Genomic DNA, 57671 nt, shown 5'->3' with positions numbered 1-57671 from the left:
GCTCCTTTCGCAGGAAGAGGTTCATCACCACATACATAAGCGACACCATATATCCGACGATGACGTTATCGGTCACCGCCGCGCAGAAGAAACCGAGAGCCCCCACCGCGAATGCCCCCGCAAGAGCGCCCGCGCACATCTTCACGGTGACGTCGCACTCATTGTACCGCATATACCCGCCGAGCGCGAATATCAGCACCGCGAGCAGCACGAACGAGCAGAGCAGACGCATACCCGTCACGATATGGCGGCTCATTTTTTTTGCGCGCACTGTCTCGAGAATGCACTCGTTCTGCTCGGGAGCAAGTATCGGCGTGAACAGGATTATCCCCATAAGGAGTGGCATTAACTCCAGCGGCTGAGCCGACATCTGCGCGGTGAGCTCCGCGAGCCCGAATATAACGGGCGAGATGAGGAGCACCCCCGCGGCTGCGAGATAATGCGGCAGGAAATTATGCCTTGCGTCTGAATAAACTATCCTTGCCAAACAGCCTGATGCCATTGAAACGCCCTCCCCTCTTTGCGCTGTAGACTGCGACCGCGAGCAGCATCAACACCAGTGATATGACAGTCCAGAACACGCGGCTGAATATGAAATTGCCCTGCTCCGCGAGGAACACGTCCCTCCCAAACGGCGTATTGTGTCGGACGACCAGCGTAAACCTGTCCAGACCGCCCGAAAGCTCCAGCGAGCCAGCCATTACGGAGTAGAACCATATCGCAAGCTGCGAGAGTATCGCGACAGGCGACGAGAATATCTCCGTCACGAGCACTCCGACCGCCGTCGTGAGCATGAGGTTCGGCAGCAGCCATATCGTCGGGAGCGTGAAAAACGCGAGCATATCCATAGAGTGCCCCTTGTAGACAACGAGCGCCTGTATCAGTGAGAGGATCATCATGGCGAGAACAGGTATAGCCATAGTGAACAGCAGAGCCGCATACCGCGTGAACACGAGCCTGCACGAGCTGATACTGCGCGAGTAGACGAGCTCCTGCATACGGCGCTTCTTGTCCGCGGCAGTCAGCCACGCGGCTGTGAATACAGGCAGTATCGCGAGGCAAATGCCAGCATAGTCGCAAAAAAGCCTTGCAAGACCGCGCGTTATCTTGTCCTCCTTGTAAAAATCGTCCTGCTCCGCCTTAATATCCTCCTCCGCCATGGGGACAAGCGAAAACGAGTACATGAGTCCCTCGGGATTGTATATCGAGCCTCCGCCGACAATATCGTCCACGTCAGCCATTATCTCGATGAAACGGTCATATGAAAAGCCCTCCTTCACGGGGATATCATGGAATTCGTATAGCTCCTTTGTGGAGAAGCCCTCAAAGTAGGGATCACTCTTTTTGAGCAGCTTATCGAACTCCTCGCCGCTGACTCCCGTGATCTCCTCGAGGTAGCTCCTGATTTTCACACGCTTTTTCTCTTTGAGGTGGACAGCCTTGTAGAAGCCGTATGGATAGCATTCGTACCTGTTCGACGCAAAATCGCCCATGAGAGAGTTCGTCGCGCCGTCCATGATGCGGTCGTGGTCTTCGACCGCAATGAGCCCCTGTCCGCTGCAAGACACCTCATCGGAGCAGTCCGTCCAGTAATTCGTGAAGAAGAACAGCAGCGATATAACGCAGTAGACGATGAAAGCCGCCGAGCAGACTATCTTTTTGCATTCATGTCTGAACAGCATTACTCCTCACCGCCTTTCACGCTGCACCCATTCGAGCGCAGGCAGTACATATACGCGCCCTCGAGGTCGGGCTCTATCAGGACAGCATTAGGCAGGTCGGGCTCGGCATCGGAAACGATCGTAACGGTCGTATACTCCGCCTGCGCCACCATTCCCGTGACGATGTACTCCTTCTTTATCTGAGCCATATACTGCTTCTCGATATTGGCGGTATAGACATGACCGCGCGCATTCTCCAGCAGCTCGCGCACAGTCCCGCAGCGGAGGATCCTTCCCTCGTCCATAATGGCGATCTTCTCGCAGGTGGACTCAACGTCGCCGACGATATGGGTCGAAAGGATAACGATGCGCTCCTCGGCGGTCTCGCACAGCAGATTGCGGAAGCGTATGCGCTCCTCGGGGTCGAGCCCCGCCGTCGGCTCATCAACTATGAGCACCTTCGGGTCGTGGAGCAGAGCCTGCGCGATACCGAGCCTGCGCTTCATACCGCCCGAGAGCTGCTTGACCTTTTTGTTCCTGTGCTCGCAGAGGTTTACACGTTTCAGCATCTCCTCCACGCGCTTTCTGCGCTCTTTAGAAGGTATCCCCGAGAGCGCGCCGAGGTAGTCGAGCGCCTCGTCGGTGCGCATATTCGGGTACATGGAGAAATCCTGCGGCAGATAGCCTATCATCGCGCGTATCTTCGCCGCCTCCCCGACGGGAACACCGCACACCGTTACCTCGCCGCTCTTCTTTTGATGGAGTGCGGCAATAGTTTTCATCAGAGTAGTTTTGCCCGCACCGTTTCTCCCGAGCAGCCCGAACATCCCCTGCTCTATCGTGAGGTCGATGTCGAAGAGAGCCTGCTTTCTTCCGTAGAACTTATTCAGTTTTTTGATAACGATATTGTTGTCCATAAAGACACTCCTTTCCTGCTTTGATAACATCATAACAGTCAAATTTCAACTTTTTATCTGATTTTATCATTTTTCCGAAAAAGCTGTCACAGCCGAAAGCAGCGATATGATAACGCTATGAAAAAACTCCGAGGGAGCAGTCCTCGGAGTCCTCATAATTATGCTGCATCGGGGTCAGGGCTTGAGCTTATTTTTTCAGGGAGCCGCGATCCGCTGCTGCTTATTTACGCAAAAAAGGCAGCTCCTGTCCGAAGAGACGAACAGGAGCTTTTCGCTCGGATAATGCTCAGTCGGTGAACTCAACGCAGTTCTTGCCGCTGTGCTTGCCCTTATACAGCCTGCTGTCGGCGCGGCTGATGACCTTGTCGATATTATCGTTGGGGAATCCCTCGCAGATACCTATCGTCATAGTAACGGAGAAGCTCTTGTCGCCGCAGGTGAAGTTCCTGCCGCCTATCAGGGCAATGATAGTCTCCGCGGACTGCCTGCCCACCTCTATATCCGATTCGGGAATGATGAACAGGAACTCCTCGCCGCCCCATCTTGCAGCGTGTCCCGCGGAGGGGATATTCTCGGCAATGACCTCGGAAACAGCCGAAAGCACGGTATCACCGAAATCGTGTCCGTAGGTATCATTGACCTTCTTGAAGTCATCGACATCGCCGATACCGACAACATATTTCTTTCCGCTCTTAATGCTCTCACTGCATATCTCAGCGAGCCTCTTGCCCATTTCCCTGCGGTTGCAGAGCTTAGTCAGCGGGTCGGTCGAAGCCAGGATCCTGAGCTGCTCGTTCTGCACTCTCAGTTTGCACTCGGTATATCGCTGCATATATGCGTAGATCGTAGTAACGTATATGAGCACGAAAGCACCCGAAATGATATTGATGATGTAGAACACATTAACGAAACCCGTACCATCAATGTCATAGAGCGCTGCACCGGGCTGCATATAAAAGTATCTCAGCACACCGTACATTACGACAGATGAAAACATTATGGCAAACGGCGCGACCTTATTATCCTGCGGGATAAGGAACGCGATAGGGATTATCATCAGCAGGAACATGATGAAATCCGACTCGCACCCCACGCACACCGTTGCAAAAGAAGCGTGCAGGATTATTTCAAAAATGGTCGCATAGACAAGGAAGAGCTTGTTCTTCACCCATTTTACCGAGATTATCTCAAGCACATAGAAAGCCACGCTGAAGATATTGAAGATCATCATACTCTTCACGCCTGCCATTGCAAACAGGAGAAGGTAGAGAATATGGGCAGCAAGGCAGGCTGAAAAGGCGAAGAAATGCGCGACAAATTGCAGCTTGACCGTTTTCAGTCTGTCGAGCTTCTCTATGAGCTGTAAGTCTTTTTTATATTGTTCGTTTGTATACATAACCGCTTCCCTTCCACGAACATACTAATTGCTGACAATAACATCCTCACCGTTCAGAGTGAGAATAAACTGTCCGTTGGAATTTGAAACTCTGCCTCTGTCGACGTAATCGTCAAGATTTACCGTAGTGTCGATAGTGACGTGCGTATCGGAGGTCTCCTGCCTTATATCGGTATTGCCCGTGAAGCCGCCCGTACCGATAGCCTGCTTGCCCGCGGCTTTGAGACGAATGGAAGCCATTTTCACCGTAACGTCGGTGCTGCCTTCAAGTGCTGCAATACCCGAGCAGAATTCGCCGTTCACGGTGATGATAGCGCTTGCCTCACGGATCTCTATTCTGGCGGCTTCTCCGCTGAGGGTACCGATACCCACGAGGTCGATACCCGACATAAACAGCTTCGTCGAGGTCTTGAATATAGTGATATCGCAGTTTCTGCCTACCGAACCTATAGCCGTGCCTCTTGCGGAATTCATCTGGATACCGATATCGCAGTCATGTATCACGAGAGTGCTCTCGAAGTAGACCGAACCGATACCGAGGCAGACATCGCCCTGTAGGTTCAGTCGGTACTGTCCTGCATTTATGTTTATTATTCCGCCGCTGCCCGAGCCTATAGCAACGCCGGTTTCGCCGCGTGCATTGACCGTTATCCTGCCCGACTGTTCAAAAGTGAGCTCGCCGTGGAGCAGACCGATACCGTTGCCGATACCGTAATACTCGGCGGAATTGAGGTTTATTTCAAGTCTGCCGTCGCCCTCGACCGTCAGCCTCGACGACTCGGGGACGCGTATCCCGCCGAGATCGAGCTTGTTTTCGCCGATGAGGACGAGCGTGACGTCGCAGTCCTCGGCGATATCTATGCAGGGCTTGTTCCTGATGCTTGTCAGCCATGCATTTTCAAGTTTTATCCTGCCCGTGAAGCCTTTTCTCGTCTCGATACGGGTCTGCGAGTCAAGGTCGGGAGTTCCCTCGAGGGTAACATCTCCGTCACCGTTCGCCCCGATGATGACGCACTTGATATCCGACTTCACTATCCTTTCGAGCATTATCCTCTCGGAGCAGTCGGCAATGTACATCTGCTGACCGATGCCGTTCTCACGCTCGTTACGGAATCGCTTTATCATCTGCCTTATATCCTCGGGTATGGAAGCAATGATCTCGGGAGAAGGCTTTGCGGTGAAATAGCCCTGCACGAGGTCGGCACCGAGCAGTATCACGGTGCGGAGCTCCTCCGCCGTCTCGACGCCCTCCGCGAGAGCGAGTATATCGTTATCATGGCAGAACTGTATTATCTCGCGGACGAAATGGCGCTTCTTTGGGCTTTCCTGAATACTGCTGAGGAGCGAGCGGTCTATCTTGACGTAATTCGGCATATAGCGCAGGAGGTTGCCCGCGTTGGAATAGCCCGAGCCGTAATCGTCGATAGCCATTCTCACGCCCATTTTCCGATAGCGCTCTTTAAGGGAGTCGACACTCTCGTCGTCTATCTCAGACTGCTCAGTCATCTCAACCACCGCGGTATCCGCGTGCTTGAGGAGCATCTCGGTCACTCGTCTGAAATCCTCTACGTTGAGTCTTGCCTCGGGGATACTGTTTATGAACACGAGCCTTCCCCAGAAATCGTCCTTGCGTGTATCAATGATACCGAGGATATTGAGGAAAGTGCCGCGTTCGATATCCTGTAAGCGGTTGACGAGCCCCGCGTATTTCAGTATATGCAGCGGAGTGAGCTTCAGTGTGCTCTTGGGTCTCATCAGAGCCTCATAGGAATATATCTCGCCGTCAACAGTGTTGACAATGGGCTGGAAGTAGTAGTCGAACAGGTTCTCGTCGATAAGTCTTTCCGTCTCCCTCAGCTCTTCGCGCTCCGTCTCCGAGAGGGAGCTGAGCTTGTGGTCGAGAAGTCCGCTGTTTTTTTTCAGTTCCTTCAGCGTGGCAAGGAGAATGTCGACATCACCGAGAATGAGCCTGTCCGACTCGCTGTCGTGCTCACGGCGGTACTTTTCGATCAAATCGCGTATCTCTGTATCTTCCGTATCAGTGGTAAGTCTGCTTAGCAGGTCATGTATCCAATCGTTGCTGCTCAATACTCTTCCCTCCTCGTCCGTTTCGGCTCCGATCAGTCCGAACGGTATTAGATCAATTCTATTCTTGCTTCGCACAACACATATATCCAAAATAATCATACCATATTTTACACAATAAATCAATAGTATCGATAAAACAAATGTTAATTTTCTATTAAAGCGGAGTTTTTTTCGTTAGCCTCCGCATCCGCAAATCGCAATAATTGACTTCCCCGCAGAGATCATGGTATAATCGGCGTGTCGCCGCCTCCGTTTTCGCGGCAAAGTGCAATCAGAAGGAAAATTTTCGCCGCGTCCCTTTGCAATTTCGCTCCATATATGGTATAATATTCAAAGCAAAGCAAAGCATCAAAAGTCCGAAATACAGGAGAGAATCATGAAACAAAGATCGATCGTCAACACACTGCTCATCCTCTTGCTGAGCTGTACACTGACATCATGCTCCGACAATAAAGGCGGACAGAGCGGCATCTCCGCTCCCGCGGAAACGACCGAAGCAGGCAAAGGCTTCGCCGCCGTCGAAGTTCCCTTTGAAGCGGAGGGTATGCGTTTCTCGGTAAAAAGCGGCTTCTATGACAGCCCGTTTGACCTTGAAATAACCGCACCCGAAGGCTCCGAGATATACTACACTCTTGACGGCAGTATCCCCACAACAGACAGCACGCGTTACGTATCCCCTATCCCCGTGACCGACCGCTCCGAGGAGGAGAACAAACTCAGCGCGCACAGGGACATCGCACAGCCCGTCAGCGACTCGGACGCCTTCGTCCCGACGAAAAAGGTCGACAAGGCAACGGTATTGCGCGCTGTGGCGGTCGACAAAAACGGCGTGCAGAGCCCTGTGGTGTCCTGCACCTACTTTGTGGGATTCGGTGAAAAGGCAGACTTCTACAAGAATGTGAAGACAGTCTCTATGCTGACTGACGAATCAGCTCTCTTCGACTGCGAAAAAGGCATATACGCTCTCGGCAAGGTCTACGACGACTGGAAAAACGGCAACGAATTCGACCCCGAAACTCCCGAATGGTTCATGCCCGCGAACTACACTCAGCACGGCAGGGAATGGGAGCGCGAGGCGACAATGCAGTTCTTCGAGGACGGTCAGCTCGCGCACGAGCAAAATGTCGGCATCCGAATACACGGCGGAGCCACACGCTCCTACCCGCAGAAGAGCTTCAACGTCTACGCCCGCAAGGAATACGGTGCAGGCAAGCTCCGATACGACCTGTTCTCGGGAAATGTCAAGCGCAAGTCGGACGGCTCAACCGTTACCGAATTCGACTCCTTCGTCCTCCGCAACGGCGGAAATGACGCGCAGTATACCCGCTTCCGCGACAAGCTCATACAGTCACTCGTCAGCGACAGAGCCTTCCTCACGCAGGGAACGGAGCCCTGCATACTCTTCATCGACGGCGAGTTCTGGGGACACTACGAGCTGACCGAAAAGCTCGACGACGAGTTCATCAGCACGCATTACGGCGTCCCCTCAAAGGAAATATGCATTATCAAGAAGGAAGCTCTCGAGGACGGTTCCGAGGAGACATTCACGGAATGGGAGCAGCTCCGCGAGTGGATACTTGCTACGGATTTTTCGGATCGTTCCGCCTATGAGGAACTCTGTCAGCGCGTGGATATGCAGAGCTTCATGGACTACGTCAGCACCGAGCTGTACATCAACAACTCCGACTGGCGCCGCGGGAACACCGCCTACTGGAAGGCGGAAACGTTTGACGCGAGCAATCCATACGCTGACGGAAAGTGGCGCTTCCTGCTGTTCGACACCGAGTACAGCACGGGACTCTACGGCGAGGCGCTTCCGTCCGACAACAATATCGAGACCTTCATCAGCAGTGAGTGCTTCATCACCGACCTATTCAACGCCGCAATGGAGAACGAGACCTTCCGCACGCAGTTCCGCGACACCTTCACAGACATTGCCGAAAACAACTTTGACAGCGAGAAGGTCGATGCGGAAATCGACAGACTCTCAAAAGAGTACAGGGAGATGACTGTCGCCACGTACGACCGTTTCTGGCATGGCTGGTACGGTGGAAGTGCCGCAGAGAGTAACTATCTTGATGCCGTATACGCCCTCAAAAGCTTCTTTGATAAAAGGCACGACTACATCACGAAGTATCTTGATGAAATGAACGAAGAGTTTACAAATCCGAAATAGGGTAGTATAATAGAAATTGTTGATGATTCAATAATGCGGAAAAATTCAATAAAAACCGCGAAGCGGAAATCAATCTCGCCGAGGGGGACAGCGTCCCCCTGAGCAGCAGGCAGGCGAGCGAAGCAATGCCTGCCGACCGTCCCGTACACCTTCCGACAAACCATCCACCGACATACCAATATCATAATCCAAGGAGACATTATCATGAAAAAACACATTATTACAGCCGCTGCGGTATTCAGCCTTCTGAGCCTCACATCCTGCGGGCAGAACAACGTCGGGAAAGACGACTTCAAGAGCCCGTCTTTGACAACAACTTCGACAGCTTCTGTCAGCAGCACAACAGAGACCCTGGCCACATCCGCCGCAGCAACTTCCGAGGCTGTTGAGCCGACAGCACCTTCAGCAGACTATTCCCCTGCCGACCTTGTCGGAGAATGGGTAGAAACGGATTCATTCAGCAACATTCTTACAGTCAGTGATGACGGCAGCTTCTCGCTCAAATATGCAGGCGGAGGAACACGCTTCGGCACGATCAGAGTTGAATCAGAAGAGGCTCCCGACGGCTCTCTCACTTATCGTTACGCATTCTATGAGAGCGGCGACAGCTACTGGGCAGGTTTTGTATGCCCCGAAAAGCCCTTCAATGAGATAAGCTCCGAGGGCGATGAACGCATGACCTTTGTCCGCAACGACAGCAATATCCCCATTGCTCCGACGATCCCGGAAGCAAAAGACCTCAGAGATTCGCTCTCCTTTGCCGACAAGCTGATGAGCGGAGCCGGTATCGCGACCGACAGCAATGCTGAATACACGACCGATGACGGAACAATTTATCATAAGTCCGTCGACAACATCTACAAAACGACATCCGACGTGCGCAATTACCTTTACACCTACATGACAGAACAGTTCATCAGCAGCAGCTATGACGGTCTTTTCGGAACAGAACATCCCAAGTGCATAGATGTTGACGGCGAGCTGTATATCGAATACCGTCCTGTCGGCAGCAGATATTCCTTTGAAGACACGGATCCCACTATCGACAGCACCGAAAACGGCTGCTCTGTAAATATCAAAAACAATAATTACGGTGCAGAAAGCACTGTAGTTATTGACGTAGTCAAGGAGGGCGGAAGCTGGAAGATCAACGGGGTACACGATCCGTTCTGAGCAGAAATTGATACAGGCATCGGAAATTGACAGCCGTGATGATACAGAATACAGCATACACTTTCGACCGCATCGGATAGAGGGACATATCCGTTGTTCGGCATAACAGCAAGGAGGAAAACTATGAGAAAGATCCAGAAGATAGCGTCTCTGCTGAGCGCAGCGGCAGTCGCGCTTTCAGCTGTGAGCCTGACTGCAACAGCAGCAGAAAGCAGCGAAAAAACTGTTGAGCAGATGCTATCCGAGATGACAACGGAACAAAAGATAGAACAGATGATGATGATAACTCTTCGTCCGTGGTCTGACGGAAACGACGAAGGGGTGAGCGTTACCGCTCTCAACGATGAGCAGAAGAGATTCATCGTGGAGCACAATTTCGGCGGTGTGTGCCTGTTTGCGGATAATATACAGAGCACTGCACAGACCGTCGCTCTGACAGACGAGATACAGCAGGCGGCACTCGGCAGTGCCTGCGGTATCCCCATGCTCATAAGTGCAGATCAGGAGGGCGGGATCATCTACCGTCTTTCAACAGGCACTCCGACCTGCGGGAACATGGCACTTGGCGCAGCAGACGCTCCCGAGCTTACATATGAGAATGCGAAGATAATCGGAAGCGAGATAAAGGCGCTCGGAATAAACACCGACCTTGCTCCCGTCCTCGACGTGAACAACAATCCCTCGAACCCGATAATCAATATCCGATCATTTTCGTCATCTGCAAGCCTTGTCTCCAAACACGGAGCTCAGTACATAAAAGGACTGCAAGACGAGGGAGTCATCACCTGCTCCAAGCACTTCCCTGGACACGGAGATACCGCGACCGACAGCCATACAGGCCTGCCGCTGATAAACAAGAGCTACGAAGAGCTTCAGACTCAGGAACTGATACCGTTCAAGATGGCTGTAAGCAGCAGTACGGATATGATAATGACAGCTCATATCCAGTTCCTTCAGATAGAGACCGAGACATACACATCAATATCAAGCGGTGAGAAGATAAACCTTCCCGCCACGCTTTCAAAGACTGTCATAACGGACATTCTCAGAGATGATTGCGGCTATGACGGAGTTGTAAGCACCGATTCCATGATGATGGACGCGATACAGAAGAATTTTGACATCGTTGACTCCGCAGCACTTGCGATAAACGCAGATGTTGACATCATTCTGGAACCCATGTTTATAAAAAGCAGTGATGATATCACTAAAATGGAGAAGTATATAACCGACATTGCCGCCCGTGTAGAGGAAGGCGATATCTCAGGCGAGACAGTAGACAAGTCCGTTGCAAGGATCCTCAGAATGAAGAAGGAACGCGGCATACTTGACTACACAGCTCCAAGCGCAGAGGAAGCACAGAAGACAGTCGGCTCGGCAGAGCACAGGGAGAAGGCACTTCAGATAGCCGAGAAGGCAATAACTCTCATCAAGAATGACGGCGACGTCCTTCCGCTGAAGCTCGGTGAAAACGGCAGAATAGCTTTTTTCTATCCCTATGCCAACTGCGAGAACACGCTGCCGTTCGTGCTCGGACGTCTAAAAAAAGAAGGCGTTGTCGCTGAGGGCGTGACCGCGGACTGCATATGGCACAGATACCACAACGCCGATGAATTTGAAGAGAATGTGAAGGATTCCGACGCAGTTATCCTGTCTTTCGAGATGTACAGCACCGACAATCTTGATGCATCAAATGAAGGAAGGGGCTGGCAGGCGAGATTTGCCGACGATCTCATTGCACTCGCCCATAAAAACGGCAAGAAGGTAATTCTTATAAGCGCAAATATACCATACGACGCTGCCCGCTTCAGTGACGCAGATGCTATCGTAGCCGCATACTGTGCGAACAGTATGAACGAAATGCCTGTTGAGGGAGCGGAGAGCCTTGCATACGGCGAGAATTATCCTGCTGCTCTCATAACGATACTGGGCGGGAATATGCCGTCGGGCAAGCTGCCTGTCGATGTATATGCAGTCGATGAGAATGCAGTGTATACCGACGAGGTGCTCTATCCGCTCGGATACGGACTGGAGTATAAGGGCGAAGAAACTACGACTGCTTCAACAGCCGCTTCAACCTCAACATCGAGCACAACAACTTCAACAGCTTCGACCACATCTGCGAAGAACAGTTCCGCAAATCCGAATACAGGCAGTGAGCTTCCGGCAGCAGCGCTGCTCATGTTCACATTATCCGGAGCAGCTGCTGTTTTGAGCAGAAAGAAGAGATAAAGCACAAAGCTTACCCGATAACAAACTATCCCCGCTGTCTTCCTCTGACAGCGGGGATTTGATTTGTGTTTCAGTTTTGCTCCGTGGTTCAGTCATTGCGCTGCTTTTTGTGTGCAACCTTGTATTCGTACATTCTGTGGTCTGCTTCACGGATCTTCTCGTCAAGTGCATCCTGCTCCGATGCGGGGAAGCATACACAGCCGATGCTTGCGGAAATATCGAACAGTCTGCTTGCCCGAGCAGCATTTTTATCTGCAAGGAGCCGCTCAAACCTGCTGATACGCTCCCGTCCGTCCTGCTCTGTCAGCCTTCCTGAAGCAATGATGACGAATTCATCGCCGCCTGTACGCACCGCGATATCTTCCTTGTCGGATATCGACTTTATCGCTTCCGCCAAAGTGATTATACCGACATCGCCCTGCTCATGTCCGAAATTATCGTTGATATGCTTCAGACCGTCCATATCTATGACCCAGATGAGGAAGCTGTCATCGGGAGCGACCTGCTCCCTGCGGCGGTCGAACATCATCTCCATACCGCGGCGGTTGAGGAGCCCCGTCATAGAGTCACGGACAGAGTAGTCTATCAGCTTGCTTACGACCCTCACCATATGAAGCGAGTTGTTGACGTTACGCAGCCACAGAGTTGAGACCTCGTCTGCCGTTCTTTTCGCGTCCATAGCAGTTTGCAGCACAGCAAATCCGATGGTATCATCGCTGAAATGCGACGGCAGGAAATAGAAGACCACAGGCTCATCACGTTCTTCATCGAGAGCAGGGAGCATCAGCTTCGTGCGGAAAGTGTGCTCCTCAGAATCGACAGCATAGCGTCTCTCCGTCTCACTTTCGGATTCATTCTGCGGGATACAGCGCATTACACAGCGCATCGTCTCGGGATAACCGTTCAGGCAGCGTATCGAAGTATCGCTCCAGTCGCTCCTCAGCACCAGATAGAAGCGGCGATACGGCTGTAAAAGGTAAGTCACATCGGTAATAGTATCAAGTATCTGTTTCTTGTCCTGAATTACCGACAAGGTCTCAAACATATAGCTCTCATGAAGCCCCTGCATATCATTAACGGTCAGACTTCCGTCGGGATTCCTGCTTCTCTCGTTGGGATTCATGCCCGAGCCCTGCAGCGAGCGCAGGTCGTCGGCACTCTGCACACAGCCGCAGCTCCCACCTGTCCGCAATCCATAGTGCTGCAGCATCTCAACGTCAGCCACAGCAGTCCCTGGCTCTATCTGCTTGTGTAACAGGTTGACAGCACTTGCAGCCATACCGTAAACATCGGGATTATAGGTCGTGATGCTGACCGTATTGTACAGCGCATCCTTTGTTGCGTCGTAGCCCGTGATGCAGACCTGCTCGGGCACTTTCACTCCTTCGGTGATAAGGCGGTTAGCAAGACCAATAGCCATATAATCGTTTGCACAGACAACAGCATCGGGCATGGAGAGCTCGCCTGACAGCAGCCTGTTTGCGAACTCCTCTCCGCCCGTATACCAGAAGTTGCCGTAGAACACATTATCCTTCGAGCCGTCCAGTCCCTCCGCCTTCATCTGCTCGCAGAAGGCTTCCGCACGAGCTTCCGAGACCACATAGTCCTTCTGTCCCGTGAGTATGTACAGCTTCTGACAGTGGTGGTCATTGACGAGATGCTTCACCACCTGACGAATAGCCTTTTTATCGTCCGTGTAGACCGTCGGATAATCGGCAAGGGGAAGGTCAAGCGATACGACAGGCTTTGTGCAGTGCAGGCGGAGGTCAGCTTCAAGCTTCTCAAGCACCTCCTTCACTTGGTCCTCTACCAGTGCAAGCGAAGCTACAAGAACGCCGTCCACCAAGTCATAGTTTATCAGGTTGAAAATGTTAAGCTCACCTCTGAGATAGACCTTATCAGGGTGACACACTTTGACCATGGTGCTGAAAACCAGCAGGTCATAATCATATTTCGCGCACTGATCGCGGACTCCCGTAATGACCGACTGAGAATAATCAGCACTCGGGTCTGAGATAAGAAGCGCAAGCCGCTTTCGCGGAACGTGACTATTCATGATAACTCCCTTCACTTTTTCTTTATAATAAATGCGGCAAAAAAAACAACAAAAACGCAAAGCGAAAATACTTGGGGGGAGCCGTGGTGAGACCGATGGTGGGGAGAACAGCGCCCCCTAAGAAACCGACAGACGAGCGACAGCTAAACACTGCCGAGCGTCCCGTACATCTTCGCCTCGGCACAGACCGACGAAATGATCATCGGCATTAAAAAGAATATGCGCTCCCCGAACGAAGTTCGGGGCAATAACCGCCTAAATGCGGTTATTGAGGATACATTACTTATCATTCTGAGAAACGATCAGCTTTCTCAGAAGCACCAGATCAAACGTGTCAATAGTGCCGTCCTGACAGAGATCGCCGTTGCTGAAGCTGAGAACAGTGCCGTTTCCTAATACGGCTTTCTGCATCATTACAAGATCAGCCACAGAGAATACGTTATCGCAGTTCACATCGCCCTTGACCTGTGAAGCATATGAGCTGAGCTTGTACGGGTCTATCGCGTAGATATTTACAGTCTCACCGTCTGAGACATACCAGCGGATATATCCATCAGACATCCTGCTCGGCTGACAATCCGAGAGCGGGTACGCAACAGGGACTATATCAGTCAGCATATTTCCATTTCCATCGACCATAACAGCTTTGGTCGCTTTTGCACCGTTTGTGTCTTCCTCCCACATTATGAGGAACTGCTCACTGCCTATCTTTACTATCTGCGGAGTTCTCACCATGACACCGCTGTTCTCACTGTATTTGGTGAGCCAAACCGTGCGCGGTGCCTTGAGAGACTTTGAGGTAATGGCGAGCATTATGTTCCGCTGACCGTACGGATAGTTTTCGGGGATCTGCTCGATAGAGCTCGCGGCGACGATGACGCTTCCCGATGAAAGCTCTAATCCTCCTATCGACGCTCCCGTTTCGTTCAATTTGCCGTTTATGAAGGAATACGGGATAACGGTCGAGACCTCCTTGATGCTTCCGTCGGTCTTGCATCTGCTGATATTAATGCCGTAATCATCTCCCTCGCCGTGGTCTGCGCGGTATACGAAGCCGTCCTCCTCTTTTATAAACTGATTGAACGAATGGCTTACAAACCCCTCCTGCTCGAAATTCGACAGTGTAGATATAGTGTTTATAAATGTCATGGATTCAAGAAGCTCCATTTTATCCGTATCCACCTTGAATGTCATATTGGACTGATGCCCTATGACAAGCTCCTGAGCGGCGTGGATAAACAGAAGGCTTCCTTTTTCGGCCATCCTGCACGAACCCGCATCAAACGGAATATAGGTATCCGAAGATGGTATCTCAAGCGAGGAAAGCTTTTTCCAATCCTTTGAATATTTCTCCACACACAGGACATTAGCGCCGCCTGCTCTTGTCTTATTCACCTGTCCGGAGACGATGTAGTTGTACTTCTCACCGTTGCAGTAACCTCCGAAGACATTGTAAGCGGTCTCGAGCTCAAAGGTCTTTACGGGAGCTCCGCCCGATTTCCTGTACCTTTCGACCATGACCTTCGGAGAAATGTATTCGACTCTTTCGAGCAGACCGTCAGACGTCTCATTTAAATAACTCTTCACGGTTTTACCGTATGTCATATAGCTGTTTGCGGATTCGTTCGATGATAAGGCACCGCTGACAGATACGGCAGCTTCCTGACTTGCCGCCGTACTTCCGGCAGTTACCGTGACCTTGCATACTACCGTATAATTACCGTCCGCATCGGATACGGTAATTGTGCATTCGCCTTTCTTTATGCCTGTGATAATACCGTTATTAGCAGTCGCGACAGAATTATCACTGCTCTTCCATATAAGTGTATCGGACAGATCGGGCGAAGCCCTGAAACCGACAGTAAGCTCCTCACCCTCCTTTACGGAAACGGCTGTTTCGCTGAGCTCAATGCCGTCATCGGGGTAGGCATCGAGGTCTATCCAGTTGACATTCTCTGTGAACTCGTCCATAAATGTATACCAGCTCGTATCCGAGAAATGGCAGTAAACATCGGTGGTATATGTGCCTCTTGTGTTAAACGGTGAACCGCTGCGGCGCGGTGCGGAGCCTTTGAATATGACTGTTCCGAGCGTGTTGCTGTACAGACAGTAACTGCCGAGATAATTGACGCTTTCGGGTATGGTCAGAGTTTTTGCACCGGTGAGCGCAAGAGCCTCGGTACCTATATATTCAAGTTTGCTCGGAAGCGTTATCGTCTCGAGATACTTAGCCTCCTCCAGGGCATATGCTTCTATGGTTGTGACTGTTTCGGGGATAGTCAGTCTCTTATCCGTCTTTGCATCGGGATAGAAATACAGAACAGACATATCCTTGCTGTATACTACGCCGTCGACCGAACAGTAATTCTCATTTTTGCTGTCTACATTGACAGTGCTGAGGCTTTCACAGCCGTTGAACGTTGAGAACGTGATAGTTTTAAGCGCAGACGGCAGATCCACCTTGCTCAGCTTACCGCAGCGGATAAAAACATAAGGAGCGATATATGAGATTGAATCGGAGAAGCTGATGCTCTCGAGCTTATCACACTCCGAAAAAGCGTAGTCGTCGATCTTCGTGACACTGTCGCTCATGGTCACGTTCTTCATTTTGTCGCAGTCATAGAATGCCGCTTCGCCTATCGTTGAGACCGTTCCGCCTATATCAGCGGAAATAATAGCGTGTCTGAAGCCGTACCACGGGATATTCTCCTTTGCTTTGTAAGATTCGAGTGTGTAGATGTCATATCCTGTATATACGGGCATCGCACCGCTTCCCGAGACCGAGAGAGAAAAGGTATCAATGTCAAACTCCCACTGTATATCCTCCCCGAACGAGCCTTTCAGCGAATCCGAAGGAAAGAAATTGAACCTGTTGTCCTGTGCGTATGTCTCGGCGTATGAGCCCGCTTCGCCAAATATAGCAGAGTCGTCTCCGTTTGCGTTCCACATAAGATTCTCACCTATGGAGACTACACTCTCGGGAATATAAACTCCACGTACATTATTGTAAAACGCCTTTGAAAGAATGGTGGTTACGGGCAGACCATCTATCGTATCGGGAACTGTCAGTGAAGTTTCGCTGCCGTTATATCCTTTGATAGTTATGTTGCCGCGGGCGTTCAGCATATACGTAAAGCCGTTGTATTCAAGATCTTCTGCCGCGGAAGAGCTGACTGCCTCTCCGAAGCTCCCTGACGGTATACATATAGCCGAAAGGCAAAACGCCGTTATCACAGCTGACACTTTTTTGATCATCATAAACTGTCCTCCTTTTATGTCATGCCATAAGTATCGGATCATAGGTTTATACTCTGCCATTACGGGCAATAAAGCCCTCAATGTCCGAGTCTCCGCCCGTTGAAAGGTACGAGTAGTATGCAAGGATCAGTGATGCATCTTTTGAATCGACCTTGGTATCCTTATTAACGTCGGCAGCCTCTTTCTGCTCGGTTTTCATAGCTGATCCACCGCCCGTTGAAAGCTTTGAGTACTCAACAAGAATGAACGATGCATCGTTAGCATCTACTTTACCATCGCTGTTTGGGTCACCGAATTTATTCAATGATGACCCGTCGTCAATGGCGACGAAAGAATAATTATTCTTCTTAGCGTACTCCTCTGCGGTCGAACCCTTATATCCCTTGATAACACGTAGGCGATTACTATTTTCAAAGGCGAGTGGATCAATTTGCGTTACTGTATCAGGTATTGTTATCATCTGAAGATTGCTATGCGCCGCAAAAGCGGTAAAGAAAATATTTGTTGCTCCTTCCTCTATAACGACCTTGTATATTTCCCCCTTTTTATCTCTCCACGGAGAACCGTATGGGTCCCAATATAATACTTCTGTATCTGTTTCATAAGCCCCCATTCTCCCTTTTCCACTGATAGTAAGTGTCCCGTAGTTGTCAAGAGTATAGGTCAGATCCGGACCGCATTTTCCGCGTTCAACAACCTCTATCTCGTCATGTTCGATGTCTATGAACTTATTACCATTTTTTAGAGCATATGCTTCAGCGGTTGAGCCTTTATAGCCCTTTATTATACAAGGCATTGTCTGGAACAACATGGAAATATCACATTCAGGATTCATAACGGTTATCACTGCATATGAAGGACAAGAAGCAAACGAATGATTTTCAATAGAATTGACAGATTCCGGAAGATATACTGATTCAAGGCTGTCACACCCATCAAATGTTTGTAGATTAATCACTTCAATAGAATCTGGAATGGTTATTGTCTTTAGTTCAGTGCAATCCTGAAAAGCTAATGCACCTAATTCCTTAACTGAATTTGGGATAGTAACTTCCTCAAGTTTTTCAGACCATGCGAAAGCATATTGGTCGATAGCTGTAAGAGAGTCAGGGGATACTATAGAAGTAATTTCTGAACCTAAAAAAGCACTATTACTTATTTCCTTGATTCCATCCGGAATTATCAAATCTCCCGAACAAGTTTTTCCATCAACAACAATATTGTTGACAACAACAACCGGGTCGACTTTTCGTTTTTGTTCAAGCCATTGAGTTGACAAAAAGGCTGTTCCATTAATTGAATTTATAGAATCAGGTATGGTTATTGTTGCAAGTTTATTGCTGCCACTGAATAAGCCTGACTTTATAGCAGTTATTGATTCGGGAATGGTAACCGACTCAAGATTCGGACAGCCTGAAAAAGCGTACTCCCTGATATCCGTAACTGAATCCGGTATTATGACAGATCTTAGATTCTGGGAATCAGCGAAAGCCCTATTACATATCACTCTGACGTTGTCTGGAATGGTTATGTCGCCTGAACACGTCGTTCCATCATAAAGGAACCCGCCTATTATTACCAACGGATCTTCTTTTTGCTTAATCTCAAGCCAGAGAGAGTCCTTGAATGCATAATCATCAATGTTCGAGATCGTAGAAGGAAGCGTCAGATCAGCAAGACTTGAACAGTTCAAAAAAGCTTCATATCCTATTTCTGTGACTGAATCTGGAAGAGTAACTTGAGTAAGGCTCTTACAATTTGTAAACGCATTTTTGTCTACTCTGGTAACCGTATCAGGTATTTCAACAGATACCAGTTTTTCACACCCGTAAAATGCATACTGACCTATATTAGTTATTCCTTCCGAAATAACCACTCGCTTTATGAGATCCCAGGTAAAAGATCCAAACCACGGCGGCTTATCAGCCCACCAGATCATATCACCCGTTCCTCTTATAGTCAGCATCCCCTCAGTGTCAAGCTCCCAGGCAGCGTTCTCTCCCAGGTCACCGCTACTCTCAATATCAGCTGCACTTACTATGAAATCTGACAACATACCATTGAATGATGTACCACCGGCAGCTATGCAGCAATGTGTTAGTACAGCAGATGTGAGAACAGAAATAATCCGTTTCATGTTCATTATTTCAACTCCTTTACACTAATTATTGTTGCGAGCAATAAACGCAGTAATATCCATATTTTTTGGTTTATTAACGTCGGCAGCCTCTTTCTGCTCGGTTTTCATAGCTGATCCACCGCCCGTTGAAAGCTTTGAGTATTCAACAAGAATGAACGATGCATCGTTGGCATCTATTTTCCCATCGCTGTTTGGGTCACCGAATTTATTCAATGATGATCCGCCGTCGATGGCGACGAAAGAATAATTATTCTTCTTAGCGTACTCCTCTGCGGTCGAACCCTTATATCCCTTGAGAGTTCCGATGAAAATGGTGGTTGAGCTTGTCTCGTCATAAGAGTTATATAAAGTATCGTCATCATCCGCTATCACACATTCCGGATTCAGGATAGTCAGCGATTCGAGTTTTTCACAATTTGCAAAAGTGCCGGTCTTTATCTCTTTTATTCGCGATGGCAAAACAATTGATTTGAGGCTTGTACACCAATGGAAGGCATCCTGATCGATAACCTCAACTGTTTCCGGGATATTGATGACTTCAAGCGATTTACAGTCATAGAATGAACTATCTCCTATCTTGCAGACAGAACTTCCTATATTGGCAGTTTTCAGATTTTCACACCATGCAAATGCGCATTCTTCAATGCTTGTAACTGTATCGGGCAGTGTGATCGAAGTAAGATCATCGTTGGAATTAACAGCAAACGGAGATATGATCCTGACACCGCTCGGTACAGTAACATCTCCCGATAATGCCGAACCATCTATCAGAGCATCGTTTATTATAACAAAAGGCGATTCTTTCAGCTTATTCGTCAGGAAAGGAGTATCCTCAAACACGTCTCCGCCAAAATTCGTAAGTGATTCCGGGATAACAACGGACGAAAGTGACTTGCATTCGCTGAATGCACCATATCCGATATATGACACAGAATCAGGAATGTTGATTGACTCAAGTTTATTGCACAAATTGAAAGCATAATCATCGATCTTGACAACAGAATCGGGAATAGTTACAGCAGCGATATCCGAAGAAGAAAACGCAGCTTTGCCTATACTTTTTACTGTATCGGGTATAACGGCATTATTGTCGGTGACAGCTCTTCCGTCTACAAGTACCCCGTTAATTACAACAAACGGGTCTTCGTTCTGCCTGTTTTTTATCCATGCAGTATCATAAAATGCCAATGCTCCTATCTCATCAAGGCCATCGGGGATAATTATTGACGAAAGGTTCTTACATCCGTTGAACGCATCGTCACCTATTTCCTTTACGGAATCTGGTATCACGATTGAAGTGAGGCTTGTACAATTCCTGAAGGCATTATTATTAATTATAGATACGGAAGCAGGTATTGATATTTCCTTTAAGGAAGTACAGCCTGCAAATGCATCATATGTAATAGCTGTCAGGGAATCAGGCAGCTGAACCGATTCAAGAGAGGTACAACCCTGAAATGAACATTCCGTGATACCATCTCCGATTACAGCACGTTCAACCTTTTTTTCAAAAATATCAAGCATATAGAATATATCATCCGACTCACCGTTACAGGTGACCGTAAGAAGCCCTTCCGAGTCGAGGGAATAGCTTGCATTTGTTCCTATTGATCCGCTTGCAACAATTTCCGGAGCCGTACTGTCGAAGCCGACAAAAGTCTTGTTGAATTTTTGAGCATACTTCTCGGCTGTCGAACCGGGATATCCCTTTATACTTCCATTGAAGTGGTACGATCCGGTTCTATCGTCATAATAGCCGCTTATTGTCGATTCTTCGTCATGAATTTCACAATTCGGGTTAAAGATAACTATTCTTTCAAGATCCGGACAACAACCGAATGCCATAGCACCTACGCTTTCCACAGATTCAGGTATAGTTACTTCCTTAATAGCTGTCCCATAAAAGGCTGTGTCATTGATTTTTGTTACAGAAGATGGTATGAAAACAGATTCCATATTTTTAGCGCCGAGGAACATCTGCTCTCCGATGCTTGTTATACCGTATCCAATTCTTACAGATTTACACTCATCTGCTATTTCATAAAACTCTGCCGTCTGGTTTATTTCACCTTCGCCGTCAATATAGAGCTGTCCTCTTGCGTCAAGAGAATACCTCGCTTTATCGCCACATTCGCCTTCCTTTACATCGTATTCCATCATAGATTCTTCATCAGTATCATCGGCAAACGTGTTCAGAGCAGTTGACGTCGGCAGTATACCGGAAACACCAACCACTAACGCTGCGAATAGTGACAGGACAGATGAATAAACTTTTTTTCTTTTCATGATAACAACTCCTCCTTTTAATTTACCCAGGTGACATACCCGTCGAACACCATACTATTATTATACGCAATCAGAATATTTTGTTCAAGGTGTACAACAGCAAGTTTACATTTATTTAACAATAACCGTCATTATATACATCATGGTACCTAAATATCTGTGCATCGAGTACATCACAAGCTAAACCATGGCGAGACCGATACTGTAAAGGCTCTAACGCACCTTACATATGCGCGGCTTATCAATTTTCCGAAATGAATACCACACATTGGAGTGCTTCCCTTAGCGGAATTTGTGGGCTACCGAGCCGTAAATTTACGGTACATATTCGGTATCCTGCGAAACCGCCAAAGGGGGCTCCCCTTTGCCGCCCCTATTCGTTGACGATTCTTTCCTGATATGATATACTTATTTTCAGAGAGCAGACAAATCATCTCAAAAACAATTTCGGAGGTACTAAAACAATGAAACAGTCATTTGAAAAAGGCTTTTTTGCACCGCTGCCCGTACTCATCATCGGCACATACGACGCCAACGGGAAACCCGATGCCATGAATGCGGCATGGGGAGGTCAGGCAGGCATGACACAGATATCCGTCAGCCTCGCGGGCTCGCACAAGACCACAGCGAATATCAGGCTGAACAAGGAATTCACCATAGCTTTCGCCACAGCCGAGCAGATAGCCGCCTGCGATTACGTAGGCGTAGTGTCGGGCAACAGCGTGGAGAACAAACTTGAAAAATGCGGCTTTACGGTCACGAAGTCGGACAAGGTGAATGCCCCGATAATCGAGCAGCTTCCCGTAGCCATAGAGTGCAGAGCGATAGACATTCAGGAGGAATTCGGCGAGACGAGAGTAGTAGCGGAGGTCGTAGGTCTGAAGGCAGACGACAGCGTCCTGACCGACGGAAAGGTCGATTACGGCAAGGCAGGCTTTGTCACATACGATACAGTTTCCAAGACCTACCGAACAATCGGCGGCAGCATAGCCAATGCGCGCAGCATAGGCAGAAAGTTTGAATGACAGTCCGAATGCACGAAGGAGAGAAAAGCGATGCTCATACCGAAACCGCTAAAAAAAGGCGATAAAGTCGCTGTAATAAGCCTGTCGAACGGTATTATCGGCGAGCCGTACTGCGCCCACACCAAGGAGACAGGACTTGCCCGTCTCCGCCGATTCGGACTTGACCCCGTGTTCACGGAAAATGCGCTCAAGGGCACGGAATACATACTTGCGAACCCGCAAGCCCGCGCAGCCGATCTCAAAGCGGCCTTCCTCGATGATTCGATAAAGGCGGTCATCACAGCGATAGGCGGAGTCGAGACCTTCCGCACATTCCCGTATCTCATGGAGGACGAGGGATTCAAAGAAGCCGTCCGCAGCCACCCAAAGCTGTTTCTCGGCTTTTCCGACACCACCCACAACCACTTCATGTTTCACAGACTCGGCTTGCAGACCTACTACGGACAAGCCTTCATGTGTGATATCGCGGAGCTTTCGGGCGAGATGCTCCCCTACTCCGAGGCTCAGTTCGAGAGCCTTTTCGCACCGTATCACGGGCGCAGGATAACTCCCGCCGATACGTGGTACAGCGAAAGAACGGACTTCTCTCCCGCCGCTCTCGGAACAAAGCCCTTGTCGCATAAAGAGACACGCGGCTACGAGCTCTTGCAAGGCAGTCCTGTCTTTGAGGGCGAGCTGCTCGGCGGCTGCATAGATAGCATGGGAGAGATGCTCCTCTCGGACGCGCTCGAACAGCTCGGAGACCTGATAGCGCCCGCGTGCGAACTTGTCGCAGGACTTGCTGACGATTTCAGACGGCAGTCGGAAATAATACGCAGGTATGAAATATTTCCGCGCGCCGACGAGTGGAAGGGCAAGATATTCTTTGCCGAGACGAGCGAGGAAGCTCCGCCGCCCGAGGTGCTGAGGCGATACCTCGAAGCATTCAAAGCGGAGGGCATATTCGCCAACGTCAGCGGAATAATCGTCGGCAAACCGATAGACGAGAAATACTACGAAGAATACAAGGATATATGGCGCGAGGCGGTAAACGACCCCGAGCTGCCCATACTTTACAACGTCAACTTCGGTCATGCAACGCCGAGAGCAATACTCCCCTACGGAGCAGCCGCCCGAGCAGACGCGAATAAGCAGGAGATAGTCCTGCTGTAACGCCACAAAAAGCAAATACCTCACTCTCGATTTCAGATTATCTTCCGCAAAAAATTTCTATGCTTTATGCAGCCACTATTTCACAATAGCCTCCATGTAAACAGGCTAAATTGTCATTGACTTTTTTGCTCTGACATGGTTGCTTGTTTGAACATCTCGGAACGATTGAAACCGAGCGTTTTATATCCTATATCCTGAGTGAACGGTTTGATTACACAAAATGGCGCAGAGAGTATTTCGGCAAGGCAAGTGTTGAAGAATTATCGTCCGCTGCCGCCGATCATGAAAAAGCCCACCCGTTCAATCCCAAGAAGCCTCAGCTTCCTATCGAATAATACACAACAGTCTATACGGCACAAAAGCTGTGAAGCGGTATTTCTCCGCTTCACAGCTTTTCATTTTCCTCATAAGAATTTACCGAATGGAAAAGTTTTAATGAATGCTCAGCTTTTTATACACTTCCAATCGTTTCCTGTTTTACAGCAACCGCAAAGCAGAAGGTCATACAGGATATTCGTGATTACTTTTTGAAAAAGCTTGATAGGATTTTGTCATCAACCATATGATGCGGTCCTATTTCCTGTATTTTATCATCTCTCGACCAATTCTCTCCTCATAAGGCAGAGGTCGAATACATCAAGAACACTGTCCATGCAAAGGTCAGCATTCTGCCAGTTTTCGAGCTTTGCATCAGGTGAAGCGAGCAGCCATTTCTGAAACATAACAAGGTCTGCGATATTGAATTCGCCGTCTGCATTGACATCACCCATGACTGAATCGAATGCAAAGAAGTCCGCACCGAGCTCATTCTTGTCAGAGTTCAGTTCCGTGAGCGGAGAAACACGCGAGCCATCATAATAGTACAGGTCATAGCCGCCGTTCATAGTACTGCTGAACACCATTTTTTTGCCGCCGATCGGACAGGCGTCCGAACAGTCGAACATCTCTGAATCAAACGGCAAGGAGGTTATCTTCCCGCCGTCACAGCAAATTATTGTGTCGCAGTGATTATCCGCGGAGCACCATTTCGTGAAGTAAAGCTTATCGCCGCCGACGATCGGATAATAGGCGTTCACGCCATTCTCGCCAAAAACAGTCTCGGACGTTTTTGTGCTCAGGTCGAGCCTGCAAATCGAGCCGATACCGTTAGTATATCGTGCGAAGTAAATGTACTTTCCGTCCTCGGAAAAGCACGGCATTGCCTCCTCAGAGGTGTCATCGGTCAGCATCGTGACCGTCATTGCCTTAACGTCAAGGAGGGCAAGATCATAGACAAAATCGTTTGCATTGGTGTCACGGTGACCGCGCTTGAAGACGATAGTTTTTCCGTCGGGAGAGAACTTCGGATCCTCGTTGCGGAAGCCACTGTTCGGGGTGATATTTGTAATTTCTCCGTGGTCGGAGAGATAAATATCCCACTCATCGGCATCCTTGTCTATCGCCATAAAAGCGAACTGCTCAGGAGACCTGCCGAAACAGCCGTTCATCGCGTGAATGAAATCGTCGCTGACTGTTTCAACTGTTCCGTCAGGAGTACGCAGAAACAGCTTGCTGTCAAGGTCGGAGTAGTTTTTGTAGCTGTGCCACAGGAGCCAGCCCTTCGGCAGTTCCGCGTCAGCCCGACCGTTGTCAGGGTAGGATTCGTACTGTGGAGAGTCGCCGCTCTCGTGGAAAGGCGTTATCTTAGCGTAGTCCGCCACGAATCCGGTCTGCTCGAAATCAGGCGTTCCGCCCCAATTCTTCTCGGCGATGAGCCATTTGTCCGTATCAAGCACCAAGCCGCTGAAATCATCATAGAAGATATCATCGGAAACTTTTTCCGCAGCAGATACCATAGGCACAGGGAGTGCAACAAAAAACGCAGCCGCGAGTGACATTATTCTTTTCAATAAAGAAATGCCCATAAAGACACCTCCGTTATTTGTTAATCCCTTTATATCTATAACACCCTGAATATCTTCATTTGGTTTCATACAAATATAGTTTTCGTTTATTTGCACAAATCACATCATACCGCTGCCAAAGGGAAGCGCACAGAGGGGAGCCCCAACCGTTATCAACTCGTCAAATCGCCGGATCTCAACAGTTGATATTTCCGTACCCGTCTCGGATGCGTACGATCTGCAAATTCAAACCGATTTTTGGTTGGCAGTATCTCCCAAATTGATATGTAGTCTTCCTGCCATTTCGAGCAGCGCCATACAAAAATCCATCTCCCGTGTCAACACTGTCAGTGACGGGTCGCCCTCGCGGATACGCATAGTGCGGCGTATCTCCTTTGGTATGACGACGCGTCCGAGGTCGTCTATTCTTCGTACGATTCCTGTTGCTTTCATAAAATAACCTCCCAAGATCAGTTGATTTTGTGAGGTTAGTATTTCCGAAAATGGTGAGATTATGCGAAAAAGTGTCACCGTCAATGTGTCGATAAAAAATAAAAAAATGGAAGGGGTATCACGGAAGATCCGAGTGAGTTTCTCCCCTCGACAGCGAGGGCGAGCCCGAGGAGGACAGCGTCCCCATAAAAAGCAGGCGACGGAACATTTAAGTGCTGACAGACCATTCCGAAAACTTTTATGGCACAGACCGAGAAAAACACAATTTAACAAGGACCCATGATAAACAAAAAGACTTTGGAAACAGTCAGGCATATCTTAACTTTTTAAATAGTATTGTAATCCATCTTCCGCCGTGCTATAATATGCTTGACAGCCAAAATCATACAAAGGAGTGAAACAATGCTAAAAAAACGAATACTAAAACGCGCCGCGGCAATCATATGCAGTGCGGCTCTGCTGCTCCCTGTCGGCGGATATGGCAGCAGCACAACTTCCCAAGCAGTATCGGCATCGAGCGCAGTATCCGAGGATATAGGACTTGTCGGCAATCTCTTCTGCGTTGCTGACGGCAGCGCCGCTGACCACGCTGCCCTGCAATGGGCGACCACACTGTCAGCCGACAGCTACACGCTTTACCGCTCGACCTCGCCCGATGACGGCTTCATCCCCGTATATGAGGGCAGCGGCACATCCTACGAAGACGACGATATGCAGACGGGCTCGACCTACTACTATCAGCTCAAGGTCACGTCCAAGGGCAAGGAAAGCTACTCGTCCGTAAAGTCGCTCGAACCCTGCGCCCTGCCGTCGGGACTGAGCACCTACGACAATCAGAAGGGCAGCAGCCTCGTCTACGAGACAAGCGGCTACAAAGTCGGCAGCACGTACTACAGCTACTCACTGAAAAAGCACAGCGGCAAGAACGACATCTACCTTGCAGAGACCACCTCCGCGGACGGCAAGCGTTTCGGAAATGAGCGTAACGTTGCAGACAGCTCACAAAATTCCATGCTTGAAAGCTGCAAGATAGAGTCCGTCCACATCGACTACATACCCGCGAAAAACAAGGTAGTAGTATGGGCTCACTGGGAGAAGCCCGACGGCTACTCTGACGGCAAGGCGCTTGTCATTACGGGAACTCCTGGCGGACAGTTCACAGTCCACCACGTATACAATCCGCTCGGCATTCAGGTGCGCGACATGGCTATCTTTTTTGATGATGACGGCGCAGGCTACCTTATTGCCGCCGCCAACAAGGAGGGACAGGGCGCGAACGCGACCATGTACATCTTCCGCATGAACGACGACTACAGCGACGTCACGGAGGTCGTGACCACGCTGTTTGAGGATCAGTACCGCGAGTTCCCGAACCTCGTCAAGAAGGACGGCTTCTACTACCTGTTCACATCTCAGGCGGCAGGCTGGTACCCGAGCAGCGGCGCCTACAGCGTAACGGATGACCTCCGCGGCGAGTGGAGCGAGCTTCGCAGTATCGGCAATACGTCGACATTCTCGTCGCAGTCGGGCTGGATAGTCAATATGCAGGACAAGAACTACCTCATGCACGCCTACCGCTGGCTGAGAGCATCGTCCACGAGCGGCACCACGCTCTGTCCGTTATATTTTGACAACGGCTTCGCGTTCTACGACTACTATCCTTACTTCAAATACAACACATCCACAGGCGACCTCTTCCCCGTTCAGCAGGGCGAGCTTCTCTCGCAGGACAGACCTGCTTCATCGTCGCTCGCGGCAAAGGGCAGCAGCTCCCCTGCCAAGGCTTTCGACGGCTCGTATCAGACCTCGTTTACCGCTATCGGCGATTACAAAAAATGGCCGTTCTACCTACAGGTCGACCTCGAACGCATCTGCGAGCTCTCGAACATCCAGACCTCGTGGTACATCTGCAAGGGCTCGGAGGGCTACTACACCTACACAGTCGAGGGCAGCCTTGACGGAGAGAAGTGGACAAAGCTCCTTGACCACACGGACAAGAACAGCGAGGAAGTCAGCAAGACCTACGGCTTCAACAGCGATATGCTCTCGGGCAAGGCACGGTACGTGCGGCTGAACGTTCAGAACGCCACGCTCCAGAACAATCCCAACAACAACTGGTACACGCCGACCGTATACGAGGTCAAGGTCTACGGTACTCCCGTCGGAGCCGCCGAGCCTCCCCGTCTCTACGAGAATATCGACTTCGAGAACGGCACGGGAATGCTCCTTCTCAGCAGCGGAGCGACTGTGAAGCAGGACGCCGAGCACGGCAAAGTGCTCTATCTTGACGGCAGTGACGAGGCATACGGTACCTTCCCCGCAGGGATGCTCGACGGCTTGCGCGATTACACCGTAAGCATGGACGTAAAGTCGGAGTCCGAGGGAGATTTCTTCACATTTGCGGCAGGCAGAGACAATGAAAAATACGTCTTTTTCCGCGTTGCGAAGGACTTGTTCCGATTCGCGGCAACTACCGATTCATGGCGTGATGAGACAGAGCTGAAATACGCGCTCGACGGCACGCAATGGCATAACTGCACGCTCGTGGTCAGCGGCGCTGACACCAAGCTCTATCTCGACGGCAAAGAAGTCCTGCACACCACGGAAACTCACGGTCAGCTTGCAGATATGGGTGCGGGTACGACCTGCTGTATCGGCAAGTCATTCTACGCCGAAGACACCTGCTTCAAGGGCAGTATCGACAACCTGAAGATATACAGGTGCGCGCTCACCGCGGAGGAAATAGGCGGCAGCCCCGAAGTCAGCGGCGACGTCAACGCAGACGGTACGCTCTCGGTCGCTGACCTTGTGCTCATGCAGAAGTGGCTGCTCGGAGTCTCCGACGCAAAGCTCGCTGACTGTCAGGCAGGCGACCTCTGCAAAGACGGCAGACTTGACACCTTCGACCTTATTGCAATGAGAAAGGAAATAGTCAAAGCCAAATAATATCTATCGTGAACAACAATACTTCCTCCCGTTATCAATTGATATCGGGAGGAACTTTTTGCCCGCACAGCCGCCCGACAGGGAGAGCAAAAAATATTTCGATAATTATCAAAATACCTCTTGACAAATGAGAAAGAGTGTGGTATAGTATATTTAGACGGATATCAAAATACCGTCTAAAAAAATAGCAGCTATTTAGACAAACATCAAAATAAAGGAGGTAGCCCCATGAAAGATGTATGGAATGCAATGGCAGACCCGACAAGGCGCGAGATACTGACGATGCTGCAAAGCGGCGAGATGACAGCTGGCGAGATAGCCGACCGCTTTGAGATATCGAATGCAACTGTCTCCCACCACCTGAAAATACTGCGTGAAGCGGGACTCATCACGTCTGAAAAGGAGAAGCAGACCATAACCTACAAACTCAACACCACAGTCTTTCAGGACTTCCTGAAAGGAATAGCCGCCGTATTTGGCATGAAAGGAGAAGACAATGAAAAATAACGCATTAAAGAGGCTTTCATCCGTAATAATCGCCATAGTTATCATAAACCTCATCGCCTCGGCGATATTCATACTGACGCTGCCCGAGCGCGTCCCCGTACACTTCAACGCCTCGCTGATATGTGACCGCATAGGCTCGCGCTGGACGGGAATGATAGCACCCGCGATAATGGCTATAGTATTCCCGCTTTGTCTGCTCGGAGAGAGCAAGGAAGGAAACAGCGATAAGAACAGGAAGCCGCTGACGATAATCGTGTCGCTGATAGCGGTGATGTGCGTAGGAATGAGCTGGTTCATACTCCTCCTAATGCACTCGGGAGCCGAGCTCGGCGAGAGGATACCCGCAAATTTTGACGTACTGGTACCGATGATGCTGGGACTGATGCTCGCGGTAATAGGGAACTATATGCCGACGGTGCGCCAGAACAAGACGCTCGGGATAAAGCTGCCGTGGACGCTGAAAAACGAGAAGTGCTGGGACAAGACCCACAGATTCAGCGGACGTATAATGGTGATAGTCGGCATATTAATGATAGCAGCAGCGTTTGTATTTCTGATTTGTGAGATAAGGAGCACAGTACCGTTTGTATTGCTGACTCTTACCGCACCGACGATAGCGGTAGTGATACCGACAATATACGCCTACTGCCACAGGAACGACTGAGCATAGAACGCAGAGGCTCCGTGCAAGCTTTGCCGCATCGTATTTCACGATTATGCTATCGCGGGAAAAGCTCCCCGCAGATTCCGTAACAATACAACCTTTGTGAAAACAGTAAACGGGTGTGACGTTGTCACACCCGTTTTTTATTCTTCAGCTTTTTTAGGCTTCCACATAAGGAAGTCCCCGAGTTCGAGCGGCTTGCCGTAGTAGTAACCTTGGAAGCTATGGATATTGAACACCCGCAAGATATCGCGCATCTCGGCAGTCTCGATACCCTCGACGCAAACCTTTGCGCCGAATGTCGTAGCTACGCCCGCGAACGACTTAACGAGCTCGCGCTCCTTCTCGTCCTCCTCGATCCTGAGGACGAAGCTGCGGTCTATCTTGATAGTATCGAACGGCAGGTTCTTCACGAGCCCGACCGACGAAAATCCCGTACCGAAGTCATCGAGCGCTATCCGGATTCCATGACCGCGCAGATTGACGATGACATTTTTGAGCAGGCGCATATCGAGCAGCCTGCACCGCTCGGTTATCTCCATACAGAGGTGGTCGGGCGGGAAGTTCTCCTCGCGCAGCGTTCTCAGCACCATCTCGACGAAATCAAGTCTTTCGAGCTGAGTATAGGAGAGGTTCACGTTCATGACGAAATCGGGATATTTCTCCATAATGCGCTTTGCGTCGTTGACAGCGGTCCTGAGTATCCACTGCCCGAGCTCGCAGAAGAGCGGATCCTTTTCGAGGACAGGGATGAACTGATCGGGCGGCACCATACCGAACTCGTCGCTCCTCCACCTGAGCAGAGCCTCTGCGCCGACGAGCTGTTCTGTCTCCGCATCGACGACGGGCTGATACATAAGGTAGAAGCCTCTGTAGTTCTGCATTATCGAGGCGCGTATCTCGTAGAGTTTTTCGATGCGGTGGCGGTTGTTCTCGTTGAGGTCATTGTAGAACTCAACCATCTCCCCCTGCCGTCTCAGTTTTGACTCGCTGTAGGCGAAATTAAGACACGCATATACAGTCTGCTGGTCTATCTCATAGTTATCGACGCACATCATACCCGAACTGAGTTCGAGTATCATCTGTTTTTTCTCTATAGAAAAGCCCTTGCGGAAATGATTGCGCATATCGTTATAGCGTTCGCGGAACTCGTCCGCGCTGTGAGTTTTTGATATCACGGCGAACTTTGTGCCGTCGAGCCTGTAGGCACAGCCGTTGTTGCCGACGTGCTCGAAGAGATAGCGGCCGAACTTCTGCAGCACCTTATTTCCGAATCGGTAGCCGTAGACCTCGTTTATCTCGGAGAACTTGTTAATAGCTATCATTCCGACACGGACCTTGTTATGCTTTATCATATTTGACTGCAAGTCGTCGAAAAAGCCGTACTGATTTCTCAGCCCTGTCAGCGTGTCGATATGGCCCTGAATGGCATGGTTCCTGATAACGCCGCCGAAGTATTCGGGCTTTCCCTTGTCATCGCGGAGAACGACACCGCGGCAGGTGCATACGTCATACTCACCGTTGTGCTTCATCGCGCGGTACTGCATATCGTGTCCCGAGGCGTTGCCCGAGAAGATATCGGAGATGCCCGCACGGTAGGCAGCCCTGTCATCGGGGTGTATGTGCTCTTCCCAGATATCCCCTGCCCCGTACATATACTCCGAGGGCAGACCAAAGCTGTTCACCGCAGCCTTTGACCAGTGCGAGAGGTCATATCTCATATCACAGAGGTACACATAGGCGCCCTCCGAAGCTATCTCAAACGCATTGAAAAGGGCATCGAGCTTTCGCTTTTCATCCTCGGGTATCATCACAGGCCTTCTGTCGCGGAGGTAATAACCTGATTTCAGTCGTCTCTTGTCCTCATACATCATAGCGTCCGCGCGGCTGAAAACGTCCGCGAACTTCTTATCCTTCTGCGGCTCGAACACCGCGATACCCGAGGCGACCACAGGGCCTTCCTTCCTGTTGAGGTTATCGCGCACCTGGTCGCAGAGGCGTTCGTAGAGGTCCTCCTTGTTGTGGTAGTCATCGCTTCCGAGGAAAGCAACGAACTCATCTCCGCCGATACGGAAGATAGGGCTGTGCGTGAACACATTGCATATCAGTCTGCACGACGCACGAATGAGCTCATCGCCCGCCTTGTGCCCGAGGGTATCGTTGGTCAGTTTAAGACCGTTTATATCACACAGCACGAGCGCAAAAGGCATATAGCTCGCCCCGTTGTCCATACTCTTCTGCACCGACTCCTCAAGCTCACGGAAAGCGGTCCTGTTCTTGACACCTGTGAGCTCATCGCGGCGCGCCATTTCGTTTGCGTGGCTGAGCGCCATACCGTGTGCGTGCAGTTTCCTGACCTCCTCATCGGTATTCTCGACACCGACGATAAGGTGGAACCTGTCGCTTGCCCACATGGCGGTCAGTCGCTTATAGTGGACGAAGCCCCTGACGAGGAGCCTGTAATCTACCACGACCTGTTTTCTCGTCTCGAGGGCAGACAGGAGGTTATCCCTGTCAACGACAGCAAAAAAGCGTTCCCTGTCTTCTGGGTGGATTATCTTGCTGCCAACGCTTACGATATTCTCAAAGAAGTTGCTGCTTGTTTCTTTAAGGTTGAGATCGGAAAAAAAGTTACCGCGGGAATGCGTCTGAAAGGTAGAATCCTCGCTGTTCACATACCAGATGAGGTCATAGCGCATAGCGAGGCTCTCTGAGATATGGTCAAACACGACGCGCTCAGCTTTGAGCCTTTCCGATTCCTGCTCCATACGGATCTCCTTGTCGATGTTGATGACGCCGAGGATGCAGTAGTCGCTGTCGCTCCTGCGAATGAACCTGAGCTTGTGGTACACGGGCTTGCCGTCGATCATAAGGCGGTAGACGATACTCTGCATAGAACCGTTTTTCATAGCGGCAATGAGCTTTTCCTTTTTAAAATCCTCCATGAAGATATGCTTGTCATCTTCATGGACGACGAGATCGGCATCGCGGACGAGGTCGGCGAAGAAATCGTCGCCGTGCTGCTGTATCTTCAGCGAGTGGAATTCGGGGTCTGCCGAATACCACTGATACTCACCTGTAACGATATTGACATAGTAAACGCTTGTATAGTCGATAAGCAGTGCCTCTGCGATCTTATTGAAGATCATATCCTTACGCTCCATAGCATCGCCTCCTCTCAATAGCAAAGCTGGTAAGACTATTATACAATTTTTTCGGTAATTTGTCAACAATAAGAACGCTTCTATTCAATTTCGTCAAAACCGATAAAACAGATCACCAATACAGCGATCCGCGGATACACTGCCCGCGGCATCCCGCTGAAGCACTTGCTATTTTTGCGGATATGTGGTATAATACAATGTGTTCCAGATGACCGACGGAGAATCAATCGGTATAATACTGCCGAAGTAATACAAGCAGTTTTCAAGGAGAGATAGAATGAGCATTTTTGACGTGTTTGACCGCATTTCCGCAAATTCGACAGCGGCAAGAGGTAAAATAGAGTATGTGATAGTCGGGCTCGGCAATCCAGGGCTCGAATACGAAGGGAGCCGCCATAATGCGGGCTTTTTCACGATAGATACGCTTGCGGAGCAGCTCGGCGTGAAGATAGACCGTCTCCGTTTCAAGGGCAAGACTGCCGAGGCGTCTATCGGAGACAAGCGCTGTCTGCTGCTCAAACCGACGACGTATATGAACAACAGCGGCGAAGCCGTTGTGCAGGCGCTGGAGTTCTACAAGATAGACGCCGAAAACCTCATCGTCATCTACGACGACATCTCGCTCGACCCGGGCAGGCTCCGCATACGCCGCAAGGGCAGTCACGGCGGTCACAACGGCATCAGGAGCATCATCGAGCTCACGGGCAGAGACGACTTCCCTCGTATAAAAATGGGCGTCGGAAAGAAGCCTCACCCCGACTACGACCTCGCAAAATGGGTACTCGGCAAGTTCGGCAAGGAGGACGCGGCAAAGCTGAAAGAAGCCGCCGAAAACGCCTGCGAGTGCATAAAGCTCATGGTACAGGGCAAGACCGATGAAGCGATGAACAAATACAATTCCTGACAGGGGAAAGATATGAAGCTATTTACGGACATTTTCCGCGAACTCTCAGGCTATAAGAGCGTTCGCGAGGCAATAGAAAAAAACATCTCACCCGTCTCCGTGACGGGTCTTTCGCATATACACAGGGCGCAGCTCATAAACGCCATAGATACGGGGAAAGTCGACCTTGTGATCACGGGTACGGAAGCGGAGGCAAAGAAGCTCTGCGACGACATCAACATGATGTCGGGCAGCGAAGCGGCAGTCCTCTTCCCGTCGAAGGAGCTCGTTTTCACGCCCGTAGACAGTGCGAACCGCGAGTACGAGTATATGCGCGTGTCGGCGCTCGCGAGGGCTGTCCGCGGGAGCTGCCGTGTGATATGTGCAAGCATAGAAGCCGTAATGCAGCCTGTTATCCCCGTCGGAACCCTGATCGCGGCAGGGATAGAGCTCACGTCAGGGCAGGAGATCGACCGTGACAAGCTCTGCCTCTCCCTCACGCGGAGCGGCTATCAGCGCTCGGAGAAGGTCGAGGGCGCCTCGCAGTTCTCTGTCCGCGGCGACATCATCGACATCTTCCCCGTTCAGTCGGATAAGCCCATACGCATCGAACTGTGGGGCGACGAGATAGAGAGCATTTCCGAATTCGAGACAGACACACAGCGCCGCTCGGACGTAAAGCTCGAAAAAGCGGAGATATCCCCCGCAGGAGAGATACTCTACGACTGCGCCGAGCTTGCCGACAAGGTAGAGGAGCTCTGCAAGAAAGCTCGCGGCAAGCGCATGGAGCTGATACGCGAGCACCTCGGCGCCGACGTCCGCAGACTCCGCGCGGGTGAGATACTCGCCCACGGAATGAAGTATTACCCGCTCGTTTACGGCGAGCCCTCGACGGTATTCGACTACATCGACGGCGCGGTGCTGTTCAGCGACTACTCCAACGTCATGGACACCGCAGCGGGCATAACGGCGCGTTACACTGAGGATATCAAGCTGCTCATGGAGGACGGGCAGCTCTGCAAGGGACTTGACGGCTACTGCCTCGAGCTCGCGAAGATACAGCACATCGCCGAAAAGAAGCCGTGCCTGTATATGAGCAACTTCGTCCAGAGCGGCGAGCGCATCGACTTCCGCCGCCTCGTCAGCTTTGAGGCGATGCAGACTGCCTTCTGGGGCGGCGAGCTGAAGCAGCTCATCGAGGATATCACCGACTACAAAGCGCGAAAGTACCGCATACTCCTCTGCGCGGGCAGCGAGAAGACACTCCCGATAATCCGTCAGGACCTGGAGGACGCGGGTATCCCCTGCGATATCGCGACCGATGATTTAGAGCTCCGCGCTGGACGCGTAGCGCTCATGTCGGGCAGTCTCAGCAGCGGCTTTGAATACCCCGAAAACAAGACCGTGCTAATCACGCAGGGACGTGCCATGGACTCCGTCCGCAAGCGCAAAGCCCGCAAGAGGAACAAGGCGGAGGAGATACGCAGCCTTGCGGACATCTCCGAGGGCGACCTTGTGGTACACAGCTCCCACGGCATCGGGCGCTTCATCGGCATCCGCAAGCTCGAATTCGACGGCGTCATCAAGGACTACATCACCATACAGTACGCGGGCACGGATAAGCTCTACATCCCCGTAACGCAGCTCGATATGGTGTCGAAATACATCGGTCCGCGCGAGGACAGCGGCGTAAAGCTCAGCAAACTCAGCTCGGGCGAGTGGCAGAAAACTCGCAGCAATGTAAAGCGCGCGGTCAAGGATATGGCTCACGAACTCATCGCGCTCTACGCAAAGCGCGAGAAGAGCGAGGGCTTCGCCTTCTATCCCGACGACGAGATACAGCACGATTTCGAGGAGCGCTTCCCCTACGTCGAGACAGAGGACCAGCTCACCGCTATCGCCGAGATAAAGGCGGATATGGAGCGCATACGCCCGATGGAGCGGCTGCTCTGCGGGGACGTCGGCTTCGGCAAGACCGAGGTCGCTTTCCGCGCGGCGATGAAGTGCATACTCGCAGGCAAGCAGTGCGCCATACTCGCGCCGACAACGGTACTTGCGTATCAGCACTACCAGACGGCACTGCGCCGCTTCGAGCACTTCCCCGTGAACGTGGAGCTCCTCAGCCGCTACCGCTCGCCGAAGCAGCAGGCGGAGATAGTGAAGAAGCTCGCGCAGGGGCGGATAGACCTCCTCATCGGCACTCACAAGATAATCCAGAAGAGCGTGAAGTTCAAAGACCTCGGACTCGCCATAATCGACGAGGAGCAGCGCTTCGGCGTGGCGCACAAGGAGAAGTTCAAGGAGGCCTTCACAGGCGTGGACGTCCTCATGCTGTCCGCGACGCCCATCCCGAGAACGCTCAACATGGCGATGAGCGGCATACGTGATATGTCGGTGCTTGAAGAGCCTCCGCAGGACAGATACCCCGTCCAGACCTACGTCATCGAATACAACGTCGGCACGGTCGTACAAGCGATAGTGCGCGAGCTCCGCAGGGGCGGACAGGTCTACTACATACACAACCGCGTCGAGAGCATACTCTCCTGCGCGGACAGATTGCAGCAGCTCCTGCCCGATGCGCGTATAGCAGTCGCACACGGACAGATGAGCGAGGACGAGATGAGCGACATATGGGAGCAGCTCGTCGAGCATGAGATAGACATACTCGTCTGCACCACGATAATAGAGACAGGCGTGGACGTCCCCAACGTCAACACGCTGATAATCGAGGATTCCGACCGCTTCGGGCTCTCGCAGCTCTACCAGCTCCGCGGACGCGTGGGGCGCTCCAACCGCCGCGGCTACGCATACTTCACCTATCAGCGCGACAAGGTGCTCACCGAGATAGCGGCAAAGCGCCTCAATGCCATGCGCGAGTTCACTCAGTTCGGCAGCGGCTTCCGCATAGCTCTGCGCGACCTTGAGATACGCGGCGCGGGAAGCATACTCGGCGGCAGTCAGCACGGACACATGGAAGCTGTCGGCTACGATATGTACTTGCAGCTCCTCTCGGAGGCTATCGCCGAGGAGAAGGGCGAGCAGCCCGAGAAGGTGCCCGAGTGCCTTGTTGACATACAGATAGACGCGCACATCCCCGAAGACTACATCACCAGCCTCAATCAGCGCATCGACCTCTACAAGAAGATAATGCACGTCACCCGCGACGAGGACAGGTTCGACCTGATAGACGAGCTGATAGACCGCTACGGCGAGCCTCCCAAGTCGGTAGTTGGACTGATAGAGGTCTCGCTCCTGCGCAACAAGGCAGCACATCTCGGCATAACGGAGATATCGCAGAGGAACGCGCAGATGTACTTCTACACCCAATACCTCACCATAGAGCAGATACAGGCACTCTCGGCGGCATACAAGGGAAAGATAACCTTCAACGGCTCGGGAAAGTCCTATGTATCGGTAAAAATAGACCCTAAGAAGCGTCCGTTCGATATGATGAAGGAAGCAGTCGGGATAATAGCCTCTGCGGCGGCAAAAAACTGTTGAAATCCGCCTGTTTCGGACTAAGAGCAGCTATCAACTTTGTGCAAAACGCCGCTTTACAACAAAATGCTTTTATGTTAGAATGTTTTTATAAAAATAAGTGCGCATTCTTCTGTTTATCCCCGCTTATACGCACGTAAGTAAGGAGTTTTTTTTATGAAGATGAACAAGGTACTCGCAGCCATGGCTGCATCAGTCGTAGCCGCTTCTGCCCTCTGCGCAATGAGTGTAACTTCTTTCGCCGCCGAGAGAGATGTGAAGTACACGGATTCGGGCAATTCCGCAGGCACTTCCGACGACGGCAAGCTCCTCAGAGCAAATATCCTCAATCAGTGGGCACAGCCTGCGGTTGCGGATATCCCCACCGAAGACACCGAGAACCCCTACACGGGCTATGTTAAGGTAACATTTGAGGTTTCGGGCATCGGTTCCGATTCAAAGGTCAAGGCTGAAGGCGCCGAGACAGACAAGGACCTTGAGGCTTTCCTCTGCGGCGGTATCGCTGACAAGAGCCGTCACATGGGCGAATACGAGAACGGCAAGATCCCCGCTGACGAGATCGTCAAGATCAAAGGCGACGGTGAATACACAGTCGAGTGGAAGCTCGACGAGCCTTCCGCGACTGCTCAGATCCTCTATGTCCAGACAAATATCCCGATCTTCGAGTACGGCGGAGACCTGGCTGCAACTTCTGCCAAGATCAAGATAAAGAGCGTCAAGACCGATGACGGCGTTGAAGCACCTTCTACTACGTCAGAGGCTGCCGAAACTACCACAACGGGCAGCGAAACGACAACAACTTCAAGCACTTCGACGACAACTACATCAGGCACAGGTACAACAACTACCAAGAAGGCAGGCGAGGCTTCTGCTAAGACAGGTGATGCAGGCGCTGCTGTTGCAGTCGCTGCACTCGGACTTGCTGCTGCTACTGCTTTTGCAGTAAGGAAGAAAGACTGATAAAGTCTGACCGATAAGCATTAATGCCCTCTGCGTGCAGGGGGCATTAATGATAGAAAGGAGATAATCAGTATGGAATACAAAAGAATACTTGCGAGCGCACTGACTCTCACTCTTGCTGCAGCTGCCGCAGGCTGCGGAGACAAGGGCTCGTCATCCGAGAGCTCGGAAACTACGACAGCTTCGACCGAACCCTCCACAGTAGCTGCCACAGAGGCAACTACCGAGGCTCCCCCCGAGCCTCCCAAGCCCGTTGAGGCGACCGACCCCAACACTATCACCTTTGACGACGGCGACTTCTCGTTTGCCTCTCCCAAGACAGGCGATGACGACTCAGCACAGGGAACTCTGGAGGTCGTAGAGGTCGAGGGCAACAAGATGCTCCGCTTCACCGATGACGGAAAGAATTTCGCAAACGGTACAGTCCAGAAGATCCAGATAGACGCGGTAAAGCTTCTCAGTCACGAGAACGTAGCAAAAGTGCGCTCGATCGAGTTCGACGTTTACGCAGACGCTACAGCCTCCGACTACGAAAATGAGGACGGCGAAAAGCTCAAGGCTCCTGGCTGGATAGGCGGCGGCGGCGGTGCAAACGTCGCAGGCGACAAGTGGTACCAGTTCGGTGAATGGAGCGGCGGTGAATACTACTTCGATATGTCGGGAGCAGCCCATGCTGAGTTCAAATTCGTGCTCGCAGCAGGCGGACAGTGCTGGGACGAGGCTATGGACGAAGCTGTGTTCCTCATAATGAGGTGGGGAGCTCAGAACGAAGGCAATATGTACATCGACAACATCGTATTCTACGATGAGGAGGGCAATTCTCTCCCGATAGAGAAGACGGCTGGCGAAGCTCCTGCTGCGGCAGATGGAGCTGCTGCCGAGGCTGAGTCAAAAGCTGACGCGACGTTATCTTCGGAAAAGGAAGCAGCTGTAGATAAAGCAGTCGATGACGGGATCGCAGCAGCAGAGGCAGCGATCGCAGAGGCAAATTCCAAGGCTGAGGAAGCAATAGCCGAGGCTTCGAGCATGGCAGCAGATCTGCGCTAAAAGGTAAACACCGAAGGAAGCACCTTCGGACAGATCCGCGGGTCACAGGGAACGTAACGTAAGTTTACGGCTCGGTGACCCGCTTTTTCGTTAAGGCAATACCGTACAAAGCTTGTGCTGGAGATGCGCCGACAGATTTTTCGTCAGATTGTATAGAAATTCCGCAGGCATACTGACGTATGTCAAGGAATTTCTGTGCAAGATGACGGAAAATATGCAAGCATATCCAGTACAAAGCCTTCAGGCGGGCTTTGTGCGGTGTTGCCTTAAGTGAAACGCTTAAATGCTGCGCATTTGCAAGACACTTGTTCCACTCGTTCTTTCACAGTTTAAACCAATAGCATAGCGAAGCATGGCTTTCACCTGAGAGTTGAGCCGTGCTCCGAGCTGTTTCACAGAATCGAGAACAGTGTTTCACAAGTACAAACGCCACACAGAAACATATGTTCCACGTGGAACAATTAAAACTCCCGAGTTAAGGCAGCATCGTCAAAGCCGTCAGACGGTCTTTGTACGTGTCGCCTTAACTCGGGAGCCTGCTTTATTTTTTGAGAATAAACACCGACATCAACACGAGCGCACCTGCCGACAGACTTGCCACAAGACCTATCGTTGCAAGAGTTTTGCTGAGCTTGCCGAACTTCGCCTTGCCGCCGACAATAGGTATCAGCGACAGAATAACGCCCAGAATTTCGGGAACTACGAGCACACCGCAGGTAAGGATCCCCACAATGCCGCATATAATAGAGATTATCGAGATCACAAGTCCGCGGGTCTCGTGCTTGACGAAGCCTTCAACAGGCTTGGTGTCGATAAGTTTTGCCGTATTCACGACCTTATTCAGCAGCGGCACTTCATCTGCTGCCGCTTTATCAGCTGCCGTTGCAAGCCTCGTAACGCCCGAAATATTCGACGCCATAGCCTCCGAGCTGAACGACTTGTTCGGTCTGACGTTGAGCTTTTCCACCGTGACGCCGCTCTGTGTGGTGTTCTGTTTCAGATCGCTCGCAGGCGTATGTTTCGGAGCTGCGGGCTCGATCACAGGCTGTGTCTTGGGCTTTAAGTCCATGATGTCATTATCGTCAAGAAGCGGGTCATAGCAGTGAACAGGCGGGAGCACTTCCGTGTGTCCGCAGTAGGGACAAGACATCATTCCCTTGTGTCTGTCTATCTCCATAGTACCCGTACAGCTCTCGCATACCGTATCTATCGGCGTAGCATCGCGCTTTGCCTGAAGTTCCTTTATCTCCTCGCGATGCCTCTTATCGAGCCCCTTTTCCACGAATTCGCGGCGGGTACGCTCCTCCTCCTGCGCTATGGCGCGCTTGGTCTGCTCCTGCTCGCGGGCGATAGCCTCCTCTTTTTCGAGGGTGCGTCGGTGGTCCTCGGCAACTTTATTTACAACGTTGTTTGCTGTACCCATAGCTGTTCCCAGAAGGGAAGCGATAAGCTCGTCTTTCATTCGGCTGTTCCTCCTATACCATTTTGGATGCGTGCTTTGCATACATTATAGCATAGATCTGTCGAAATAGCAAGAGCTGAGCTGACGATATTTCCTGCCGTAACTCGCGGCGGAAAAGAATATACAATTTGTATCAGAGACTCGGATCAAAGCCGCATAAAAAGTCCCCGCCGTGCATCCGCAACGACCATCTAACCGCGCAATATGGTCCTGCTTTCGCCTAACGCTCCGCGCACATTTTGTTAATTTTTTCGCAAACAATTATACTGCAAGTACAGAGTTAAGCTGCCGTTTCGCCGATACGGAAAAGGCACGTTCTCTACAGCGGAGGTGCGGGTCGGCAGCGGCAGCAGCGGTCCGAACAGTGCTCCCCTGCCCTGTCTGTACACGCTGATAAACAGCAGGACCAACAGTTCGGACGGCTGATGATAACCAAATATTGCGGAGTCTTCCTGCGGGAGACTCTTTTTTGCTTAAATTCAACTAATACTGCTTCATTTAATTGACATTTCTGTCGGATTGTGATATTATAAGTGAGATGAAAATGACACTTTTATATACACATTTTAGCCTCTTTGTGCTCGGACCGTGTCTTTTCCGACGCTTTTCCGCTTACTCCCGAAAGGAGCGCAATATATGAGAAAGCTTATCCCGCTGATCTCAGCGGCAGTTCTCACGGCAAGCCTGACACTTCTCTCCGCGCCTGCCGAGAGCTTCGCCGATGAGTCGGACACCATTAAAATAATGTGCATAGGCGACTCCATCACGGACGGCTATGTGCCCGAATATTCGGGCTCTTACCGCAAGTTCATCTACCACGGGCTGACTGAGAAGGGCTACAAGATAGACATGGTCGGCAGTAAGGACGGCGGCTATACTCCCACCTATACCGACGCGGCAACAGGCGAGAGCTTCGAGTATGACAACGAGAATACGGGCTACAGCGGCTATGCGGTAAAGGCTTATCCAGGACGCAGCGGCATACTCGAAACGCTTCAGCAGACCAAGTGCCTTCAGGAAAAACAGCCCGATATCGTGACACTTCAGATAGGTACCAATAATATAATAGATAACCATGATTTGAATGAGAGCGTGAACGACCTCAGAGAGCTCATAGACTTCATTCTGGCGAATATCCCCGAAGATTCGGCGCTATTCGTCAGCACCATTCCCGCCGCTTCGCCTAACCGCGAGGGTGTGCGCGACTGGTTCGGCAACTACCGCCACTCCGCAGACTGGCAGACTCAGTATGACGATGCGACAGTTGAGGTCAGCGTCGGCAAGGCTGTCAAGGATTACAATGAAGCAGTAGCCGCTCTGTGCTCCGAGATGAAAAGCGAGCACAGCAACATCGCCGTCTGCTATGCGGGAAGTACGATAACCGACGACAATAAAGCGGAGCTCCTCTTCGACGGTGTTCACCCGAACAACGACGGCTACAAAGCTATAGGAGACTACTGGACCGAGCTGCTCGACAGCTACCTCAGCGGTGAGGCTGTTTCTGCGGAGACTTCTGCGGTCACGACCGAGACAGCTTCGACGTCAGCCCTGCCCGAGAATACGGACATCATGGTGAACGACCTCGTGACGTTCAGCCGATATCTGCTCGGCGACAAGCAGACCGCGGAGTCCTATGCCGAGCGCCTGAAGGACTACGACCTCGTCAGAGACGGTGTGCTCGATACCTTCGACCTCGTGCAGATGAGAAAGCTTCTTGTGAGAAGGTCGGCTCCTTTCGGCGACTGAGAGAAGATTCCACAAATCTTTCACAAAAAATACAGACAGTTTACTAATTCTGTGGTAATACTTTAAGACTATTTTAAGACTGGACAGATATAATGTAAACAGAAAATCACGAAAGGAGTTGAGCGTGGAGCGGCAGGGATGATGTCAGGTACTAACGGGCTGCCGCGTTCACAAGCGTATGGCTATAAATACCTTTGCAAGAAAAGAGATAAAGTTCCTGCTCGATATGGAGCAGTACGATGCGCTCGCCGAGGAGATACATAAGTATATGGAGCCCGATAAGTATTGCGTAGGCGGCAAGGAATACGGCATATATAACATATACTACGATACTCCCGACGACTTTCTCATCCGCGAATCCCTCTCAAAACCGTATTATAAGGAAAAATTAAGGCTGCGCAGCTACTTTTCGCCTGCGTCCGAGGATTCACTCGTTTTCCTCGAGATAAAGAAGAAGATAGGCGGCATCGTTACAAAAAGACGCGTCTCGATGACTCTCGCGGAGAGCGCCGAGTACCTCGCGACCCGCAAAAAGCCTGCGGCTAAAAAGTATATCACGGGGCAGGTGTTCGCTGAGCTGGACGCCCTCCTCGACCACTATCCAATACAGCCCAAGCAGTATATCAGCTACCAGCGCGAGGCTTTCTTCGGCAAGGAGAACAAAGACTTCCGCCTTACCTTCGACAGGAAGATAACCGAGCGCCGATATGACCTCGGGCTCGACTATGCAAGCTACGGAAATCAGATAATACGTCCAGACCAGCGCCTGATGGAGGTAAAGGTCGGCGATTCGATGCCCGACTGGCTCGTCCGCAAGCTCTCGGAGCTCGGCATCTACAAGACAAGCTTCTCGAAGTACGGCAAGGCGTATACCAACTTCGTGAAGGAACAGGCTTCTGCGGGTCAGCAGGTCTACATCGCGGGCATTTCCGTGGTAAAGAACAATATCTTAATGAACAGGAGTGTTTGAAATGCTTACGGCATTAAACCTATTCGGCAATATTATCAATGACCTTGAGGATGATTCCATCTTCACAAACGGAGCTTCCGACACCTCGGTCGGTGCGGGTCAGTTCTTCGTATGTGTGGGAGCGGCTCTTGTGCTCGGGTTCCTCATCAGCCTCATCTATATCGCAACTCACCGCAAGGAGGGCTACTCGCAGAGCTATGTAACGACTATTATCATGCTCCCTCCGATAATCGCGCTGATACTCATACTCATCAATTCCACGGCGGGCGCTCTTACGCTCGCGGGTGCATTCACTCTCGTCCGATTCCGAAGCGTCGCGGGCGACCCAAAAGACATCGCCTACATCTTCTACGCAATGGCTACGGGCGTTGCGTGCGGTATCGGCTATATCGGCTTCGCGGTCGTATTCTTCATCGTACTCGGTATCGTGATGTTCGCACTCAGCGAGATAGGCTTCGGCACCTGCAAGTCAAAGCATATGACACTAAAGATAACTATTCCAGAAAACCTCGACTATCAGGGCGTTTTTGAACCCGTACTCAGCAAGTACACGACCTATCACAAGCTCAGAAGAGTCAAGACTACCAACTTCGGTACTCTGTTCGAGCTCATCTACTCTGTTGACGTCAACGATGACATCGACCAGAAAAAATTCATCGACGAGCTGCGTGCTCTCAACGGAAATATGACCATCAACCTCGTATTCTTCAGATACGACGACAAGATATACGAGAACTGAAATATTATTTCTGTCCCCCCTAAATAAAAATTATAGTGGAGCTTGTCAGACTAAAAGTCTGACAATTTCCATAAATACGCATATAGAGGAGAATTGCAATGAATTACAGAAAGCTCGCCGCTATCGCGGCTGTATTGACTATGATGACTTCGGCTGTTTCGTGCGGAAGTGACTCCGACGGCGAGAACTCCGCCGATACCACTGCCGCGGTGACGACCGACGCCTCTGCCGAGGTTTCGGGTACGACCATGGGCACAGGGACTGCCACGACCTCGAAAAATTCGGACAAGACTACTGCCAAAACGACAGACGCTAAGTCCACTAAGACTACCGCGGCAACTACCAAGACAGCAGGCACGACCGTGAACGGTGCAAAGAGCACGGGAAGCGCGGCGGGCGGAAACTCGGGCAGCTCTGCCGCGACAACAAAGGCGGCTTCGGGCGGCTCATCCACGCAGGAAACTACCTCCGCGGGAGAAGAAGTGAAGGAGTACACGGCTGAGATAACGCTCGGCAGCACTCCGCAGGTGACAGGCGAAAATGTCACCGTCGACGGCGCGACAGTAACTATCAGTGCGGGCGGCGACTACATCTTCACGGGCTCGGTCAAAAACGGACAGATAATCGTCGATACGGGCGCTTCCGAGGACAAGGTCACGGTAGTTCTCAACGGCGTGGATATCTCCAACAGCTCGCTCCCCGCGATCTACATCAGAGAGGCTAAGAAATGTACTATCAAGCCCAAGGACGGCTCCGTAAACTACGTCAGCAGCGATATCCCCAAAAAAGGCGTCAGCGAGACCGGTGTAATATTCTCAAATGATACCGTCAGACTAAAGGGCAACGGTAAGCTGTTCGTTACTGCTACCGCCTCCCACGGAATAAGCAGCGATGACGACGTCATCATCGAGAGCGGTACATATGTCATTGATGCGCGCAAGTCGGGCATAATCGCGAACGACGACATAACGGTAAACGACGGCGATGTGACTATCTTCGGCGGCACGAACGGTATCAAAGCCAAGGGCGGCGACGACGCTGCGGGCTCTATCAACATAAACGGCGGTACTATGCACATCTCGGGCGGCACAAAGGAGGAGAAGCACTCCATTTACGCTTCCGTATTCAATTACACAGGCGGTACTGTTTTCGCAGCGGGCAATAAGTTCACCGAGCCCATGCATTCGGCTGCTCCGTATGTCGGCTTCGGTTTCAAGAACGGCGGTGCGGCTGACAGCGAGCTGACCTTCTTCGTCAACGGCAAGGAAGTCGGTACGCTCACTCCGCATAAGGAGTTCAAGTCGGCAGTAATGTTCCTCCCCGATCTGAGCACGGGCGATAAGGTGTCGGTAAGTATCGACGGCAAGAGCGCAGGCGAGTTTGAGGTCGAGGATACAAAGAATGAGATCATGATCGGATAAATAAAGATCAGCCGCAGGAGCGAAGCTTCCTGCGGCTCTTCTTTTTGTACATACAATTACACGAATTATTTTATCAAATTTAGAACAATGTTAGAACATATAATGAACATCCAATTTATATTAATAAACTGTGAACGTTCAGTATCAAATAACTTGTTCATTAAAAATTAACAATAAAATCCGCGAAAAAGTCTTGAAAAGTACACTATTTTATAGTTGAGTGTATAAATATTTATTGCCAAGTGGATTCTTCTGCTATATAATAATATCAGCAATTGAAGATAATTGGTATTCGGTATCAAGTACCCTCCCCTCTCATGTGCTTGATACTGGATATTAATTCAACTGCTCGCCATAGAAAAAGAATTAGTTTTTTATTAAAACTAATCCCTTTCATTTGTAATTTTTTCATGTTTTCTATTCTCAATAACTTATTTTAACTATATCTATGGCTCGGTCCGACAGTGCTAAACGATTTTATATCGTATGGACCGCATTTCGCACCTCGAAAGAGGTGCATCTTTTTGCATTGTGAAACTTGCGTGAAAGATTATATAATCCGCTTGACAAATTATATATACAATGCTATGATATATTCAAAGGAGGCGCAGTTATGAAGAGAAGCGTTTACAGCCTCGTCCTTATGGACGACGTCATCAGAGCGGTCGACGAACAGGCTTATCGGCTCGGGACAAGCCGCTCGAACCTCATCAATCAGATACTCGCGGAACGCCTGTCCTGCGTCACTCCCGAGATGAGGATGCGCGATATATTCGCATATGTCGAGGAGCTCATCGGAGGCGCGATGCAGGTTCAGCAGCAGCGCTCCGCTTCGCTGCTGACAATGCGGACGGCGCTGGAATACAAGTATCGTCCGACGATCAGCTATAAGGTCGAGCTGGAGCGGGCGCCCGACAAGTACCTCGGCACGCTGAAAGTACAGATACGCACGCAGAGCGAGGCACTTATCAAGCTTTTCAACAGCTTCTTCCTCTACCGTGTACAGACAGAAAGCCCGCGTCTGGCTGCAATGGGGTACGACTATCCCGATTGGGAGCTCGCTTCCGGCAGCTTCACCCGCAAGCTCCTCAACGCGGGCGAGGTCACCGATGAACAGGCAGGAGAGGCTATCGGACGCTATATCTCCGACCTCGACCTCTCTGTAAAGACATTTTTCGCCGACCCGCACGGCTTCGGCAGCACTGCTCCCGAGCTTGAAAAAAGGTACGGACAAATGTTGAAGTCATTTGTTGTGTAGTGCTCGGCTAATAGAATACAAAAATCAAATGCAATAGGAGGAAAGAAATATGAATGCAGAAAAATATACCCAGAGGACCATCGACGCCGTCAGAAAGGCTCAGAGCATCGCTGTGATGCAATCAAACAACGTCATCGAGCCCGTTCACCTGCTCTCGGGTCTTATGAAACAGGAAAACGGTCTCATCCCTCAGCTCATCAGGAAAATGAACATCGATGCCGATATCTTCGACGGCGAAGTCGATAAAAAGATAAACATGCTCCCCAAGGTAACAGGAAGCGGCAGAAGCAGTAATATCGGCATTTCTGCCGAGGGCGACCGCGTCCTCACCACTGCCGAGGGAATAGCTGACAATATGAAAGACGAGTTCGTCTCCGTCGAGCACGTTATGCTCGCGCTCATCGACTGTAAGGACAGAGACGTCACGAACCTCTTCCGCACCTTCAATATCACGCGTGACGGCTTCCTCTCGGCGCTGATGTCCGTCCGCGGAAACACGCGCGTTACCTCCGAAAATCCCGAGGATACCTACGACGTGCTCACTAAGTACGGTCAGGAGCTCGTCGGGCTCGCGCGGAAAAACAAGCTCGACCCCGTCATCGGACGCGACAGCGAGATACGCAACGTCATCCGCATACTCTCGCGAAAGACCAAGAATAACCCCGTGCTCATCGGCGAGCCCGGCGTCGGCAAGACCGCTATCGCTGAAGGGCTTGCACTGCGTATCGTGGCGGGCGATGTCCCTGACAGCCTCAAGGACCGCAAGGTCTTTTCACTCGATATGGGCGCTCTCGTAGCAGGCGCGAAATACCGCGGCGAGTTCGAGGAGAGACTCAAAGCTGTCCTCAACGAGATAAAGAACAGCAACGGTCAGATACTTTTGTTTATTGATGAGCTCCACACCATCGTCGGGGCAGGCAAGTCCGACGGAGCTATGGACGCGGGCAACCTCCTCAAGCCTATGCTCGCGCGCGGTGAGCTCCACTGCATCGGCGCGACCACCCTCAACGAGTACCGCCAGTATATCGAGAAGGACCCCGCCCTCGAACGCCGTTTCCAGCCCGTTATGGTCGATGAACCAACCGTCGAGGATACTATTTCCATTCTCCGCGGACTAAAAGAGCGTTACGAGGTCTTCCACGGCGTAAAGATAAGCGACAATGCCCTCATTTCCGCGGCTGTACTCTCCAACCGCTACATCACCGACCGTTTCCTCCCCGATAAGGCGATAGACCTCATCGACGAGGCGTGCGCGACGATACGCACCGAAATGGACTCAATGCCCACCGAGCTCGACGAGATAAACCGCAAGATGATACAGTTACAGATAGAGGAGACCGCACTCAAAAAGGAGAGCGACTCCATCTCGCAGGAGCACCTCGCCGAGATACAGAAGGAGCTCTCGGAGCTCCGCGAGCGGTTCAACGCCATGAAGGCAAAATGGGAGAACGAAAAGAACGATATCTCGTCCGTGCAGAAGCTCCGTGAGGAGATAGAGAAGGTCAGCGGCGAGATAGAACGTGCTAAGCGCGAGTACGACTTCAACAAGGCGGCTGAGCTCGAATACGGGCGTATGCCTGCACTGAAAAAACAGCTCGCCGACCTCGAAGCTCAGGCCGAGGAGGATATGAAGGGCGAAAAGCTCCTCCGCGACAGAGTCACCGAGGACGAGATAGCTAAGATAGTATGCCGCTGGACGGGTATCCCCGTGGCGAAGCTCATGGAGGGCGAAAAGGAAAAAGTCCTGCACCTCGGTGAGCTCCTGCACAAGCGCGTCATAGGTCAGGACGAGGCTGTCGAGAAGGTCAGCGAGGCGATACTGCGCTCGCGTGCGGGCATTCAGGCTCCCGACAGACCTATAGGCTCGTTCATGTTCCTCGGACCTACGGGCGTCGGCAAGACCGAGCTCGCAAAGGCACTCTCGGAGATACTATTTGACGATGAAAAGAACATCATCCGCATCGACATGAGCGAATATATGGAGAAGTTCAGCGTGAGCCGCCTCATCGGAGCGCCTCCCGGATACGTCGGATACGACGAGGGCGGTCAGCTCACCGAGGCTGTACGCCGCAAGCCGTACTCTGTTGTGCTCTTCGACGAGATAGAGAAGGCTCACCCCGATGTGTTCAATATTCTCCTCCAAGTCCTTGACGACGGACGTATCACCGACTCGCAGGGCAGAACGGTCGACTTCAAGAACACTATTATAATATTAACGTCGAACCTCGGCAGCCCGTATATCCTCGACGGTATCGACTCCGACGGCAATATCACCGACGAGGCACGCGCAAATGTGGAGGCTCTGCTGAAGAAGCAGTTCCGCCCCGAATTCCTCAACCGCCTCGACGAGATAATCTTCTACAAGCCGCTCGCCAAAACCGAGATAATGAACATCGTTGACCTCATGCTCGCCGACCTGCAAAAGCGCCTCGACGATAAGCACATACGTATAAATGTGAGTGAAGCTGCAAAGAATTATATCGTTGACTGCGGCTATGACCCCAACTTCGGCGCACGTCCGCTCCGCCGCTTCATCCAGAGCAAGGTCGAGACTCTCGTCGCAAAAATGATGATACAGTGCGACCTCTCGGCGGGAGATGCCATTGATGTCGACCTCTCGGACGGCGTTCTGACTGCCGAAAAAGGCTGATTTAGAAACCCGAAAAAGTGCGTGTATCCGACGTTTGTAAGCCATGATAACGGAAAATAGGCAAAATCTATGGTCGTTTTCGATAAAAAGCAGGCTGCATATACCGTAGAATCGGTCGAAATGTCTTTTTTTCGCAAATTCCTTGACAAATCACGTAAATAGGTATATAATGCATATATAAAATTTAAAAATGGAGGATACAGATATGACAAAAACTGAACTTATCAGTGTTGTTGCTGAAAAGACTGACTTCACAAAGAAGAACGCAGAGGCTGCTGTAAACGCAGTTATCGCTGCTATCACAGATTCTCTCGCAAGCGGCGAGAAGGTTTCTATCGTTGGCTTCGGTACATTCGAGGTTCGTGACAGAAAGGCTAAGCAGGTAATCAACCCCCAGACCAAGAAGATGATGACTGCTCCTGCTTCCAAGGCTCCCGCTTTCAAGGCTGGTCAGGCTCTCAAGAACGCTGTAAACAAGTAATCCAAACGGAGGTAAAGAATCATGGCTGATGTTAAGAAGACCGCTGAGGCAGCTGTAGCAGAAGTTAAGGCTCCCGAGAAGGCTGCTGAGAAGAAGGCTCCCGCTAAGAAGGCTGCTGCTCCCAAGAAGGCTGCTGCTCCTAAGAAGGCTGCTGCTAAGAAGCCCGCTGAGAAGAAGGCTGCTGCTCCCAAGAAGGCCGCAGAGAAGAAGACTGCCGCTAAGAAGACAGCTGCTTCCGAAAACGTTTATGTTCAGTACCGCGGCTCTGAGATCACTTCTGCTGATCTCATCGCAAAGGCTAAGAAGGCTTCGGGTATCAAGTCTCCCAAGACTGTAAACGTTTACGTAAAGCCTGAGGAGAATAAGGTATACTACGTTGTTGATAACAACGCAGGCAGCTTTGATCTCGTTTGATTTAACTTTATAATGCAGGAAGAGCTGTACGGGTCGCGTGCAGCTCTTTTTATTTCGCGGTCGGATGATTTGAAAACGCCCGCTTCCATAGAAAAATTATATTTGCTTTTTTTGTGCGGATATGATATAATGATTTTGCAGGGGAGCTTGTGCTACAGGCTGAGAGGAAGGTGCCACCTTCGACCCGTGACCTGATTTGGATAATGCCAACGTAGGGAGCTGAACAAAGTATTTTTTGCGGCAGCTTCATATAAGCTGCCGATTTTTGTTGGGAGGAATGTATATGCTGACTATCAACGGCAAGGAATACGAGCTCAACGGCAAGACAGTTGCCGAGGCTCTCGCAGAGATAGGCTACGGCGGGCAGCGCGTCGCTGTCGAGCTGAATGAGTCTATCGTGCCTAAGGACCAGTACACGTCTACGGTGCTGTACGAGGGCGACCACCTCGAAGTTGTGCGCTTCGTGGGAGGCGGCTGATATGACTGTGCCTACACGTGAGGAGATGTACCGCGCACTCGAGGAGCGCCACGGTGCGGAACTCCAGCGCAGACTGTCGGCGGCAAGCGCTGCCGTCTGCGGACTGGGCGGGCTCGGCTCGAATATCGCGATACACCTCGCGCGTGCGGGTGTGGGACGGCTGCACATCATAGACTTCGACCGCGTGGATATCTCCAACCTCAACCGCCAGCAATACTTTCCCGAACAGCTCGGGATGTTCAAGTCCGATGCACTGTACGATACGCTCTCGCGGATAGCTCCGTACTGCGATATCTCACGCGACTGCGTGAAGCTCACCGAGGACAATATCCCCGAGCTCCTGCGCGGCGAGGATATCGTCTGCGAGGCGTTCGACCGCGCAGACCAGAAGGAAATGCTGGTGAATACCGTGCTCGAAAAGCTGCCCGATAAGTTCCTCGTTTCGGGGTCGGGCATGGCGGGGCTCTCCTCCGCGAACAGCATCGTCACACGAAAGGTGACAAGGCATTTTTATGTCTGCGGAGACGAAGTCAGTGACGTCGCGGACGGGCTCGGGCTCATTTCTGCGAGAGTTGCTGTCTGCGCGGCTCATATGGCTCATATGGCGATACGCATTATCGCCCAAGAATACGACGTTTAAGGAGAATGTACAATGAATGATGATAAGCTTATCATAGGCGGAAGAGAATTCGGCTCGCGCTTCATCCTCGGTTCGGGCAAGTACTCGCTCAGCCTCATTGAGGCTGCCGTAAAGTACGCGGGTGCCGAGATAATCACGCTGGCTGTACGCCGCGCGAATACCGCCGAGAGCGAAAATATCCTCGACTATATCCCCAAGGGCGTGACCCTGCTCCCGAATACTTCGGGCGCGAGAAATGCCGAGGAGGCTGTCCGTATAGCTCGCCTTGCACGAGAGCTCGGCTGCGGCGACTTTGTGAAGATAGAGATAATGCGCGATACGAAGTACCTGCTCCCCGACAATCAGGAGACAGTGAGAGCTACCGAGATACTCGCGAAAGAGGGCTTCGTGGTCATGCCCTATATGTACCCCGACCTCAACACCGCCCGCGACCTCGTCAACGCGGGTGCGGCGTCGGTCATGCCGCTCGCTTCACCTATCGGCTCAAATAAGGGGCTTGCTACAAAGGACTTCATCCAGATACTCATCGACGAGATAGACCTGCCCATAATCGTTGACGCGGGCATCGGCAGACCGTCGCAGGCGTGCGAGGCTATGGAGATGGGTGCCGCGGCTGTTATGTCGAATACGGCGCTCGCTACCGCGGGAGACCTCCCCGTTATGGCTGAGGCGTTCAGACAGGCGATAGAGGCGGGCAGAAAGGCTTACCTCTCGGGTCTTGGACGCGTCCTCACACGCGGTGCTTCGCCGTCGGATACCCTCACGGGTTTCCTTAGAGACTGATGTAGCGGCGCATTACAGCAAAGCTGCATATAGCATCACAATCCAAATCAAAGATTTGGTGTGCTGCTTATCCGTGCGCCCGCAATAAAAACATCATCACGGGCGAGCGGAACTCGCCCCTACAGATAACAACGAATTGGAAGTAATATAAATGGACAACAACTACTTTGTGGATTCGGACAAGCTCTCCGAAGCCGCACTTGAAAAAAAGCACCGCCTCGAGAACGACCCGTCCTCCCGTACCGACCACATGGCGTACATGGAGGGAATGGAGCAGATAAGCTCCGACATCCGCGGAAAGGTCATCTCCGAGATGCAGAGCTACGACTACAGCAAGTATACACCCGCGGACGTGCTCCGCGCACTCAGGCACGATACCTGCTCCGTCGAGGACTTCAAAGCCCTCCTCTCCCCTGCCGCCGAACCCTTTCTCGAACAGATGGCTGAAAAGGCAAGGCTCGAAACACAGAAGCACTTCGGCAACACCGTCTACCTCTTCACTCCTCTGTATATAGCCAATTACTGCGAGAATTACTGCGTGTACTGCGGATTCAACTGCTATAACGATATCCGCCGCATGAAGCTCTCAATGGAGCAGATAGAGCACGAGATGAAGGTCATCTCCGAGAGCGGCATGGAGGAGATACTCATTCTCACGGGCGAGAGCCGCGCGCAGAGCAGCGTCGAATATATCGGCGAGGCTTGCAAGCTCGCACGGAAGTATTTCAGGCTTGTCGGTATCGAGATATACCCCGTCAACACAGACGAGTACCGCTATCTCCACGAGTGCGGAGTCGACTACGTCACCGTGTTTCAGGAGACCTACGACAGCGACCGATATGAGCAGCTGCACCTGCTCGGACACAAGCGCGTTTTCCCCTACCGCTTCGAGGCGCAGGAGCGCGCTCTTATGGCGGGTATGCGCGGGATCGCCTGCTCGGCTCTGCTCGGGCTCTCGGACTTCCGAAAGGACGCCCTCGCGAGCGCACTGCACGTCTACTACTTACAGCGCAAGTACCCGCACGCAGAGATATCGCTTTCGTGTCCGAGACTTCGCCCAATTGTCAATAACGAGAAGATAAACCCGCTCGACGTCCACGAAAAGCAGCTTTGTCAGGTGCTGTGCGCGTACAGGATATTCCTGCCGTTCTGCGGTATCACGGTGTCGTCGCGTGAGAGCGAGAGCTTCCGCAACGGCATAGTCAAGATCGCCGCGACTAAAATATCCGCGGGCGTTTCCACGGGCATCGGCGACCACGAAAGCAAGTACACGGGCAAGGAAGCTGATGAGGCGGGCGACGAGCAGTTCGAGATAAGCGACGGTCGCAGCCTCAGAAAAATGTACGACGATATGTCGGGCGAAGGACTTCAGCCTGTGCTGAACGATTACCTCTATGTGTGACATTATCTGTGTGACAAACAGGTGGCTGTGTGAGGACTTCCCCGCACAGCTCCGAAAAATAGCCGAAGCCGAGCCGAAAGCGGTGATACTGCGCGAGAAGGACCTCTCTCCGAGGGAATACAGCTCGCTCGCGGTGACTGCAATGCGTATCTGCGGGGAGTACGGCGTACCGTGCGTGCTCCACAGCTTCACAGACACTGCGGCGGAGCTCGGTGCGGAGGCGATACACCTGCCGCTGCATATCCTATGCGGGCTCCCCGACGATATGAAGCGGAGATTCCGCACGATAGGCGCCTCATGCCACAGCGTCTCCGATGCGCTCGAAGCGCAGAAGCAGGGGGCTTCCTACATCACTGCGGGACACGTTTTTGCTACCGACTGCAAAAAAGGTCTGCCGCCGCGCGGTCTTGACTTCCTGCGGGAGGTGTGCTCCGCCGTGAGCATACCCGTGTACGCTATAGGCGGGATCTGCGCGGAAAATTACGGCTCCGTCATTGCCGCGGGAGCGTCGGGAGCGTGCGTGATGAGCGGGCTGATGAGCTGTCCCGACCCGAAAAAATACCTTGACAGATTCAAAAAGGAGAGTGACGTGAAATGAAGTTTTTACCCGAAATGCTTACCCTTTACGCCATAACCGACAACACCTGCCTCCGCGGGAGAGACCTCGCAGAGCAGGTCGAGCTCGCATTGCAGGGCGGCGTGACGTGCGTGCAGCTCCGAAATAAGGAGCTCGACACAGACGAGCTCGCCGAGGAGGCGCGCAGGCTCGTGCCGATCTGCCACAGGTACGGAGCTCCGCTCATCGTCAACGACGACTTCCGCGCGGCCATGCTCGCGGGAGCAGACGGCGCACACGTCGGCATCGACGACGCGCCCGTCGCGGAGATACGTCGTATTGCGGGCGATGACTTCATCATCGGCGCGACTGCAAAAACGGTCGGGCAGGCGCTTGAGGCTCAGAAAATGAGCGCCGATTACCTCGGCGTGGGAGCTGTCTTCCCCTCCCCTACCAAGAAAAATGCTATCCGCATCACCCCCGCCGACCTCCGCGAGATAACGGCGAGCGTGAAGCTGCCCGTCGCTGCGATAGGCGGTATCACGGCGGAGAATGTCCATGAGATAAACGGGTGCGGTCAACGCGGCATTGCGGTCGTTTCGGCGATATTCGCCGCGGACGACGTCAGGGCGGCGGCTGAACTGCTCCGACAGAAGGCTGAGGAGGCGATCGCTCGATGATAAACAAAAATCCCGATGACGAGCGCTTTTTCCGTTTGTCCGACCATGTGCGCGAGCCGAAACATACGGCTCTGACTATCGCGGGGAGCGATTCCTCGGGCGGTGCGGGCATTCAGGCTGACTTAAAAACCATGACCATGAACGGCGTCTTCGCTATGAGCGCGATAACAGCTCTGACCGCGCAGAATACCACGGGGGTCACGGGTGTACTCGACACTCCGCCCGACTTCCTCGCAAAGCAGATAGACGCGGTGTTCAGCGATATCCGTCCCGATGCTGTCAAGATAGGTATGGTATCGTCGGCGGAGCTCGCCGAAGTCATCGCGGACAGGCTCGCTTACTGGAAAGCCGAAAATGTCGTGGTCGACCCCGTTGCCGTAGCGACAAGCGGCTCGGCTCTGAGCTCGGGAGAAGCTTATGAGGCTGTCAAGCGGCTGCTCTTCCCGATAGCGGAGGTCATCACGCCGAATATACCCGAGGCGGAGCTGATATCGGGCATGAAGATAGCATCCGCGGACGATATGGAAGCCGCTGCGATGGCGATAGTCGATAAATACGGCTGCGCGACGCTCTGCAAGGGCGGACACATGGTAAACGACGCGAGCGATTTCCTCTGCTGCCCCGACGGTACGTCGCAGTGGTTCGAGGGCAGACGCATAAACAACCCCAATACTCACGGTACGGGCTGCACGCTGTCAAGCGCCATTGCGGCGGGACTCGCAAAGGGTATGGAGCTTGCGGAAGCTGTCGAGTGCGCGAAGGAGTACATCTCGGGTGCGCTCGCGGCTATGCTCGACCTCGGACAGGGCAGCGGTCCGCTCGACCACGGCTATCTGCTCCGCAGATAAATGTAGGGGCGGATACTATCCGCCCGCCGAAATACCGATAAATAAACCCATATAAATGTAGGGAACGCCGCCCTCGGCGTTCCGATAAAATAAACAAATCCAAACACGAAAGGAATTAAACCAATGAGAGAATACAGCACACAGATGGAAGCCGCCAAGAAGGGCATCATCACGCCCGAAATGAAGATAGTAGCCGAGAAGGAGAACATGGACGCTGAGAAGCTCCGCGCTCTCGTGGCGACAGGCGAGGTGGCTATCCCCTGCAACATCAACCACAAGTCCATCTCCCCCGAGGGCATCGGCGCGGGCATGAGAACGAAGATAAACGTGAACCTCGGTATTTCGGGCGATAAGAACGACTACGACATGGAGATGGAAAAGGTCGACATGGCTATAAAGTTCGGCGCAGAGGCTATCATGGACCTCAGCAACTACGGTAAGACCAACACCTTCCGCAAGGCGCTCGTTGAGAAGTCGCCCGCGATGATAGGTACTGTTCCGATGTATGACGCTATCGGCTACCTTGAGAAGGACCTCCTCGAAATAACCGCGCAGGACTTCCTCAAGGTAGTGCGCGCGCACGCCGAGGAGGGCGTGGACTTCATGACTATCCACGCAGGTATCAACCGCCGCGCTGTTGAGGCTTTTATGCGCGACAAGAGAAAAATGAACATCGTTTCCCGCGGAGGTTCGCTCCTCTTCGCGTGGATGATGATGACAGGCAATGAAAACCCCTTCTTCGAGTACTACGACGATGTGCTCGAGATACTCCGCGAATTTGACGTGACTATCAGCCTCGGTGACGCGCTCCGTCCCGGCTGTATCGACGATGCGACCGATGCGGGTCAGATAGCGGAGCTCATCGAGCTCGGCGCGCTGACCGAGAGAGCTTGGGCTAAGGACGTGCAGGTCATGGTCGAGGGTCCCGGTCACATGGCAATGAACGAGATAGCGGCGAATATGAAGCTCCAGAAGCGTATCTGCCACAATGCACCGTTCTACGTGCTCGGGCCTCTCGTTACGGATATCGCTCCCGGCTATGACCACATCACTTCCGCTATCGGCGGTGCTATCGCTGCCGCAAACGGAGCTGACTTCCTCTGCTACGTTACTCCCGCAGAGCACCTCCGCCTGCCCGATGCCGCCGACGTCAAGGAGGGCATCATGGCGAGCAAGATAGCGGCTCATGCTGCTGATATCGCGAAGGGCATACCGAATGCAAGAGACATCGACAACAGAATGGCTAAAGCTCGGCATGAGCTCGACTGGGAAGAGATGTTCAAGATTTGCATCGACCCCGAGAAGGCTCGCGCTTACTACGAGAGCACACCCGTTTCCGAGCGCCATACCTGCTCGATGTGCGGTAAGATGTGCGCAGTTCGTACTACCAACATGATACTCAACGGCGAAAAGGTAGAATTCTGCTCGGAGAAATAAAGGAGCGTCCATATGATATATACGGTCACTTTCAATCCCGCGATAGACTACGTTGTCCACACCGACGAGCTCAAAGCGGACGGCGTGAACCGCTCGTCAAGCGAGGAGATATACATCGGCGGCAAGGGCATCAACGTTTCG

The 57671-nt window shown here is 51.7% G+C and carries 41 protein-coding genes, 1 pseudogene and 1 riboswitch (2 of these 43 cut by a window edge); of the genes and pseudogenes, 29 read left to right on the top strand and 13 right to left on the bottom strand.

Annotated features, from left to right (window positions below; all coding sequences use genetic code 11):
• From BMX22_RS12090 to BMX22_RS12070, 5 genes are all read right to left on the bottom strand, one after another.
• On the bottom strand, positions 1-502 hold the 5' portion of the coding sequence (locus BMX22_RS12090) for a hypothetical protein (protein WP_143055530.1). It extends 128 nt beyond the left edge of the window; 502 of the gene's 630 nt are visible here — the first part of the coding sequence; it begins with the start codon at positions 500-502; its stop codon lies beyond the left edge, outside the window.
• Complete coding sequence (locus tag BMX22_RS12085; protein ID WP_074742690.1) at positions 453-1682, bottom strand: ABC transporter permease; 1230 nt, start codon at positions 1680-1682, stop codon at positions 453-455. The genes BMX22_RS12090 and BMX22_RS12085 overlap by 50 nt, the downstream gene beginning before the upstream one ends.
• Positions 1682-2578 carry an ABC transporter ATP-binding protein gene (locus tag BMX22_RS12080; protein ID WP_074742689.1) on the bottom strand — a complete coding sequence of 299 codons (897 nt, stop codon included), beginning with the start codon at positions 2576-2578 and terminating at the stop codon, positions 1682-1684. Before BMX22_RS12080 ends, BMX22_RS12085 begins: the two co-directional genes overlap by 1 nt.
• A 286-nt stretch (positions 2579-2864) precedes the next feature.
• On the bottom strand, positions 2865-3974 hold the full coding sequence (locus tag BMX22_RS12075) for a GGDEF domain-containing protein (protein WP_074742688.1): 1110 nt from the start codon (positions 3972-3974) through the stop codon (positions 2865-2867).
• A gap of 24 nt (positions 3975-3998) precedes the next feature.
• Complete coding sequence (locus tag BMX22_RS12070; RefSeq protein ID WP_074742687.1) at positions 3999-6062, bottom strand: EAL domain-containing protein; 2064 nt, start codon at positions 6060-6062, stop codon at positions 3999-4001.
• 376 nt (positions 6063-6438) lie between these two features.
• On the opposite strand from BMX22_RS12070, the gene BMX22_RS12065 reads away from it, so the two are divergent.
• The 3 genes from BMX22_RS12065 to BMX22_RS12055 all read left to right on the top strand — a co-directional run bounded on the left by BMX22_RS12065 (position 6439) and on the right by BMX22_RS12055 (position 11643).
• Positions 6439-8238 (top strand): CotH kinase family protein, encoded by a 1800-nt coding sequence (locus BMX22_RS12065; protein ID WP_074742686.1) that lies wholly within the window; start codon positions 6439-6441, stop codon positions 8236-8238.
• A 204-nt stretch (positions 8239-8442) separates the two neighbouring features.
• Entirely contained in the window at positions 8443-9411 is a 969-nt protein-coding gene (locus BMX22_RS12060) for a hypothetical protein (protein ID WP_074742685.1), read from the top strand.
• A gap of 123 nt (positions 9412-9534) precedes the next feature.
• Positions 9535-11643, top strand: coding sequence for a glycoside hydrolase family 3 protein (locus tag BMX22_RS12055; protein ID WP_074742684.1), 2109 nt, complete (start codon positions 9535-9537; stop codon positions 11641-11643).
• Between the two features lie 88 nt (positions 11644-11731).
• On the opposite strand, the gene BMX22_RS12050 is transcribed toward BMX22_RS12055, so the two are convergent.
• The 4 genes from BMX22_RS12050 to BMX22_RS12035 form a co-directional block, all read right to left on the bottom strand.
• Positions 11732-13699, bottom strand: a complete 1968-nt coding sequence (locus tag BMX22_RS12050) for a GGDEF domain-containing protein (RefSeq protein WP_074742683.1) — start codon at positions 13697-13699, stop codon at positions 11732-11734.
• A 279-nt stretch (positions 13700-13978) separates the two neighbouring features.
• Positions 13979-16957, bottom strand: a complete 2979-nt coding sequence (locus tag BMX22_RS12045; protein ID WP_074742682.1) for a leucine-rich repeat protein — start codon at positions 16955-16957, stop codon at positions 13979-13981.
• 46 nt (positions 16958-17003) lie between these two features.
• Positions 17004-19100, bottom strand: coding sequence for a leucine-rich repeat protein (locus BMX22_RS12040; protein ID WP_074742681.1), 2097 nt, complete (start codon positions 19098-19100; stop codon positions 17004-17006).
• An 18-nt stretch (positions 19101-19118) separates the two neighbouring features.
• Positions 19119-21383, bottom strand: coding sequence for a leucine-rich repeat protein (locus BMX22_RS12035; RefSeq protein ID WP_074742680.1), 2265 nt, complete (start codon positions 21381-21383; stop codon positions 19119-19121).
• Between the two features lie 464 nt (positions 21384-21847).
• On the opposite strand from BMX22_RS12035, the gene BMX22_RS12030 reads away from it, so the two are divergent.
• Positions 21848-22408 carry a flavin reductase family protein gene (locus BMX22_RS12030; RefSeq protein ID WP_074742679.1) on the top strand — a complete coding sequence of 187 codons (561 nt, stop codon included), beginning with the start codon at positions 21848-21850 and terminating at the stop codon, positions 22406-22408.
• 30 nt (positions 22409-22438) lie between these two features.
• Positions 22439-23560, top strand: a complete 1122-nt coding sequence (locus BMX22_RS12025; RefSeq protein ID WP_074742678.1) for a S66 family peptidase — start codon at positions 22439-22441, stop codon at positions 23558-23560.
• A 590-nt stretch (positions 23561-24150) separates the two neighbouring features.
• Here the strand turns inward: BMX22_RS12025 and BMX22_RS12015 are convergent.
• The gene (locus BMX22_RS12015) at positions 24151-25464 is read right to left on the bottom strand and encodes a dockerin type I domain-containing protein (RefSeq protein WP_074742676.1); all 1314 of its coding nucleotides are present in this window, start codon (positions 25462-25464) and stop codon (positions 24151-24153) included.
• Positions 25465-25793: 329 nt separating this feature from the next.
• Positions 25794-25896, bottom strand: a pseudogene (locus tag BMX22_RS16900) (AbrB/MazE/SpoVT family DNA-binding domain-containing protein); the annotation flags it as partial.
• Between the two features lie 402 nt (positions 25897-26298).
• On the opposite strand from BMX22_RS16900, the gene BMX22_RS12005 reads away from it, so the two are divergent.
• The 3 genes from BMX22_RS12005 (at position 26299) to BMX22_RS11995 (ending at position 30013) form a co-directional block, all read left to right on the top strand.
• The gene (locus tag BMX22_RS12005) at positions 26299-28842 is read left to right on the top strand and encodes a LamG-like jellyroll fold domain-containing protein (RefSeq protein ID WP_074742674.1); all 2544 of its coding nucleotides are present in this window, start codon (positions 26299-26301) and stop codon (positions 28840-28842) included.
• A 228-nt stretch (positions 28843-29070) separates the two neighbouring features.
• On the top strand, positions 29071-29349 hold the full coding sequence (locus BMX22_RS12000; protein WP_074742673.1) for an autorepressor SdpR family transcription factor: 279 nt from the start codon (positions 29071-29073) through the stop codon (positions 29347-29349).
• Positions 29339-30013, top strand: a complete 675-nt coding sequence (locus BMX22_RS11995) for an SdpI family protein (protein WP_074742672.1) — start codon at positions 29339-29341, stop codon at positions 30011-30013. The genes BMX22_RS12000 and BMX22_RS11995 overlap by 11 nt, the downstream gene beginning before the upstream one ends.
• Positions 30014-30156: 143 nt before the next feature.
• Here the strand turns inward: BMX22_RS11995 and BMX22_RS15890 are convergent, their stop codons facing one another.
• A complete protein-coding gene (locus BMX22_RS15890; protein ID WP_081349194.1) occupies positions 30157-33177 on the bottom strand; it encodes an EAL domain-containing protein in 3021 nt (1006 codons plus the stop codon).
• A 277-nt stretch (positions 33178-33454) separates the two neighbouring features.
• On the opposite strand from BMX22_RS15890, the gene pth reads away from it, so the two are divergent.
• The 4 genes from pth to BMX22_RS11965 all read left to right on the top strand — a co-directional run bounded on the left by pth (position 33455) and on the right by BMX22_RS11965 (position 39565).
• Entirely contained in the window at positions 33455-34081 is a 627-nt protein-coding gene (gene pth / locus BMX22_RS11980) for an aminoacyl-tRNA hydrolase (RefSeq protein WP_074742671.1), read from the top strand.
• A 12-nt stretch (positions 34082-34093) separates the two neighbouring features.
• Positions 34094-37561: a transcription-repair coupling factor gene (gene mfd / locus BMX22_RS11975; protein WP_074742670.1), complete on the top strand. Its 3468-nt coding sequence runs from the start codon at positions 34094-34096 to the stop codon at positions 37559-37561.
• 153 nt (positions 37562-37714) lie between these two features.
• On the top strand, positions 37715-38518 hold the full coding sequence (locus BMX22_RS11970; RefSeq protein WP_074742669.1) for a hypothetical protein: 804 nt from the start codon (positions 37715-37717) through the stop codon (positions 38516-38518).
• Positions 38519-38590: 72 nt separating this feature from the next.
• Positions 38591-39565 (top strand): hypothetical protein, encoded by a 975-nt coding sequence (locus BMX22_RS11965; protein WP_074742668.1) that lies wholly within the window; start codon positions 38591-38593, stop codon positions 39563-39565.
• 541 nt (positions 39566-40106) lie between these two features.
• On the opposite strand, the gene BMX22_RS11960 is transcribed toward BMX22_RS11965, so the two are convergent.
• Positions 40107-41027: a hypothetical protein gene (locus tag BMX22_RS11960; protein ID WP_074742667.1), complete on the bottom strand. Its 921-nt coding sequence runs from the start codon at positions 41025-41027 to the stop codon at positions 40107-40109.
• Between the two features lie 636 nt (positions 41028-41663).
• Here BMX22_RS11960 and BMX22_RS11955 point away from each other — a divergent pair.
• The 17 genes from BMX22_RS11955 to pfkB form a co-directional block, all read left to right on the top strand.
• Positions 41664-42773 carry a GDSL-type esterase/lipase family protein gene (locus BMX22_RS11955; protein ID WP_074742666.1) on the top strand — a complete coding sequence of 370 codons (1110 nt, stop codon included), beginning with the start codon at positions 41664-41666 and terminating at the stop codon, positions 42771-42773.
• Between the two features lie 178 nt (positions 42774-42951).
• A complete protein-coding gene (locus BMX22_RS11950) occupies positions 42952-43743 on the top strand; it encodes a polyphosphate polymerase domain-containing protein (RefSeq protein WP_074742665.1) in 792 nt (263 codons plus the stop codon).
• Between the two features lies 1 nt (position 43744).
• Positions 43745-44482 (top strand): DUF4956 domain-containing protein, encoded by a 738-nt coding sequence (locus tag BMX22_RS11945; RefSeq protein WP_081349193.1) that lies wholly within the window; start codon positions 43745-43747, stop codon positions 44480-44482.
• A 98-nt stretch (positions 44483-44580) separates the two neighbouring features.
• Complete coding sequence (locus BMX22_RS11940) at positions 44581-45903, top strand: carbohydrate-binding domain-containing protein (RefSeq protein ID WP_074742664.1); 1323 nt, start codon at positions 44581-44583, stop codon at positions 45901-45903.
• A 613-nt stretch (positions 45904-46516) separates the two neighbouring features.
• Positions 46517-47161 (top strand): hypothetical protein, encoded by a 645-nt coding sequence (locus tag BMX22_RS11935; RefSeq protein WP_074742663.1) that lies wholly within the window; start codon positions 46517-46519, stop codon positions 47159-47161.
• A gap of 49 nt (positions 47162-47210) precedes the next feature.
• On the top strand, positions 47211-49811 hold the full coding sequence (gene clpB / locus BMX22_RS11930; RefSeq protein WP_074742662.1) for an ATP-dependent chaperone ClpB: 2601 nt from the start codon (positions 47211-47213) through the stop codon (positions 49809-49811).
• Positions 49812-50016: 205 nt separating this feature from the next.
• Positions 50017-50292: an HU family DNA-binding protein gene (locus tag BMX22_RS11925; RefSeq protein WP_074742661.1), complete on the top strand. Its 276-nt coding sequence runs from the start codon at positions 50017-50019 to the stop codon at positions 50290-50292.
• Between the two features lie 21 nt (positions 50293-50313).
• Complete coding sequence (locus tag BMX22_RS11920) at positions 50314-50706, top strand: DUF6465 family protein (protein WP_143055528.1); 393 nt, start codon at positions 50314-50316, stop codon at positions 50704-50706.
• Positions 50707-50835: 129 nt separating this feature from the next.
• Positions 50836-50941: riboswitch (TPP riboswitch) on the top strand.
• Positions 50942-50989: 48 nt separating this feature from the next.
• Positions 50990-51184 carry a sulfur carrier protein ThiS gene (gene thiS, locus BMX22_RS11915; protein ID WP_074742659.1) on the top strand — a complete coding sequence of 65 codons (195 nt, stop codon included), beginning with the start codon at positions 50990-50992 and terminating at the stop codon, positions 51182-51184.
• Between the two features lies 1 nt (position 51185).
• Positions 51186-51824, top strand: coding sequence for a sulfur carrier protein ThiS adenylyltransferase ThiF (thiF, locus tag BMX22_RS11910; protein ID WP_074742658.1), 639 nt, complete (start codon positions 51186-51188; stop codon positions 51822-51824).
• A gap of 12 nt (positions 51825-51836) precedes the next feature.
• Positions 51837-52607 (top strand): thiazole synthase, encoded by a 771-nt coding sequence (locus tag BMX22_RS11905; protein ID WP_074742657.1) that lies wholly within the window; start codon positions 51837-51839, stop codon positions 52605-52607.
• Positions 52608-52758: 151 nt separating this feature from the next.
• Positions 52759-54009, top strand: coding sequence for a 2-iminoacetate synthase ThiH (gene thiH / locus BMX22_RS11900; protein WP_074742656.1), 1251 nt, complete (start codon positions 52759-52761; stop codon positions 54007-54009).
• Entirely contained in the window at positions 54002-54607 is a 606-nt protein-coding gene (locus BMX22_RS11895) for a thiamine phosphate synthase (protein WP_074742655.1), read from the top strand. The genes thiH and BMX22_RS11895 overlap by 8 nt, the downstream gene beginning before the upstream one ends.
• Entirely contained in the window at positions 54604-55245 is a 642-nt protein-coding gene (gene thiE / locus BMX22_RS11890) for a thiamine phosphate synthase (RefSeq protein ID WP_074742654.1), read from the top strand. The genes BMX22_RS11895 and thiE overlap by 4 nt, the downstream gene beginning before the upstream one ends.
• Positions 55242-56093, top strand: coding sequence for a bifunctional hydroxymethylpyrimidine kinase/phosphomethylpyrimidine kinase (thiD, locus tag BMX22_RS11885; RefSeq protein WP_081349192.1), 852 nt, complete (start codon positions 55242-55244; stop codon positions 56091-56093). The genes thiE and thiD overlap by 4 nt, the downstream gene beginning before the upstream one ends.
• A gap of 123 nt (positions 56094-56216) precedes the next feature.
• The gene (gene thiC / locus BMX22_RS11880; RefSeq protein WP_074742653.1) at positions 56217-57530 is read left to right on the top strand and encodes a phosphomethylpyrimidine synthase ThiC; all 1314 of its coding nucleotides are present in this window, start codon (positions 56217-56219) and stop codon (positions 57528-57530) included.
• 12 nt (positions 57531-57542) lie between these two features.
• Positions 57543-57671, top strand: the start of a protein-coding gene (gene pfkB / locus BMX22_RS11875; RefSeq protein ID WP_074742652.1) for a 1-phosphofructokinase. It continues 780 nt past the right edge of the window; only the first 129 of its 909 coding nucleotides appear in the window; it begins with the start codon at positions 57543-57545; its stop codon lies beyond the right edge, outside the window.

This window comes from Ruminococcus sp. YRD2003, assembly GCA_900109435.1.
Lineage (GTDB): Bacteria > Bacillota > Clostridia > Oscillospirales > Ruminococcaceae > Ruminococcus > Ruminococcus flavefaciens_G.
The sequence above is the reverse complement of the archived record's forward strand: the minus strand, read 5'-3'. Positions and strand labels throughout refer to the sequence as shown.

Bases quoted from the DNA above. Each gene is read 5' to 3' on its own strand.
- thiE (WP_074742654.1), top strand. From the start codon at position 54,604: ATGAAGTTTTTACCCGAAATGCTTACCCTTTACGCCATAACCGACAAC.
- clpB (WP_074742662.1), top strand. From the start codon at position 47,211: ATGAATGCAGAAAAATATACCCAGAGGACCATCGACGCCGTCAGAAAG.
- BMX22_RS11970 (WP_074742669.1), top strand. From the start codon at position 37,715: ATGAAGATGAACAAGGTACTCGCAGCCATGGCTGCATCAGTCGTAGCC.
- BMX22_RS12025 (WP_074742678.1), top strand. From the start codon at position 22,439: ATGCTCATACCGAAACCGCTAAAAAAAGGCGATAAAGTCGCTGTAATA.
- BMX22_RS11965 (WP_074742668.1), top strand. From the start codon at position 38,591: ATGGAATACAAAAGAATACTTGCGAGCGCACTGACTCTCACTCTTGCT.
- thiF (WP_074742658.1), top strand. From the start codon at position 51,186: ATGACTGTGCCTACACGTGAGGAGATGTACCGCGCACTCGAGGAGCGC.
- BMX22_RS11995 (WP_074742672.1), top strand. From the start codon at position 29,339: ATGAAAAATAACGCATTAAAGAGGCTTTCATCCGTAATAATCGCCATA.
- BMX22_RS12065 (WP_074742686.1), top strand. From the start codon at position 6,439: ATGAAACAAAGATCGATCGTCAACACACTGCTCATCCTCTTGCTGAGC.
- BMX22_RS15890 (WP_081349194.1), bottom strand. From the start codon at position 33,177: ATGGAGCGTAAGGATATGATCTTCAATAAGATCGCAGAGGCACTGCTT.
- BMX22_RS11945 (WP_081349193.1), top strand. From the start codon at position 43,745: ATGCTTACGGCATTAAACCTATTCGGCAATATTATCAATGACCTTGAG.
- thiD (WP_081349192.1), top strand. From the start codon at position 55,242: ATGATAAACAAAAATCCCGATGACGAGCGCTTTTTCCGTTTGTCCGAC.
- BMX22_RS12060 (WP_074742685.1), top strand. From the start codon at position 8,443: ATGAAAAAACACATTATTACAGCCGCTGCGGTATTCAGCCTTCTGAGC.
- BMX22_RS11895 (WP_074742655.1), top strand. From the start codon at position 54,002: ATGTGTGACATTATCTGTGTGACAAACAGGTGGCTGTGTGAGGACTTC.
- BMX22_RS12085 (WP_074742690.1), bottom strand. From the start codon at position 1,682: ATGCTGTTCAGACATGAATGCAAAAAGATAGTCTGCTCGGCGGCTTTC.
- BMX22_RS11925 (WP_074742661.1), top strand. From the start codon at position 50,017: ATGACAAAAACTGAACTTATCAGTGTTGTTGCTGAAAAGACTGACTTC.
- BMX22_RS11950 (WP_074742665.1), top strand. From the start codon at position 42,952: ATGGCTATAAATACCTTTGCAAGAAAAGAGATAAAGTTCCTGCTCGAT.
- BMX22_RS11940 (WP_074742664.1), top strand. From the start codon at position 44,581: ATGAATTACAGAAAGCTCGCCGCTATCGCGGCTGTATTGACTATGATG.
- BMX22_RS12075 (WP_074742688.1), bottom strand. From the start codon at position 3,974: ATGTATACAAACGAACAATATAAAAAAGACTTACAGCTCATAGAGAAG.
- BMX22_RS12045 (WP_074742682.1), bottom strand. From the start codon at position 16,957: ATGATGATCAAAAAAGTGTCAGCTGTGATAACGGCGTTTTGCCTTTCG.
- BMX22_RS12000 (WP_074742673.1), top strand. From the start codon at position 29,071: ATGAAAGATGTATGGAATGCAATGGCAGACCCGACAAGGCGCGAGATA.
- BMX22_RS12035 (WP_074742680.1), bottom strand. From the start codon at position 21,383: ATGAAAAGAAAAAAAGTTTATTCATCTGTCCTGTCACTATTCGCAGCG.
- BMX22_RS11955 (WP_074742666.1), top strand. From the start codon at position 41,664: ATGAGAAAGCTTATCCCGCTGATCTCAGCGGCAGTTCTCACGGCAAGC.
- thiH (WP_074742656.1), top strand. From the start codon at position 52,759: ATGGACAACAACTACTTTGTGGATTCGGACAAGCTCTCCGAAGCCGCA.
- BMX22_RS11905 (WP_074742657.1), top strand. From the start codon at position 51,837: ATGAATGATGATAAGCTTATCATAGGCGGAAGAGAATTCGGCTCGCGC.
- BMX22_RS12050 (WP_074742683.1), bottom strand. From the start codon at position 13,699: ATGAATAGTCACGTTCCGCGAAAGCGGCTTGCGCTTCTTATCTCAGAC.
- BMX22_RS12055 (WP_074742684.1), top strand. From the start codon at position 9,535: ATGAGAAAGATCCAGAAGATAGCGTCTCTGCTGAGCGCAGCGGCAGTC.
- BMX22_RS11960 (WP_074742667.1), bottom strand. From the start codon at position 41,027: ATGAAAGACGAGCTTATCGCTTCCCTTCTGGGAACAGCTATGGGTACA.
- BMX22_RS11935 (WP_074742663.1), top strand. From the start codon at position 46,517: ATGAAGAGAAGCGTTTACAGCCTCGTCCTTATGGACGACGTCATCAGA.
- BMX22_RS12040 (WP_074742681.1), bottom strand. From the start codon at position 19,100: ATGAACATGAAACGGATTATTTCTGTTCTCACATCTGCTGTACTAACA.
- BMX22_RS12005 (WP_074742674.1), top strand. From the start codon at position 26,299: ATGCTAAAAAAACGAATACTAAAACGCGCCGCGGCAATCATATGCAGT.
- thiC (WP_074742653.1), top strand. From the start codon at position 56,217: ATGAGAGAATACAGCACACAGATGGAAGCCGCCAAGAAGGGCATCATC.
- BMX22_RS12015 (WP_074742676.1), bottom strand. From the start codon at position 25,464: ATGGGCATTTCTTTATTGAAAAGAATAATGTCACTCGCGGCTGCGTTT.
- BMX22_RS11920 (WP_143055528.1), top strand. From the start codon at position 50,314: ATGGCTGATGTTAAGAAGACCGCTGAGGCAGCTGTAGCAGAAGTTAAG.
- thiS (WP_074742659.1), top strand. From the start codon at position 50,990: ATGCTGACTATCAACGGCAAGGAATACGAGCTCAACGGCAAGACAGTT.
- BMX22_RS12030 (WP_074742679.1), top strand. From the start codon at position 21,848: ATGAAACAGTCATTTGAAAAAGGCTTTTTTGCACCGCTGCCCGTACTC.
- pth (WP_074742671.1), top strand. From the start codon at position 33,455: ATGAGCATTTTTGACGTGTTTGACCGCATTTCCGCAAATTCGACAGCG.
- BMX22_RS12080 (WP_074742689.1), bottom strand. From the start codon at position 2,578: ATGGACAACAATATCGTTATCAAAAAACTGAATAAGTTCTACGGAAGA.
- mfd (WP_074742670.1), top strand. From the start codon at position 34,094: ATGAAGCTATTTACGGACATTTTCCGCGAACTCTCAGGCTATAAGAGC.